This is a genomic window from Pseudomonas koreensis (assembly GCF_024169245.1).
GTDB lineage: Bacteria > Pseudomonadota > Gammaproteobacteria > Pseudomonadales > Pseudomonadaceae > Aquipseudomonas > Aquipseudomonas koreensis_F.
The window spans coordinates 680,943-738,613 of sequence record NZ_JALJWP010000001.1 but is presented as its reverse complement, the minus strand read 5'-3'; the positions used below and the strand labels follow the sequence as shown (position 1 = coordinate 738,613).

At 58.3% G+C, this 57,671-nt stretch carries 48 protein-coding genes, 1 tRNA gene and 1 pseudogene (1 of these 50 only partly in view); 18 read left to right on the top strand and 32 right to left on the bottom strand.

Features of this window, described 5'->3' with window-relative positions; genetic code table 11:
- Window positions 1–837, bottom strand: the start of a protein-coding gene (locus J2Y90_RS03465) for a malate synthase G (protein ID WP_253496526.1). The gene continues 1,341 nt to the left of window position 1, outside the view; 837 of the gene's 2,178 nt are visible here — the first part of the coding sequence; the start codon lies at window positions 835–837; the stop codon falls past the left edge of the window.
- A 543-nt stretch (window positions 838–1,380) separates the two neighbouring features.
- On the opposite strand from J2Y90_RS03465, the gene J2Y90_RS03460 reads away from it, so the two are divergent.
- Complete coding sequence (locus J2Y90_RS03460; protein ID WP_253496523.1) at window positions 1,381–1,899, top strand: glycine cleavage system protein R; 519 nt, start codon at window positions 1,381–1,383, stop codon at window positions 1,897–1,899.
- A 223-nt stretch (window positions 1,900–2,122) separates the two neighbouring features.
- On the opposite strand, the gene rarD is transcribed toward J2Y90_RS03460, so the two are convergent.
- From rarD to J2Y90_RS03435, 5 genes are all read right to left on the bottom strand, one after another.
- Complete coding sequence (rarD, locus tag J2Y90_RS03455; protein WP_253496520.1) at window positions 2,123–3,010, bottom strand: EamA family transporter RarD; 888 nt, start codon at window positions 3,008–3,010, stop codon at window positions 2,123–2,125.
- A 193-nt stretch (window positions 3,011–3,203) separates the two neighbouring features.
- Window positions 3,204–4,178, bottom strand: a complete 975-nt coding sequence (locus J2Y90_RS03450) for a serine/threonine protein kinase (protein ID WP_253496516.1) — start codon at window positions 4,176–4,178, stop codon at window positions 3,204–3,206.
- Window positions 4,179–4,343: 165 nt separating this feature from the next.
- The gene (locus J2Y90_RS03445; protein WP_253496513.1) at window positions 4,344–6,245 is read right to left on the bottom strand and encodes a PhoX family protein; all 1,902 of its coding nucleotides are present in this window, start codon (window positions 6,243–6,245) and stop codon (window positions 4,344–4,346) included.
- Between the two features lie 71 nt (window positions 6,246–6,316).
- Complete coding sequence (locus J2Y90_RS03440; RefSeq protein WP_253496510.1) at window positions 6,317–7,081, bottom strand: TOBE domain-containing protein; 765 nt, start codon at window positions 7,079–7,081, stop codon at window positions 6,317–6,319.
- A gap of 186 nt (window positions 7,082–7,267) precedes the next feature.
- Complete coding sequence (locus J2Y90_RS03435; protein WP_253496507.1) at window positions 7,268–8,002, bottom strand: ComF family protein; 735 nt, start codon at window positions 8,000–8,002, stop codon at window positions 7,268–7,270.
- A gap of 91 nt (window positions 8,003–8,093) precedes the next feature.
- Here J2Y90_RS03435 and bioB point away from each other — a divergent pair, with 91 nt between their 5' ends.
- The 10 genes from bioB to J2Y90_RS03385 all read left to right on the top strand — a co-directional run bounded on the left by bioB (window position 8,094) and on the right by J2Y90_RS03385 (window position 20,508).
- A complete protein-coding gene (bioB, locus tag J2Y90_RS03430) occupies window positions 8,094–9,149 on the top strand; it encodes a biotin synthase BioB (protein ID WP_253496503.1) in 1,056 nt (351 codons plus the stop codon).
- 134 nt (window positions 9,150–9,283) lie between these two features.
- The gene (gene bioF / locus J2Y90_RS03425; protein WP_253496500.1) at window positions 9,284–10,462 is read left to right on the top strand and encodes an 8-amino-7-oxononanoate synthase; all 1,179 of its coding nucleotides are present in this window, start codon (window positions 9,284–9,286) and stop codon (window positions 10,460–10,462) included.
- Window positions 10,455–11,186 (top strand): alpha/beta fold hydrolase, encoded by a 732-nt coding sequence (locus J2Y90_RS03420; protein WP_253496497.1) that lies wholly within the window; start codon window positions 10,455–10,457, stop codon window positions 11,184–11,186. Before bioF ends, J2Y90_RS03420 begins: the two co-directional genes overlap by 8 nt.
- Window positions 11,179–11,988, top strand: a complete 810-nt coding sequence (gene bioC, locus J2Y90_RS03415; protein ID WP_253496494.1) for a malonyl-ACP O-methyltransferase BioC — start codon at window positions 11,179–11,181, stop codon at window positions 11,986–11,988. The genes J2Y90_RS03420 and bioC overlap by 8 nt, the downstream gene beginning before the upstream one ends.
- On the top strand, window positions 11,985–12,665 hold the full coding sequence (gene bioD / locus J2Y90_RS03410) for a dethiobiotin synthase (RefSeq protein WP_253496491.1): 681 nt from the start codon (window positions 11,985–11,987) through the stop codon (window positions 12,663–12,665). The genes bioC and bioD overlap by 4 nt, the downstream gene beginning before the upstream one ends.
- 107 nt (window positions 12,666–12,772) lie before the next feature.
- Window positions 12,773–13,069 (top strand): pyrroloquinoline quinone biosynthesis protein PqqE, encoded by a 297-nt coding sequence (locus tag J2Y90_RS03405; RefSeq protein ID WP_253496486.1) that lies wholly within the window; start codon window positions 12,773–12,775, stop codon window positions 13,067–13,069.
- A 274-nt stretch (window positions 13,070–13,343) separates the two neighbouring features.
- Entirely contained in the window at window positions 13,344–15,149 is a 1,806-nt protein-coding gene (locus J2Y90_RS03400; protein ID WP_253496483.1) for a phenylacyl-CoA dehydrogenase, read from the top strand.
- 191 nt (window positions 15,150–15,340) lie between these two features.
- Window positions 15,341–16,630, top strand: coding sequence for a GGDEF domain-containing protein (locus J2Y90_RS03395; RefSeq protein ID WP_041476719.1), 1,290 nt, complete (start codon window positions 15,341–15,343; stop codon window positions 16,628–16,630).
- A 91-nt stretch (window positions 16,631–16,721) separates the two neighbouring features.
- A complete protein-coding gene (locus J2Y90_RS03390) occupies window positions 16,722–18,518 on the top strand; it encodes an acyl-CoA dehydrogenase C-terminal domain-containing protein (RefSeq protein ID WP_253496480.1) in 1,797 nt (598 codons plus the stop codon).
- A 211-nt stretch (window positions 18,519–18,729) separates the two neighbouring features.
- Complete coding sequence (locus tag J2Y90_RS03385; protein ID WP_253496477.1) at window positions 18,730–20,508, top strand: acyl-CoA dehydrogenase C-terminal domain-containing protein; 1,779 nt, start codon at window positions 18,730–18,732, stop codon at window positions 20,506–20,508.
- A 229-nt stretch (window positions 20,509–20,737) separates the two neighbouring features.
- On the opposite strand, the gene J2Y90_RS03380 is transcribed toward J2Y90_RS03385, so the two are convergent.
- The gene (locus J2Y90_RS03380; protein WP_253496475.1) at window positions 20,738–21,652 is read right to left on the bottom strand and encodes a LysR family transcriptional regulator; all 915 of its coding nucleotides are present in this window, start codon (window positions 21,650–21,652) and stop codon (window positions 20,738–20,740) included.
- Between the two features lie 169 nt (window positions 21,653–21,821).
- On the opposite strand from J2Y90_RS03380, the gene J2Y90_RS03375 reads away from it, so the two are divergent.
- Entirely contained in the window at window positions 21,822–23,048 is a 1,227-nt protein-coding gene (locus tag J2Y90_RS03375) for an aspartate aminotransferase family protein (RefSeq protein WP_253496473.1), read from the top strand.
- 179 nt (window positions 23,049–23,227) lie between these two features.
- Window positions 23,228–23,386, top strand: coding sequence for a YqaE/Pmp3 family membrane protein (locus J2Y90_RS03370; protein ID WP_003228885.1), 159 nt, complete (start codon window positions 23,228–23,230; stop codon window positions 23,384–23,386).
- Between the two features lie 116 nt (window positions 23,387–23,502).
- Here the strand turns inward: J2Y90_RS03370 and J2Y90_RS03365 are convergent, their stop codons facing one another.
- The 11 genes from J2Y90_RS03365 to J2Y90_RS03315 form a co-directional block, all read right to left on the bottom strand.
- Window positions 23,503–25,302, bottom strand: a complete 1,800-nt coding sequence (locus J2Y90_RS03365; RefSeq protein ID WP_253496471.1) for an alpha/beta hydrolase family protein — start codon at window positions 25,300–25,302, stop codon at window positions 23,503–23,505.
- Window positions 25,268–26,440: a pyrroloquinoline quinone biosynthesis protein PqqE gene (gene pqqE, locus J2Y90_RS03360; RefSeq protein ID WP_253496468.1), complete on the bottom strand. Its 1,173-nt coding sequence runs from the start codon at window positions 26,438–26,440 to the stop codon at window positions 25,268–25,270. Before pqqE ends, J2Y90_RS03365 begins: the two co-directional genes overlap by 35 nt.
- Window positions 26,412–26,687, bottom strand: coding sequence for a pyrroloquinoline quinone biosynthesis peptide chaperone PqqD (gene pqqD / locus J2Y90_RS03355; RefSeq protein ID WP_253496465.1), 276 nt, complete (start codon window positions 26,685–26,687; stop codon window positions 26,412–26,414). The genes pqqE and pqqD overlap by 29 nt, the downstream gene beginning before the upstream one ends.
- Window positions 26,684–27,436, bottom strand: coding sequence for a pyrroloquinoline-quinone synthase PqqC (gene pqqC / locus J2Y90_RS03350; protein WP_042606685.1), 753 nt, complete (start codon window positions 27,434–27,436; stop codon window positions 26,684–26,686). The genes pqqD and pqqC overlap by 4 nt, the downstream gene beginning before the upstream one ends.
- A gap of 139 nt (window positions 27,437–27,575) precedes the next feature.
- Window positions 27,576–28,487 (bottom strand): pyrroloquinoline quinone biosynthesis protein PqqB, encoded by a 912-nt coding sequence (gene pqqB / locus J2Y90_RS03345; protein WP_253496461.1) that lies wholly within the window; start codon window positions 28,485–28,487, stop codon window positions 27,576–27,578.
- Between the two features lie 81 nt (window positions 28,488–28,568).
- Window positions 28,569–28,643, bottom strand: a complete 75-nt coding sequence (gene pqqA / locus J2Y90_RS03340) for a pyrroloquinoline quinone precursor peptide PqqA (protein ID WP_003444522.1) — start codon at window positions 28,641–28,643, stop codon at window positions 28,569–28,571.
- A 156-nt stretch (window positions 28,644–28,799) separates the two neighbouring features.
- Window positions 28,800–31,211, bottom strand: a complete 2,412-nt coding sequence (gene pqqF, locus J2Y90_RS03335) for a pyrroloquinoline quinone biosynthesis protein PqqF (protein WP_253496457.1) — start codon at window positions 31,209–31,211, stop codon at window positions 28,800–28,802.
- A gap of 38 nt (window positions 31,212–31,249) precedes the next feature.
- Window positions 31,250–32,044: a carbon-nitrogen hydrolase family protein gene (locus J2Y90_RS03330; RefSeq protein ID WP_253496454.1), complete on the bottom strand. Its 795-nt coding sequence runs from the start codon at window positions 32,042–32,044 to the stop codon at window positions 31,250–31,252.
- A 12-nt stretch (window positions 32,045–32,056) separates the two neighbouring features.
- Window positions 32,057–33,739 (bottom strand): flavin monoamine oxidase family protein, encoded by a 1,683-nt coding sequence (locus J2Y90_RS03325; protein WP_253496450.1) that lies wholly within the window; start codon window positions 33,737–33,739, stop codon window positions 32,057–32,059.
- Between the two features lie 223 nt (window positions 33,740–33,962).
- Window positions 33,963–34,424, bottom strand: a complete 462-nt coding sequence (locus J2Y90_RS03320; RefSeq protein ID WP_253496447.1) for an Lrp/AsnC family transcriptional regulator — start codon at window positions 34,422–34,424, stop codon at window positions 33,963–33,965.
- A 272-nt stretch (window positions 34,425–34,696) separates the two neighbouring features.
- The gene (locus J2Y90_RS03315; RefSeq protein WP_253496444.1) at window positions 34,697–35,074 is read right to left on the bottom strand and encodes a PBECR2 nuclease fold domain-containing protein; all 378 of its coding nucleotides are present in this window, start codon (window positions 35,072–35,074) and stop codon (window positions 34,697–34,699) included.
- A gap of 628 nt (window positions 35,075–35,702) precedes the next feature.
- Between J2Y90_RS03315 and J2Y90_RS03310 the strand changes: the two genes are divergently transcribed.
- Window positions 35,703–37,004 (top strand): site-specific DNA-methyltransferase, encoded by a 1,302-nt coding sequence (locus J2Y90_RS03310; protein WP_253496441.1) that lies wholly within the window; start codon window positions 35,703–35,705, stop codon window positions 37,002–37,004.
- Here the strand turns inward: J2Y90_RS03310 and J2Y90_RS03305 are convergent.
- From J2Y90_RS03305 to J2Y90_RS03285, 6 genes are all read right to left on the bottom strand, one after another.
- Entirely contained in the window at window positions 36,985–38,118 is a 1,134-nt protein-coding gene (locus J2Y90_RS03305; protein ID WP_253496438.1) for a hypothetical protein, read from the bottom strand. The genes J2Y90_RS03310 and J2Y90_RS03305 overlap by 20 nt on opposite strands.
- Window positions 38,075–38,737 (bottom strand): hypothetical protein, encoded by a 663-nt coding sequence (locus J2Y90_RS03300; protein WP_253496435.1) that lies wholly within the window; start codon window positions 38,735–38,737, stop codon window positions 38,075–38,077. Before J2Y90_RS03300 ends, J2Y90_RS03305 begins: the two co-directional genes overlap by 44 nt.
- Window positions 38,734–40,752, bottom strand: a complete 2,019-nt coding sequence (locus J2Y90_RS03295) for an AAA family ATPase (protein WP_253496432.1) — start codon at window positions 40,750–40,752, stop codon at window positions 38,734–38,736. Before J2Y90_RS03295 ends, J2Y90_RS03300 begins: the two co-directional genes overlap by 4 nt.
- A gap of 336 nt (window positions 40,753–41,088) precedes the next feature.
- Window positions 41,089–41,391, bottom strand: a complete 303-nt coding sequence (locus tag J2Y90_RS03290) for a hypothetical protein (RefSeq protein WP_253496428.1) — start codon at window positions 41,389–41,391, stop codon at window positions 41,089–41,091.
- A gap of 101 nt (window positions 41,392–41,492) precedes the next feature.
- The gene (gene mobC / locus J2Y90_RS26585) at window positions 41,493–41,681 is read right to left on the bottom strand and encodes a plasmid mobilization relaxosome protein MobC (RefSeq protein ID WP_367399433.1); all 189 of its coding nucleotides are present in this window, start codon (window positions 41,679–41,681) and stop codon (window positions 41,493–41,495) included.
- Window positions 41,682–42,115: 434 nt separating this feature from the next.
- Window positions 42,116–42,373: an antitoxin VbhA family protein gene (locus tag J2Y90_RS03285; RefSeq protein ID WP_253496425.1), complete on the bottom strand. Its 258-nt coding sequence runs from the start codon at window positions 42,371–42,373 to the stop codon at window positions 42,116–42,118.
- Between the two features lie 504 nt (window positions 42,374–42,877).
- Here J2Y90_RS03285 and J2Y90_RS03280 point away from each other — a divergent pair.
- The gene (locus tag J2Y90_RS03280; protein ID WP_253496422.1) at window positions 42,878–43,972 is read left to right on the top strand and encodes a ParA family protein; all 1,095 of its coding nucleotides are present in this window, start codon (window positions 42,878–42,880) and stop codon (window positions 43,970–43,972) included.
- A gap of 86 nt (window positions 43,973–44,058) precedes the next feature.
- Here J2Y90_RS03280 and J2Y90_RS03275 read toward each other — a convergent pair.
- From J2Y90_RS03275 to rpsU, 6 genes and pseudogenes are all read right to left on the bottom strand, one after another.
- Window positions 44,059–44,887, bottom strand: a pseudogene (locus J2Y90_RS03275) (tyrosine-type recombinase/integrase); the annotation flags it as partial.
- A gap of 126 nt (window positions 44,888–45,013) precedes the next feature.
- Window positions 45,014–45,090: transfer RNA gene (locus tag J2Y90_RS03270), tRNA-Ile, on the bottom strand.
- Window positions 45,091–45,105: 15 nt separating this feature from the next.
- Complete coding sequence (locus J2Y90_RS03265) at window positions 45,106–48,852, bottom strand: bifunctional diguanylate cyclase/phosphodiesterase (RefSeq protein ID WP_253496418.1); 3,747 nt, start codon at window positions 48,850–48,852, stop codon at window positions 45,106–45,108.
- Between the two features lie 126 nt (window positions 48,853–48,978).
- Window positions 48,979–50,826, bottom strand: a complete 1,848-nt coding sequence (gene rpoD / locus J2Y90_RS03260) for an RNA polymerase sigma factor RpoD (protein WP_253496415.1) — start codon at window positions 50,824–50,826, stop codon at window positions 48,979–48,981.
- Between the two features lie 67 nt (window positions 50,827–50,893).
- The gene (gene dnaG, locus J2Y90_RS03255; protein WP_253505037.1) at window positions 50,894–52,858 is read right to left on the bottom strand and encodes a DNA primase; all 1,965 of its coding nucleotides are present in this window, start codon (window positions 52,856–52,858) and stop codon (window positions 50,894–50,896) included.
- A gap of 486 nt (window positions 52,859–53,344) precedes the next feature.
- Window positions 53,345–53,560 carry a 30S ribosomal protein S21 gene (gene rpsU / locus J2Y90_RS03250; RefSeq protein ID WP_002551877.1) on the bottom strand — a complete coding sequence of 72 codons (216 nt, stop codon included), beginning with the start codon at window positions 53,558–53,560 and terminating at the stop codon, window positions 53,345–53,347.
- Between the two features lie 199 nt (window positions 53,561–53,759).
- Here rpsU and tsaD point away from each other — a divergent pair, with 199 nt between their 5' ends.
- Window positions 53,760–54,785 carry a tRNA (adenosine(37)-N6)-threonylcarbamoyltransferase complex transferase subunit TsaD gene (gene tsaD, locus J2Y90_RS03245; RefSeq protein WP_253496412.1) on the top strand — a complete coding sequence of 342 codons (1,026 nt, stop codon included), beginning with the start codon at window positions 53,760–53,762 and terminating at the stop codon, window positions 54,783–54,785.
- A 23-nt stretch (window positions 54,786–54,808) separates the two neighbouring features.
- On the opposite strand, the gene plsY is transcribed toward tsaD, so the two are convergent.
- On the bottom strand, window positions 54,809–55,378 hold the full coding sequence (gene plsY / locus J2Y90_RS03240; RefSeq protein WP_024014548.1) for a glycerol-3-phosphate 1-O-acyltransferase PlsY: 570 nt from the start codon (window positions 55,376–55,378) through the stop codon (window positions 54,809–54,811).
- A 74-nt stretch (window positions 55,379–55,452) separates the two neighbouring features.
- Here plsY and folB point away from each other — a divergent pair, with 74 nt between their 5' ends.
- Window positions 55,453–55,809, top strand: a complete 357-nt coding sequence (gene folB / locus J2Y90_RS03235; protein WP_253496410.1) for a dihydroneopterin aldolase — start codon at window positions 55,453–55,455, stop codon at window positions 55,807–55,809.
- Entirely contained in the window at window positions 55,800–56,315 is a 516-nt protein-coding gene (gene folK / locus J2Y90_RS03230; protein WP_253496407.1) for a 2-amino-4-hydroxy-6-hydroxymethyldihydropteridine diphosphokinase, read from the top strand. Before folB ends, folK begins: the two co-directional genes overlap by 10 nt.
- A gap of 90 nt (window positions 56,316–56,405) precedes the next feature.
- Here folK and J2Y90_RS03225 read toward each other — a convergent pair whose 3' ends face one another.
- Entirely contained in the window at window positions 56,406–57,629 is a 1,224-nt protein-coding gene (locus J2Y90_RS03225) for a multifunctional CCA addition/repair protein (RefSeq protein WP_253496404.1), read from the bottom strand.
- Between the last annotated feature and the right edge of the window lie 42 nt (window positions 57,630–57,671).

Below are 57,671 nucleotides of genomic sequence, written 5' to 3'. Positions count from 1 at the left end.
GGCGGCCACGGAGTCTTCGCAGTCCATGATCGTGGTCAGCGCCGCTTCCATGAGGATGTCTTTGACGCCGGCGGCATCGGTCTGCCCGACCGGGGTGCTGGCATCGATCTGGATTTCGAAGTGCAGGCCGTTGTGCTTGAGCAGAACTGCGATCGGCGCGTTGGCATCGCCCTGGAAACCGATCAACTGAGCGTCGTCGCGCAGACCGCTGTTGCTGCCGCCTTTCAGAGTGACGACGAGTTTGCCGTCAGCGATCTTGTAGCCGGTCGAATCGACGTGGGAGCCCGCGGCCAGTGGCGCGGCTTCATCGAGGAAGGCGCGGGCGAAGGCGATGACTTTGTCGCCACGCACCCTGTTGTAGCCTTTGCCTTTTTCCGCGCCGCCGTCTTCGCTGATCGCGTCGGTGCCGTAGAGGGCGTCGTACAGCGAACCCCAGCGGGCATTCGAGGCGTTGAGTGCGAAGCGCGCATTCATCACCGGCACTACCAGTTGCGGACCGGCGGTGCGGGCGATTTCGTCATCGACGTTTTGCGTCGTGGCCTGGAAATCAGCCGCTTCTGGCAGCAGATAACCGATCTCTTGCAGGAAAGCTTTGTAGGCCACGGCGTCGTGCGCCTGGCCGGCATGCTGCTGATGCCAGGCATCGATGCGCGCCTGGAAGTCATCGCGTTTGGCGAGTAGGGCTTTGTTCTTCGGCGCCAGGTCGTGGATGACCTTGTCGGCACCTTCCCAGAATTGTTCGGCGGTGAGGCCGGTACCGGGAATGGCTTCGTTGTTCACGAAGTCGAACAGGACTTTGGCGACCTGCAGGCCACCGACTTGAACGTGTTCAGTCATTGCTTGCCTCACTCTGCTCAGCTATTTCGCTTTTCAGCTCGTCAATTTAACAATGAAGCTTCCGGCCATTTAAACCACAAACCTGCCGACCAGTACATGCCATTGCAGGCGGCTGGGCCAGGACCAATCAACGGCTTGGAGGCCTTGCTGACGGGGCTTTCAGGGTTGCGAAGGACCTTGGGCAGACATCGATCCAGCGTTATGTAGTGCGCGCTGCGGCATACTACATGATGAGTTGCGCTTGTGAAAATCAGACTAATTACGTCGTTCTGCGACCTCATGACGCATTGCGGTCACGTCGCGGAGCGCGATGTTCTCAAAAAAGTGTTGGATTGTTCCAGCTAAATATCGAAAGTTGTACACGATTTGTTTTTCGGACATGTCGCTGATGCCACTATTCGCGAGCAGGCTCGCTCCCACATCTGCAATGCGATCCGTGTGGGAGCGAGCCTGCTTGCGAAGGGGCCAGTCAACTCAACGCAAAACCAGCCCTTGCCTATACTTGCCCTTCGTTAACAAAAGTCATGCACAGAGGGCTGCGCCATGGACCATCTCGTACTCACCGTTTTCGCCGCGGACAAGCCCGGGCAGGTCGAACGCGTCGCCCAATGCATCGCCGAGCACGGTGGTAACTGGCTGGAAAGCCGCATGTCGCGGATGGCCGGGCAGTTCGCCGGGATTCTGCGCGTGGGCGTTCCGGCGGAGGCTTACGATGAACTGGTCGACTCCCTGCAGGCGCTGTCAGCGCATGGCATCCGCGTGTTGATCGCCGAGAGCGCTGTCGAACAATCCTGCACCTGGAAACCGATCGCCATGGAACTGGTCGGCAATGATCGCCCGGGTATCGTCCGTGATATCACCCAACTGTTGGGTGAGCAGGGCGTGAACCTGGAACGGCTGGTGACTGAGGTGCGCCCGGCACCGATGAGCAGCGAGCTGCTGTTTCATGCCGAGGCGATTCTGGCGGTGCCGCTGACGCTGTCCCTGGATGAGTTGCAGGCGCGCCTGGAAACGCTGGCCGACGAGTTGATGGTGGAACTGGTGCTACGCACCGAGGATTGAACGCCGCAGAGGTTATTCAGGTTTAACGTGCACCTGCCTGTGGATAACCTGTAGAGACAGGCCGCCACGCCACGGCGGCTGTGGCTTTGCGCCCGTTGATCAAAAAACCGCCAACATTCAGTGACTTGCGCACAAACGGCGGGGATCACGCTGTGGATAACCTTGGGAAGGAACGATGCAGGCCACGAGAACTGTGGCCTGCGGAGGTTTGTGCGTTTTTTGATCAGGCGCGTCGGCGCAAACTTATCCACGCATCGACGCTGTACACCGCCAGACCGGCCCAGATAAACATGAAGGCGACCAGCGTGCTGGACGACAAATGCTCGCCAAACAGCAGCACGGCCTGCAGTAGCACCAGGGTCGGCGCGATGTATTGCAGGAAACCAATGGTGGTGTAAGGCAGATGGCGGGTGGCGGCGTTGAAACACACCAGCGGCACCAGCGTCACCGGGCCGGCGGCCACCAGCCACCACGCCTCGGACGTAGTCCAGAAGGCAGGTTGCACGCTGGTCGCAGTCTGATTGAACAGCAACCACGCAATCGCAATCGGCACCAGCATCCAGGTTTCCACCACCAGCCCCGGCAACGCCTTGACCGGCGCCTGCTTGCGGATCAGACCGTAGAAACCGAAGGTCAACGCCAGCGCCAACGAGACCCACGGCAAACTGCCGACCTGCCACACCTGTTGCGCCACACCCACCGCAGCCAGACCCACCGCCACCCACTGCATACGCCGCAGTCGTTCGCCAAGGATCACCATGCCCAACAGCACGTTGACCAGCGGATTGATGTAGTAACCCAGACTCGCCTCGAGCATGCGGCCGTTGTTCACCGACCACACGTAAGTCAGCCAGTTCGCAGCGATCAGCGTACCGCTCAATGCGAGGATCGCGAGACGTTTGGGGTTGTCCAGCAACTCGCGCAACCAGCCGGGATGTTTCCAGACCATCAGCAGCAACGCACCGAACAGCGCTGACCACAGCACCCGATGGATGATGATCTCGACTGCCGGGACTTCGGCGATGGCTTTGAAATAGATCGGGAACAGGCCCCAGATGATGTAGGCGCTCAGGCCCAGAATGTACCCGCGACGCGGGTTGGCGGCTTGCATGCAGAATCCTTGCTCAGGCAACTGACAAAGGAGGGATTGTAAGGAGATTTGTCTGCAAGTGAGTTGTGAATTTGTGAACACAGTTCAATTGTAGGAGTGAGCCTGCTCGCGATAGCGCCGGGTCAGCCAACATCAATGTTGAATGTCCGTCCGCTATCGCGAGCAGGCTCACTCCTACAGGGGGCGGGGTGAATCAGAAGAGTTTCAGCGGTTCTTCATTGAGCGCCGACAGCTGCTCGCGCAACGCCAGCACCTGATCGCCCCAATACCGTTCCGTACCAAACCACGGAAAGCTGTGCGGGAACGCCGGGTCGTCCCAGCGCCGCGCCAGCCAGGCGCTGTAATGCATCAGGCGCAGGGCGCGCAGCGGTTCGATCAGCGCCAGTTCGCGCGGGTCGAAATCGTGGAACTCGTTGTAGCCGTCCATCAATTCCGACAGCTGCCCCAGACACTCCTGACGATCGCCGGCGAGCATCATCCAGATGTCCTGCACCGCCGGGCCCATGCGGCAGTCGTCGAGGTCGACGATGTGAAACATCTCGTCGCGGCACATCATGTTGCCGGGGTGGCAGTCACCGTGCATGCGGATGTTCCGGTGCGGCGTGGCGGCGTAGACATCTTCGACGCGTTTGAGCAGGTCGCGGGCCACCGACTCGTACGCCGGCAGCAGGCTTTTGGGGATGAAATTACCTTCGAGCAAAGTGTTTAGCGAAGCATGGCCGAAGTTCTCCACGGCGAGCGCTTCGCGATGTTCGAACGGCTTGGTGCCGCCCACCGCATGCATGCGCCCGAGCAACTGGCCGAGGCGATACAGCTGATCAAGGTTGCCCGGCTCCGGCGCGCGCCCACCTCGGCGCGGAAACAGGGTGAAGCGGAAACCGGCGTGCTCATGCAGGGTTTCGCCGTTGTGGATCAATGGCGCCACCACCGGAATGTCGATGTCGGCCAGTTCGAAGGTGAACTGGTGTTCTTCGAGGATGGCCTCGTTGGTCCAGCGCTGCGGACGGTAGAACTTGGCGATCAGCGGCTCGGAGTCTTCGATGCCGACCTGATACACACGGTTTTCGTAGCTGTTGAGCGCCAGAATGCGCGCGTCGCTGAGGAAACCGATGCTTTCAACGGCATCCAGGACAAGATCGGGGGTGAGGGTTTCAAACGGGTGGGCCATGCTGACTCCTGCGCGCAGCAGGCTGCTGCGTCCGGCTCGGCATGGTAACGCAGATGGCAGCGGGGGAGGTGGTTGGTGTCTGGTCGGTCCTTTCGCGAGCAAGCTCGCTCCCACAGTGGATCGCATTCCAAATGTGGGAGCGAGCTCGCTCGCGAAGGCGATGGATCAGGCGCCGACGATCCCGCCATCCTCGCGGGTAATCGCCATCACCGAAGACCGCGGTTTGCCATTGGGCAGATGCTCGGGGAAGGTCGAACCACCGTTTTCGCCCGGATGCTGAATCCCGACAAACAGGGTTTTCTGATCCGGTGAGAAGCTGATCCCGGTCACTTCGCAACCCACCGGCCCGACCATGAAACGGCGAATCTCACCGGTCGCAGGATCGGCGCAGAGCATCTGGTTGTTGCCCATACCGGCGAAGTCGCCAGCGTTGCTCGAGTCGCCGTCGGTGAGAATCCACAGGCGTCCGGCCTTGTCGAAACCCAGACCGTCCGGGCTGTTGAACATGTTCTGCGGGGTGATGTTCGATGAGCCACCCTTCGGCGTCCCGGCATGCACGCCCGGGTTGCCGGCAACCACAAACAGATCCCAGGCAAAAGTCTTCGAGCCGTGATCGTCGCGGTCGGTGCGCCAGCGCAGAATCTGCCCGTAGACGTTCTTCTCGCGCGGGTTCGGCCCGCCGACTGGTTGCCCGTCTTCGCCGCGCTTGGCGTTGTTGGTCAGGGTGCAATAGACCTGACCGTCCTTGGGGCTGACCACGATCCACTCCGGGCGGTCCATGCGTGTGGCGCCAACCACGCTGGCGGCAAGGCGCGCGTGGATCAGCACTTCAGCCTGATCGGCAAACCCGCTGCTGGCGTCGATGCCGTTCTTGCCGTGAGTCAGTTCGATCCACTGACCCTGACCTTTCGGGTGATCGGGGTTGCCGTCACCGGCATCGAATTTCGCCACATACAGGGTGCCGTGATCGAGGATGTCGCGGTTGGCCTTTTGATTGCGGTGATTGATGCGGTCGCGGCTGACGAATTTGTAGATGAACTCGCCACGCTCGTCGTCGCCCATGTACACCACGGCGCGACCGTCATCGGTCTCGGCCAGTGCGGCGTTTTCATGTTTGAAGCGGCCCAGTGCGGTGCGTTTGACCGGAGTCGATTGCGGGTCGAACGGATCGATCTCGACAACCCAGCCGTGGCGGTTGAGTTCGTTCGGGTTCTTGGCCATGTCGAAGCGCGGGTCGTGCGGGTGCCAGTTGATGTCTTTGCTGCTGGCGACGACGCCGTAGCGTTTTTGCGCGGCGTCGAACTGCTGCTGGGCGTTGCTGCTGCCGAAGCAGTCGGTGAAGTTTTCTTCGCAGGTCAGGTAGGTGCCCCATGGCGTCTTGCCGTTGGCGCAGTTCTGGAACGTGCCGAGAACTTTCTTGCCGTGCTTGTCGGCGGCGGTTTTCATCAAGTCGTGGCCGCGGGCCGGACCGCTGATGCGCAGCGGCGAGTTGCCGTGGATGCGACGGTTGTAGCGCGAGCCCTGGACGAACTGCCATTGGCCGTTCTTGCGCTGCACTTCGATCACCGACACGCCTTCACACGCCAGCGCCTTGCGCACGTCTTCGGCCGATTGCGGCATGCCGCCGTGGGGATACAGATAACGGTAGTTGGTGTATTCGTTGTTGATCGCCATCAACGCGCGGTTCTTGTCGTCGGGGAAGGCGAACAGGCTCATGCCGTCGTTGTTGTCGCCGAACTGCACTTCCTGGGCGGCGGCGGTGCCATTGCCGCTCGAGTCGAAGGCCGGGCCGTTCTTTTGCAGCGGCTGGCCCCAACTGATCAGCACCGACGACTTGTAGCCTTTTGGCAGGCTGATGGCGTCGGTGGTCGCTGCCGGGATGCTCTCGAAACCGAGCAGACGGCTGTTGCCGGCGCTGACGCTGGCGGCCATGACGCTGCGGGTCAACAGGTTGCCGCCCAGGAACATCGCCGCGCCGCACAACGCACCGGCGCTGATGAAACCGCGACGGCTGAGGCCGACCATTTTTTCCAGATCAGTGGATTGGTTTTCTTCTAATAGGCTCACATCAGGCTCCCTGCTTGGTTTATGGCCAACACCTTAATGCGGGTCGATGACGCTTTCGTTGCAGAGGCGAATCAGAGCGGCGTGCCGATCAGCACGTTGGACGGCGCGCATTGCACCTGCACCGCAGACCCCACGGCGAGTCCCTGATTGCGCAAGTGCAGCGGTTCGGCCAAGGCGCAAAGAGTGTGGCCGTTGGGCAGGGAAATGCGTACTTCGCTGGGGCCGTCCTCGGCGTCAAGAACGGCTTCGATGATGCCTTTGAGAAGATTATGACCGGGCGTTGCAGGCTGTTCGGCGCCAAGCAGTTCGAGCCAACCGGCCTTGATCAGCGCCACGACTTCAGTACCGGGCTGCAGCTCCAGATGCATGCTGCTGTCGTGGGTAATCTGCGCATCAAGACCAATGCCTTCGGCCAGTTCGAGGCGGATCAGATCGTTGCGACCTTGTGCCTGAATCGCCACGACCGTGCCGTGCAGCTGATTGCGCGCGCTGGTCCTGAGCATCAGGCGCCCGAGCAGATCCAGATCGCTGGCGTCTTCCGCCGCTTCCAGCACTTGTGCCTGCAACGCCTGCAATTTCTGATACAGGCGCAGCACCCGTTCGCCCTCGCTGGACAGCCTGGCGCCACCGCCACCCTTGCCGCCCACCACGCGCTCGACCAAGGGTTTTTGCGCCAGGTTGTTCAGCTCATCGATCGCATCCCACGCCGCCTTGTAACTGAGCCCCGCACTCTTCGCCGCACGGGTGATCGAGCCCTGCTCGGCGATGTGTTGCAGCAGGGCGATGCGTTGCGGACGGCGGACGATGTGTTGGGAGAGCAGGGAGGGCAGGGACATGGCAGAACGCTTCTGGCTCGGGCGATGAAATGGACGTTGGCTACTTGCAACGTACGAGTCAAGCCCGACACACATCCCCTGTAGGAGTGAGCCTGCTCGCGATAGCGGTAGATCAGTCAGCATCGTTGTTGGCAATACCGGCGCTATCGCGAGCAGGCTCACTCCTACAGGAGAATGGTGTTGGGCTCAGGTGCCAGGCTTCGGCGTGCGGGCCAGGCAATACACATCGACCCGCGCCGCACCTGCGTTCATCAACAATCGCGCCAGTGCCTGAGCGGTCGCGCCGGTGGTGAGGACGTCGTCAACCAGCGCGAAATGACGGCCCCTTACCTGCGCCTCAGGTGCCAGCGCGAAGGCATTGCGCAGATTGCGTTTACGCGCCTTGGCGTCGAGATCTTGCTGGGCATCGGTATCCATGATTCGCCGCAGTACCTGTTCTTCACACGGCAAATCCAGCGAAACACTCAACCAGCGCGCGAGCATCGACGCCTGATTGAAACCTCGTCGCCGAAGACGTTTATTCGCTAGCGGCACCGGCAGCAACACATCCGGGCGCGGTAAGTCCTCTTCGAAGCGATGCTGCAGGTATTGACCGAGAACGTCGGCGAGCAGGTGACCAAACGGCCATTTCGCGTTGTGTTTAAAGCGTGTGATCAAACTGTCCACCGGGAATGCATAGACCCAAGGCACGGCGACCTGCTCGAAGGCCGGCGGCTCTAGCAGGCACTCGCCGCAGGTCAGGCCATCGGCAGCCAGCGGCAAAGCGCAGCTCTGGCAGTGGCTGCCGAGCCAGGGCAGTTCGGTTTCGCAGGCCACGCATATTGGCATTTCTGCTTCTGCCGGCTCGTCGCATAACAAGCAGGACTGTACGTTTTTTAAACAGATGTAAACCTGACCTTGGTATTGTGGTTGACAGCGCATCGCTCTTCCTTAAATATGCCGAACATCCGTGTAGCGCCTGTGGGTATTCCGTTTTCCCCGGCGCCGGCCAAGCATAACCAAGGAATTGCCCATGAGCGCGAGCACCACCGCCACCCTGCGTCACGATTGGTCTCTGGCCGAAGTCAAAGCACTCTTCGTACAGCCATTCAACGACTTGCTGTTCCAGGCGCAAACGGTGCACCGCGCACATTTCAACGCCAACCGCGTGCAGGTCTCGACGCTGCTGTCGATCAAGACCGGCGCTTGCCCGGAAGACTGCAAGTACTGCCCGCAATCCGGGCACTACAACACCGGTCTGGAAAAAGAAAAACTAATGGAAGTGCAGAAGGTCCTCGAAGAAGCGGCCCGGGCCAAAGCCATTGGTTCGACGCGGTTCTGCATGGGCGCAGCGTGGAAGCATCCATCGGCGAAAGACATGCCGTATGTGTTGAAGATGGTGGAAGGCGTTAAAGCCCTGGGCCTGGAAACCTGCATGACCCTCGGGCGTCTCGATCAGGAGCAGACCGAAGCGCTGGCCAGGGCCGGTCTCGATTACTACAATCACAACCTCGACACCTCGCCGGAGTTCTACGGCAGCATCATCACCACCCGCACTTACAGCGAGCGTCTGCAAACGCTGGCCTACGTGCGTGAGTCGGGAATGAAAATCTGCTCCGGCGGCATTCTCGGCATGGGCGAGTCGCTGGACGACCGCGCCAATCTGCTCATCCAATTGGCCAACCTGCCGGAGCATCCGGAATCGGTGCCGATCAACATGCTGGTGAAAGTCGCCGGCACGCCGCTGGAAAACGCCGAAGACATCGACCCGTTCGACTTCATCCGCATGCTCGCCGTGGCGCGCATCCTCATGCCGCAATCCCACGTGCGCCTGTCCGCCGGGCGTGAAGCGATGAACGAGCAGATGCAGGCCCTGGCCTTTTTCGCCGGCGCCAACTCGATTTTCTACGGCGACAAATTGCTCACCACCGCCAACCCGCAGGCTGACAAGGACATGCAGCTGTTCGCACGCCTCGGTATCCAGCCGGAGGCCCGTGAAGAGCACGCCGATGAAGTGCACCAGGCGGCGATCGAGCAGGTACTGGTGGAGCAGAAGAGTAGCGAGCAGTTCTACAACGCTGCCATCTGACCGCTGCTGAAATGCAAAACCCTGTAGGAGCTGCCGAAGGCTGCGATCTTTTGACTTTGACTTTCTAAAACAAGATCAAAAGATCGCAGCCTTCGGCAGCTCCTACCCAGTTATTTGTCTGATGTGAGGCCTGCATGTCTTTCGATCTCGCCGCACGCCTTGCTGCCCGCCGTGCCGACAACCTCTACCGCCAGCGTCCGCTGCTCGAATCGCCGCAAGGCCCGCAAGTAGTAGTCGACGGCAAACCGTTGCTCGCTTTCTGCAACAACGATTACCTCGGCCTGGCCAATCACCCGCAAGTCATCGAAGCCTGGCGCGCCGGCGCTGAGCGTTGGGGCGTCGGCGGTGGTGCGTCGCATCTGGTCATCGGCCACAGCAGCCCGCATCACGCGCTGGAGGAAGCACTCGCCGATCTGACCGGGCGACCGCGTGCGCTGCTGTTCACCACCGGCTACATGGCCAACCTCGGCGCGGTCACCGCGCTGGTCGGGCAGGGCGATACGGTGCTCGAAGACCGGCTCAATCACGCTTCTTTGCTGGACGCGGGCCTGTTGTCCGGCGCGCGTTTCAATCGCTACCTGCACAGCGACGCCGAAAGCCTGGGCAAACGACTGGAGAAAGCCACTGGCAACACGCTGGTGGTCACCGACGGCGTGTTCAGCATGGACGGTGACATCGCCGACCTGCCGGCGCTGGCCCGCGAGGCCAAGGCCAAAAGCGCGTGGCTGATGGTTGATGACGCCCATGGCTTCGGCCCGTTGGGCGCCAACGGTGGCGGTATTGTCGAGCACTTTGGCTTGAGCCAGGACGATGTGCCGGTGCTGGTCGGCACCCTCGGGAAAGCTTTCGGCACTGCCGGAGCGTTTGTCGCCGGCAGCGAAGAGTTGATCGAAAGCCTGATCCAGTTCGCCCGCCCGTATATCTACACCACCAGCCAACCACCGGCTCTGGCCTGCGCGACGTTGAAAAGCCTCGAGCTGCTGCGCAGCGAACACTGGCGCCGTGAGCATTTGCAGACGCTGATCCGCCAGTTCCGCCACGGCGCCGAGCAGATCGGGCTGGAGCTGATGGACAGTTTCACGCCGATCCAGCCGATCATGATCGGCGAAGCCGGGCGCGCCGTGCGGCTATCGCAGATGCTGCGCGAGCGCGGCTTGATGGTGACCGCAATTCGCCCACCGACTGTGCCGGCCGGCAGCGCGCGGTTGCGCGTCACTCTGACCGCCGCCCACAGCGAGGCGCAGGTGCAACAGTTGCTGGAGGGGTTGGCGGATTGTTTTGGCCGATTGTCGTTGGAGCCAGGCCATGCGTAATCGTCTGATCCTGCTGCCCGGCTGGGGCCTCGGCGTATCGCCGCTGGAACCGCTGGCCGCAGCATTGCGTGGCCTCGACGAACACCTGCAGGTCGAGATCGAGCCGCTGCCGGAGCTGGACTCCGCTGATCTTGAAGACTGGCTCGACGAACTCGATGCACGCATTCCCCAGGAAGTCTGGCTCGGTGGCTGGTCGCTGGGCGGCATGCTCGCCTCTGAGTTGGCGGCACGACGCGGTGAGGCGTGCTGCGGTGTGCTGACGCTGGCGAGTAACCCTGCGTTTGTCGCCCATGAGCAGTGGCCGAACGCGATGCCTGGCGAGACTTTCGATGCGTTTCTTGCCGGTTGCCAGGCCGACCCGCGTACCACGCTCAAGCGCTTCTCTCTGTTATGTGCGCAAGGTTCGCCAGATCCGCGTGGCTTGTCGCGCTTGCTGCTGGGTGGCGCGCCTGCCACCGCGCCGACTGCGCTGATGGCGGGGCTGGAATTGCTCGCGCAACTGGACACGCGTCAGGCGTTGCAGGCGTTTCGCGGCCCGCAGTTTCATCTGTTCGGCGGACAGGACGCGCTGGTCCCGGCGGAGGCGGCCGGCGCGTTATTCGCGCAATTGCCGGATATCGAAATTGGTCTGATCGAACAGGCCAGCCATGCTTTTCTGCTGGAAGACCCGCACGGAATCGCGGGCGCGATCCTGGCGTTTCTTCATGAGTGCGCTGATGACTGATCTGTCTCTTGTGCTGCCTCAAGGCTTGCCCGACAAGCGCCAGGTGGCGGCGTCTTTTTCCCGTGCAGCGGCCAGTTACGACAGCGTCGCCGAGTTGCAACGCGACGTCGGCACGCAGCTGATTGAGCGTTTACCGGCGAGTTTCATGCCGTCGCGGTGGCTCGATCTCGGTTGCGGGACCGGCTATTTCACCCGGGCGCTGGCCTCGCGTTTTACCCAGAGCAGCGGTGTCGCGCTGGACATCGCCGAGGGCATGCTCAATCACGCACGGCCGCTGGGTGGCGCTGAGCATTTCATCGCGGGCGATGCCGAGCGGCTGCCGTTGCAGGATGCGAGTTCGGACCTGATTTTCTCCAGCCTCGCCGTGCAGTGGTGCGACGATTTTGACGCGGTGCTGCGCGAGGCTTTTCGCGTGCTGAAACCGGGCGGGATTTTTGCGTTTGCTAGTCTGTGTACAGGAACGCTGTTCGAGTTGCGGGAAAGTTGGCGGAAGGTCGACGGGCTGGTGCATGTCAATCGCTTCCGCGAGTTCGCCCGTTATGAACAGTTGTGTGCTGGCAGTGGCATGCGCGTCGTGGCGCTGGAGAATCAGCCGCACGTGTTGCATTACCCGGATGTGCGCAGCCTGACTCATGAGCTGAAGGCGCTGGGCGCGCACAATCTGAACCCCGGGCGGCCGGGCGGTCTGACCGGGCGGGCGCGGATACTCGGGCTGATCGAGGCGTATGAGCAGTTCCGTCAGGCGTCGGGACTGCCGGCAACGTATCAGGTGGTGTACGCCGTGTTGGAGAAACCCCTATGAGCGCAGCCTATTTCATCACCGGTACCGACACGGATGTGGGCAAGACCACCGTCGCTGCCGGATTGCTCCATGCGGCGCGGTCTGCAGGCTTGAGCACGGCGGCGGGCAAACCGGTGGCTTCCGGGTGTGATGTTACGCCCAAGGGTTTGCGCAATTCCGACGCCCTGGCGCTGCTGGCCGAATGTTCGTTGCCGCTGACGTATCAACAGGTCAACCCGGTGGCGTTCGAGCCAGCGATCGCTCCGCATCTGGCGGCGCGCGAAGCAGGGGTGGCGCTGACGGTGCAATCGCTGCTGGCGCCTATGCGCGCAATCCTCGCAATGAACGCTGATTTCACCCTGATCGAAGGCGCGGGCGGCTGGCGGGTGCCGTTGGCCGATCAGGACAATCTGTCGGACCTGGCGATTGCGCTGAAGCTGCCGGTGATTCTGGTGGTCGGCGTGCGCTTGGGTTGCATCAGTCATGCGTTGCTGACTGCCGAGGCGATCGCCCGCGATGGCCTGCAATTGGCAGGTTGGGTGGCCAATATCATCGATCCGAAGACTTCGCGGCTGGAGGAAAATCTTGCAACCCTCGCCGAGCGCATCCCCGCGCCGTGCCTGGGCCGCGTGCCGAAACTCAAGGCGTTGAGTGCCGAAGCGGTCGCCGAGCATTTGCAGCTGGATTTGCTCGACTAAGTTTTTCACTATGAACAGGCACTGTGCCATTAGTGTTTTTGACGGGTGTTTTGCAGGCGCGTCTGCTTCAATGGCGACCATTGATCCTTTGCAGGATGAGAGCGACTATGGAAATCTCCGGCAACACAGCTTTTTATGCGGGGCTGAGCTCGATTCAGTCCGGGCAGAACCGCGTCGATCAGGCTGCCAGCCAGATCGCCAACAACACCATCGAACGCTCGGTGACCAGCCAGTCGTCCGAAGTGCAGGTCAATCGCCTGCGCGGTGTGGATCGCGCGCAAGAATCGGATCTAACCAGCAATATCGTCGAGCTGTCGCAGGGCAGGATCCAGGCGGAGCTGGGTGTGAAGGTGGCCAAGGCGTCCGACGAAGTGCTGGGGACGATCATCGACACCTTCGCCTGATCGAATTTGCTTTAACCCCGAAACGCCGCGCCTTGTCGCGGCGTTTTTCGTTTAAGTCCTTCTTGCTCAACTCATCTTTTCTTCAACGCCCGTGGCCTATATGAAGTCGCGGCGATTTTTCGTTTCCCGCGTTTGGAAAAGCTGATGACGAACGGCAAAAGATCGATGCTTGACAAGATTTCGGCGTAAACGTATGTTTCAAACAACTGTTTGACCGTCACAACAACTCAACACGGTCGTTCATTCCCGGTTACATCAGCAGAGGTTTATCGCTATGCCTGACTACAAGGCCCCCTTGCGTGATATTCGCTTCGTTCGTGACGAGCTGCTCGGCTACGAAGCGCACTATCAGAGCCTGCCAGCGTGCGCAGACGCCACGCCGGACATGGTTGACGCCATCCTCGAGGAAGGCGCCAAGTTTTGTGAGCAGGTACTGGCACCGCTGAACCGCGTGGGCGATCTGGAAGGCTGCACCTGGAGCGAGTCCGGCGTGAAAACCCCGACTGGCTTCAAAGAGGCGTACAAGCAATTCGTCGAAGGCGGCTGGCCAAGCCTGGCGCACGACGTTGAGCACGGCGGTCAGGGCCTGCCGGAGTCGCTGGGCCTGGCAGTCAGCGAAATGGTTGGTGAAGCCAACTGGTCGTGGGGCATGTACCCAGGCCTGTCGCACGGCGCGATGAACACCATCTCCGAGCACGGTACCCCTGAGCAGCAGGAAGCCTATCTGACCAAACTGGTGTCCGGCGAATGGACCGGCACCATGTGCCTGACCGAACCGCACTGCGGCACCGACCTGGGCATGCTGCGCACCAAGGCCGAACCTCAGGCTGACGGGTCCTATAAGGTTTCCGGCACGAAGATCTTCATCTCCGCCGGTGAGCACGACATGGCCGACAACATCGTCCACATCGTACTGGCGCGCCTGCCGGATGCACCGGCTGGCACCAAAGGCATCTCGCTGTTCATCGTGCCGAAATTCCTGCCGAACGCCGATGGCACCATCGGCGCGCGCAACGCAGTGAGCTGTGGTTCGCTGGAACACAAGATGGGCATCCACGGCAACGCCACTTGCGTGATGAACTTCGACAGCGCCACCGGTTACCTGATCGGCCCGGCGAACAAAGGTCTGAACTGCATGTTCACCTTTATGAACACCGCTCGTCTCGGTACCGCGCTGCAAGGCTTGGCCCATGCTGAAATCGGCTTCCAGGGCGGTCTGAAATATGCTCGCGATCGTCTGCAAATGCGTTCGCTGACCGGCCCGAAAGCGCCGGACAAAGCCGCTGACCCGATCATCGTTCACCCGGACGTGCGCCGCATGCTGTTGACCATGAAGGCGTTCGCCGAAGGCAACCGCGCGATGGTCTACTTCACCGCCAAGCAAGTCGACATCGTCAAATACGGCGTCGATGAAGAAGAGAAGAAGAAGGCCGACGCACTGCTGGCATTCATGACCCCGATCGCCAAAGCGTTCATGACCGAAGTCGGTTTCGAAGCCGCCAACCACGGCGTGCAGATCTATGGCGGCCACGGCTTCATCGCCGAGTGGGGCATGGAGCAGAACGTTCGCGACAGCCGCATTTCGATGCTGTACGAAGGCACCACCGGCATCCAGGCCCTCGACCTGCTCGGCCGTAAAGTGCTGATGACTCAAGGCGAGGCTCTGAAAGGCTTCACCAAGATCGTCCACAAGTTCTGCCAGACCAACGAAGGCAACGAAGCCGTCCAGGAATTCGTCGCGCCGCTGGCTGCACTGAACAAGGAATGGGGCGAGCTGACCATGAAGGTCGGTATGGCCGCCATGAAAGATCGCGAAGAAGTCGGCGCGGCCTCCGTGGATTACCTGATGTACTCCGGTTATGCCTGCCTGGCCTATTTCTGGGCGGACATGGCGCGTCTGGCTGCGGAAAAACTGGCTGCCGGCACCACGGACGAGGCGTTCTACACCGCCAAGCTGCAAACCGCGCGTTTCTACTTCCACCGCATCCTGCCGCGTACCCGTACACACGTGGCCACTATGCTGTCGGGCGCTGGCAACCTGATGGACATGAAAGAAGAAGACTTCGCACTGGGCTACTAAGCCTTACCGCAGTCTGCCGAAAACCGCTGCTCCCGTTAGGGGGCAGCGGTTTTTTTGTTTGCGGACCGCTCAGTAAGTCGAGCTTCCGGCCGTTAAAGAGACCGTATGTGATCTGGATCACATTGTGTGGGCTTGGCCGCACTTTGCAGGCACAATGCCATCTCTTTGCTATGACGGGTCGGAGCTTACCCTTGCCGCGTTCTTCCGCTGTACGTTTCAGCCATTTCCTGCCATCACTGCTGTTATTGCTTGCGGGGCTGGCGGCTGCGTACGTCAAAGACCTCAGTGTGTTCTTCACGTCCCTGTTCAACGTCTTGCCGACCCTGGTTCTTCTGCTCGGCGGAGCGTATTGCGCGGTGTACCGGCGTCAGCGCGAACTGTTTCTGATGCTCACGGTGTACATCGCCTATTTTCTGCTCGACACCCAGACCGACTTTTACCGCGACAACGGCAAAGTGCGCGAAGACGCTGCAGTGGTGTTCCATCTGGTCTGTCTGCTGCTGCCGTTATTGTTCGGGCTGTTCGCGGCATGGCAGGAGCGTACCCATCTGTTTCAGGACATGGTCGCGCGGTTCGCTGTGCTGCTGGCGTTTGGCAGTGTGGCGCTGGGCCTGGAACAAAGTTATCCACAAGCGCTGCTGCTGTGGCTGTCGGAGATCCGCTGGCCGGCATTGCATGGCGCTTGGATGAGCCTGATCCAGTTGTCCTACCCGGTATTCATCTCGGCCTTCCTGTTGCTGGCCTGGCAATACTGGCGCAACCCGCGTCCCTTGCACGCGGCGCAACTGGTCGGCTTGCTCGGGGTATTCTGGATGCTGCCGAAGACGTTCATTCTGCCGTTCACCCTCAACATCATGTGCAGCCAGGTAATGTTGATGATCGCCGCAGCGGTTGCGCATGAGGCCTATCAAATGGCCTTCCGCGACGAACTCACCGGTCTGCCGGGTCGACGCGCGCTCAACGAACGTATGCAACGCCTGGGGCGCAACTACGTGTTGGCGATGAGCGACGTCGACCACTTCAAGAAATTCAACGACACCCACGGCCACGATGTCGGTGATCAGGTGCTGCGTCTGGTCGCCAGCAAACTGTCGAAAATCAGCGGTGGCGGTAGGGCGTATCGCTACGGGGGTGAGGAATTTGCCTTGGTGTTTGCAGGCAAAACCCTTGAGGAATGCATGCCACACCTGGAAGTGATTCGTGAATCGATTGCGTCCTACAGCATTCAGTTGCGCAACCAGGAAAACCGTCCGCAGGATGATCAGCAAGGGCGCCAGCGGCGCAGCGGTTCTGGCGCCTCGGCCGTGTCGGTGACTGTGAGTATCGGCGTCGCCGAACGCGTGGAGCAGCGCACCCCGGAAGAAGTGCTCAAGTCCGCCGACCAGGCGTTGTACAGCGCCAAGGGCGCCGGGCGTAACTGCGTCATGGCATTCGGGCAGAACCGTCGTGGCGCGGTGCGCATGGACACCGCTGCGGGTTGAGTGATGACGGCGCATTCAGCGCCCGCACAGTGATTGTCGGGGCGGGGTGGCCGGCAGTAGGTTGGTGGCATCTGCTGACGGAGAAGCCACCATGCCCGAGTACAAAGCTCCCCTGCGCGACATGCGCTTTCTGATCGATCACGTATTCGACTTCCACACCAGCTACGCCAAGCTCGGCGCGCATGACGCCAGCCCGGACATGATCAGCGCCATCCTCGAGGAAGGCGCGAAGTTCTGCGAAAACGTGCTGGCCCCGCTCAATCGCAGCGGTGACGAAGAGGGCTGCCATTTCGACAGCGGTGTGGTGACAACGCCTACAGGCTTCAAGCAAGCCTTCGCACAATATGTCGAGGGCGGCTGGCACGGATTGGCGGCCGATCCGGCTTACGGCGGCCAAGGGCTGCCGAGCTCGCTGGGGCTGGTGATCAGCGAGATGGTCGGCTCCAGCAACACGTCCTGGGGCATGTACCCGGGCCTGACCCACGGCGCGATGTCGGCGATCCACGCCCACGGCACCGCCGAGCAGAAAGACACTTACCTGAGCAAACTCACCGCTGGCCAGTGGACCGGCACCATGTGCCTGACCGAAGCCCACTGCGGCACCGATCTGGGCATCATCAAGACCCGCGCGGTGCCCCGGGCTGACGGCAGCTTCGCGATCACCGGCAGCAAGATTTTCATTTCCGCCGGCGAGCATGACCTGAGCGACAACATCATCCACCTGGTGCTGGCCAAGCTGCCGGATGCACCGGCCGGAACCAAGGGCATTTCCCTGTTTATCGTGCCCAAGTTCCTCCCTGATGCAGCAGGCGAAGCAGGCGAGCGCAACGGCGTTTCCTGCGGCTCGATCGAGCACAAAATGGGCATCAAGGCCTCGGCCACCTGCGTGCTGAATTTCGATGCCGCCACCGGTTACTTGATCGGCGAGCCGAACAAGGGCCTCAACTGCATGTTCACCATGATGAACCACGCGCGGCTGGGCACCGGCATGCAGGGCCTGTGTCTGGGCGAGGCGAGTTTTCAGGGCGCCGTCAAATACGCCAATGACCGCCTGCAGATGCGCGCGTTGACCGGTGCCAAAGCCCCGGAAAAACCTGCCGACCCGATCATCGTCCACCCGGACGTGCGGCGTATGTTGCTGACCATGAAAGCCTTCAACGAGGGCAACCGCGCGCTGACCTATTTCACCGCGCAGATGCTTGATGTTGCGCACCTGAGCAGCCATGCCCAGGCGCGTCAGGAAGCCGAAGATCTGTTGGCATTCCTCACGCCGATCTGCAAGGCGTTCATGACCGACACCGGCCTGGAAGTGACCAACCACGGCATGCAGGTGTTTGGCGGCCACGGTTTCATTCGTGAGTGGGGCATGGAGCAACTGGTGCGTGATTGCCGGATTGCGCCGATCTACGAAGGCACCAACGGCATTCAAGCGCTCGACCTGCTCGGGCGCAAAGTGCTGGGCAGCCAGGGCAAGCTGCTGCGCGGCTTCACCAAGATCGTCCACAAGTTCTGCGCAGCGAATGCCGAACATGCGCAATTGGGCAGCTTCGTCGCGCAACTCGACGGGCTCAATCAACAATGGGGTGAGCTGACCATGAAGGTTGGCATGGCCGCCATGAAAAACCCGGATGAAGTCGGTGCCGCATCGGTCGATTATCTGATGTACAGCGGCTACATCATCCTTGGCTACCTGTGGCTGCGCATGGCGTTGGTCGCGCAGGCACAGCTGGACGCAGGCGAGGGTGAGGCTGATTTCCTCAAGGGCAAACTGGCGACGTGCGAGTTCTATTTCAAGCGCTTGTTGCCGCGTACGGCTTCGCATCAGGCGGCAATCGAGGCGGGGAGTGATTGCTTGATGACTTTGCCGGCGGAGTCGTTTGCGCTTTAGGTAAAACAACAGATCGCAGCCTGCGGCAGCTCCTACAGGGGATCGCGTTTTATTTGTAGGACCCGCTGAAGGCTGCGATTTTTTGTGGTGACTAAAAATAACAAAACAGTCACCGGCTGACCCTATGTGTCGCAAAAGTTGTTGAGGTACACTCCGGATCAACGAAAACATCATTCCACGAACCACCTGTTTAGATCTTGCGAGGTTTGCCATGGCTGACTACAAAGCGCCGCTGCGCGATATGCGCTTCGTCCTCAATGAAGTGTTCGAAGTCGCCAAACTCTGGGCCGAGCTGCCGGCGCTGGCCGAGACCGTCGACGCCGAAACCGTTGAAGCGATTCTCGAAGAGGCCGGCAAGGTCACCAGCAAATGCATCGCGCCACTGAGCCGTGCCGCTGACGAGGAAGGTTGCCATTGGGCGGATGGTGCCGTCACCACGCCGGCCGGTTTCCCACAGGCTTATCAGACTTATGCCGAAGGCGGTTGGGTCGGCGTCGGCGGTGATCCGGCCTACGGTGGCATGGGCATGCCCAAAGCCGTGTCGGCGCAGGTTGAAGAAATGGTCAACTCCGCCAGCCTGGCGTTCGGTCTGTACCCGATGCTGACCGCCGGTGCCTGCCTGTCGATCAATGCCCATGCCAGCGAAGAGCTGAAAGCCGCGTATCTGCCGAACATGTACGCCGGCATCTGGGCCGGTTCCATGTGCCTGACCGAGCCGCACGCCGGCACCGATCTGGGGATCATTCGCACCAAAGCCGAACCTCAGGCCGACGGTTCCTACAAGGTCAGCGGCACCAAGATCTTCATCACCGGTGGCGAGCACGACCTCACCGAAAACATCATTCACCTGGTACTGGCCAAGCTGCCTGACGCCCCGGCCGGTCCGAAAGGCATTTCGCTGTTCCTGGTGCCGAAGTTCATGGTCAATGCCGATGGCAGTCTTGGCGCGCGCAACCCGGCCAACTGCGGTTCGATCGAACACAAGATGGGCATCCAGGCCTCAGCGACCTGCGTGATGAACTTCGACGAAGCCGTCGGCTATCTGGTCGGCGAGCCGAACAAAGGCCTGGCGGCGATGTTCACCATGATGAACTACGAGCGTCTGGGCGTAGGCATTCAGGGCCTGGCCACAGGCGAGCGCTCCTATCAGAATGCCATCGAATACGCGCGCGATCGTCTGCAGAGCCGTTCGCCGACCGGCGCGCAGAACAAGGACAAAGTTGCTGACCCGATCATCGTCCACCCGGACGTTCGGCGCATGCTGCTGACCATGAAAGCCTCGAACGAAGGCGGCCGTGCGTTCTCCACTTATGTGGCGATGCAATTGGACACCGCCAAGTTCAGCGAGGATGCGACCACCCGCAAGCGCGCGGAAGACCTGGTGGCGTTGCTGACGCCGGTGGCGAAAGCCTTTCTGACCGATCTGGGTCTGGAAACCACCGTCCACGGGCAGCAGATCTTCGGCGGCCACGGCTACATCCGCGAGTGGGGCCAGGAACAACTGGTGCGTGACGTACGCATCACCCAGATCTACGAAGGCACCAACGGCATTCAGGCGCTGGATCTGGTCGGGCGCAAGATCGTTGGCAGCGGCGGCGCGTTCTACCAGTTGTTTGCTGATGAAATCCGCCATTTCACCGCAACCGCCAGTGCCGATCTGAGCGAGTTCACCAAGCCGCTGAACGATGCCGTCGACACCCTCGACGAGCTGACCGCGTGGCTGCTGGATCGGGCGAAAAACAATCCGAACGAAATCGGCGCGGCCTCGGTCGAATATTTGCAAGCGTTCGGCTACACGGCTTACGCCTACATGTGGGCATTGATGGCCAAAGCCGCGCTGGGCAAGGAGGCGCAAGATGATTTCTATGCGAGCAAGCTGGGCACCGCACGCTTCTATTTCGCCCGCCTGCTGCCGCGTATTCATTCGCTGAGCGCGTCGGTCAAGGCCGGTAGCGAGTCGCTCTTCCTGCTCGATGCTGCACAGTTCTGATCCCGCGCGCGTCATGTAAGCATTTGCTTACGTGACGTGCTGCTGTTCTCCCATATGCGTACATTGGATCCACGGCTAATCTACATTTCATGGACGTCGCGCAGGAAGCGCAAAGTAAACAACACGGACACGTAGGATTCTGCCAGGGTGGCGGAGTGAAATGGATGTCAGGGAAACAGTCTGCAAAGCCCCGCTTCGGCGGGGTTTTCTTTTGCCTGAAGAAAAGTTTTCAGCCCAGCGGATCCAGCGGCCGTTGCACTTCGCGGTCGATGACTTCTTCAAGCAATGTCCGCAAAAGAGCCAACGAAGCCTGCTGGCGTTGTACATCGCGGCACACCAGGCCGACTTTCAACGGCACGCGTGGCTCGCTCAGCGGTTTCCACAGCAGATACTCATCGTCGTATTCCTTTTGCGAGCGCCCCGGCAGCACCGTCGCCAGCTTGGTGTGCGGCAGGCTGTCGAGAATCCCCAGCATATTGTTCAACTCGGCCTGCACCTGTGGGCGACGTCCGAGGCTGGTCAATTGTGCCTGCCAGATCTGCCGGATCTGGAACTCTTCGCCGAGCAGCAACATTGGCAGCTCAGCGGCCTGGCGCATCGAGACCTTCTTGAAATCACGCAAGGGATGATCCGCCGGGATGACCAGCGTCAGTTCATCCTCGTACAGCAACACGCCATGCAGCCCAGGTTGGCGCGGCGGCAGATAGCTGATGCCAATGTCCAGCGAACCATTGAGCAGACGTCGCTCGATTTCCAGTCCGGTGAGTTCATAGATTTGCACCACCAGATGCGGCTGCGCCTTGCGCACACGCTCGAGCATTTGCGGCACGAGGCTGGTGTGCACCGTTTGCAGCACGCCGATCGCCAGGGTTCGCAACGCCTGCCCCTTGAAATTACCCAAGGCCTCGCGTGCTCGTTGCAAACCATCGAGCAGCGGTAACGCGTGGTTGTACAAGGTGTGCGCAGCGAGGGTCGGCAGCAGGCGTTTACTGCTGCGTTCGAACAGCGTTACGTCAAGGTTCTGCTCAAGCTGACGAATCTGCTGCGACAGCGCTGGTTGCGAGATCGACAAACGCTCAGCCGCACGGCCGACGTGTCCTTCTTCGTAGACCGCGACGAAATAACGCAGTTGTTTGAAATCCATAAGTAATGCTTATCGAAATAGCTTGGAAATCGAAATGGCCGGAAGCCGCCCGCGCGCCTAGTCTAACCGTATTCACAAGGCTTGCAGGGCCAGAAAGCGTGACGAATTCCATTTGCTTCGTTCGTGATTACATAGGCAGTTCAAAAGACCTCAAGCGAGGTTTTTCCGCATGAATCTGTTCAGTTCGCGGCGCCAGACGCCGAGTCTGGATGACCTCACCTTCGAGGCGGGGCCGTCCGCTATGACCGACCACCTCAATGCCCAACGCCTGATGCCCAGTGTCGAGCGGCCGCATCAAGTGTTCGTTCGCGGCCAGGGCTCCTGGCTGTGGGACAGCAATGATCGCGCCTACCTGGACTTTTCCCAGGCCGGCGGCGCCAACAGCCTTGGCCACAGCCCTACGGCGCTGGTCAAAGCCATCGCCAATCAGGCCCAGGCGCTGATCAATCCCGGCTTCAATCTGCGTAACCGCGGCATGCTCAGCCTCGCCGAACGTTTGTGCGCCAGCACGTCCAGCGATCAGGCGTACCTGCCCAACAGTGGCAGCGAGGCTTGTGACGCGGCAATCAAACTGGCGCGCAGATGGGGGCAACTGCATCGCGGCGGCGCTTCGCGGATCATCGTGGCGCAGGAGGGTTGCCATGGCCGCAGTCTGGCGACGGTCGATCGAGTGCCATTCAACGACCTGCCGGCCCTGCACGCGGCGGTCGACGCGCAGACCGTTGCGATCATGCTTGAGCCGATCCATAGCGATGCCGGGGTTATTCCCGCGGCCGGGCACTATCTCAAAGGCGTCGAGCGACTGTGTCGTGACCTGGGCATTCTGCTGATTCTGGACGAAGTGCAGACCGGCATCGGTCGCTGCGGCACCTTGCTCGCTGAACAGTCCTACGGCATTCGCGCCGATATCGTTGTGCTCGGCAAAGGCCTTGGCGGCGGATTGCCATTGGCGGCTTTGCTGGCGCGGGGCACGGCCTGCTGTTTCGGCGTTGGCGAATTGGGCGGCACTCATCACGGTAACGCACTAATGACGGCGGCCGGTCTAGTGGTGCTCGACAGCATCCATGACCGCAGCTTCCTCCAGCAGGTCAACGACAACGGCCAGCACTTGCGCGAAGGTCTGGCGCGACTGGCTCACCGCTACAACCACGGCGAATTGCGCGGCCAAGGCCTGTTCTATGGCCTGACGTTGTCCGACGAATGCGCCGACGCCGTCGTTCACGCCGCACTGCACGAGGGATTGATCCTGAACGCCGCGCAAGCCGACTGCGTGCGCTTCACCCCGGCCCTCACTGTCAGCAAAGCCAACATCGACGAAATGCTCCTGCGTCTGGGCCGCGCCTTCTCGCGAGTGCGCACTGCCCAGTTGCAATGCCGCAAGGGCATTGCCGTCTGAATTGAAATACCCGAACCGTCTCGCGGTATAACGCACGCCTCACGCCTGATTCTTTTGGCGTGGGGCGTTTTTTTGTGGTGCTGGCGATCAAATAGCAACCGTAGTGAACCCTGACGAACGGCGCAGGTCGATTAGCTTGTATGGCTCAAGTGAGCCAACCCCCATTCAGGAGCTGCCCCATGGATTTCATTCGTATCATCATCGCTATTCTGTTGCCGCCACTGGGCGTGTTTCTGCAGGTCGGGTTTGGCGGGGCGTTCTGGCTGAATATTCTGCTGACGCTGTGCGGCTACATTCCGGGGATCGTGCATGCGGTGTATATCATCGCCAAGCGTTGAGTCCGGTAGCGCAACTTAGATAGCTTTCGCGAGCAGGCTCGCTCCCACACTGGATCTGTGTTGTACACAAGTCCCCTGAGGGAGCGAGCCTGCTCGCGAACGGGACGACACGGTTTTCAGTCAGCCAGTCCCATCACCCGCCGATAAAACTTCCATTCCTGCTCCAGCGCATGCGCCTGATTGGCCGCGCGGCGAAAGCCGTGACGTTCGTCGGCGTAGTAATGCGCTTCCACCGCAATGCCGTTGTGCTCCAGCGCCGCGACCATGTCGCGGGTCTGTTGCGGAACGACCACCGCGTCCAGTTCACCCTGGAAGAAAATCACCGGCACGCGAATATTGTCTGCGTGCAGCAATGGCGTGCGGGAGGCATAGCGTTCGGCATCCAGCTCGGGATCGCCGATCAGCCAGTCCAGATAATCGCCCTCAAACTTGTGCGTGGCCCGCGCCAAAGCCACCGGGTCGCTGACGCCATAGAGGCTGGCGCCTGCGCGGAAGACTTGTCTGAACGCCAGCGCGCACAGTGTCGTGTACCCGCCCGCGCTGCCGCCGCGAATGAACGCGCGGTCACCCTCGATCAAACCTTGGTCAGCGAGGTAGCTGACCACCGCGCAGGCATCCTCGACATCCACCTCGCCCCAGCGCAAATGCAGCGCTTGACGATATTCACGACCATAGCCACTGCTGCCGCGATAGTTGAGGTCGGCGACAGCAAAGCCGCGCTGGGTCCAGTACTGGATGCGCGGATCGAGGATCGGATAGCACGCCGACGTCGGGCCGCCGTGAATAAACACCACCAGCGGCGGTTTCGCTTCACCGCTCATGGCCGGGTAGAAGAAACCGTGCGCCTCGCCGGAGCCGCTCGGATAACGCAAGGTTTGCGGGCGGCTGATGCGTTCGGCAGGCAATGGAGCCACGCCGCCAGCGAGGATTTTCACGGCATGAGAGACACGATCAATGGCGATCACTGCCGACGGGCTTACCGGCGATGCAGCGATGCAATAGATGAATTGTTGATCCATCGCCAAGTGGCGGAAGCGGCTGTAGTCACCGCTGAAATCTTCATCGCCAAGGGTCAGGCGACCGAAACCATCCACGCTCCAAGTGGCTAGAAATTGATCACCGACGGGCAGCCAGGTGCAGCCGCCAAGCTGCCAGGGTGCGGGCGCGTGATCGGCCTCGGCACCGGGCAGCGCTTGCAAGCCTCGGGACGTTTCAAGCCACGGCTGCCAGTAACCGCCACGATCCGTCAGGCAATACAAACGGCCATCGGCATCGAAGCGCGGCTGCTGGATTGACTCTTCGATATCGTTGCCAGCCACACAACGAGGCGCAGAAAAATCACCTTCAGCGACCATCAAACGGGTCGCCGTCCACGGTTGATGCGGTCGGCTCCACACGATCCAAGCCAGACGTTGACCATCCGGGCTCAACGTTGGCGCCGCGTAGAAATCCGCTCCTTCCGCCAGCACTTGTCGCGTGCCGGTCGCCAGATCAATCGCCACCAGCCGATGCTGATCATGCTGCTCTTCAACCGCCAGCACCCGACCACTGGCAAATTGCAGATCGCCATAGCGGCAGTCAGTCGACGTCAGCGCGACCGGCGCGCCATCCAGCGCCTGCCGATACATCTGCTGATCCGCCTCATTGACGAAAACCACCCCGTCAGGCGTCAGACAAAACGCGCCACCGCCATATTCGTACACGCGGCTACGCACGCTGAAGCCATCCGGCGTCAGACGTTTCGCCACGCCCTCGCGCCAATGCCAGATTCGGCATGCGGCATCCTCTGGGCGATATTCATTCCAGAACAGGCCGTGGACGCCGAGCTGCAGTTCGGCGAAGTCGGTTCCGGCAGCGACGGCCTGGGCGGCGCTGAAAGGCTCAGCCCTTGGCGATGAGGCGTGAGTTTCGTTCATTGCGGAAGGCCAGTTGTTCGATGGTTTGAGTGGCGGTCTCGGCTTCTTCGCGGGCCTTGAGGATCACCCCGTGATGTTCGGACTTGCTGCACACCGGGTCGGCATTGCTGGCATCGCCGGTGAGCATGAACGCCTGGCAGCGGCAGCCGCCGAAGTCTTTTTCTTTCTCGTCGCAAGAGCGGCACGGCTCGGGCATCCAGTCGTAACCGCGAAAGCGATTGAAGCCGAACGAGTCATACCAAATGTGCTGCATGCTGTGATCGCGCACGTTGGGAAACTGCACCGGCATCTGGCGGGCGCCATGGCAGGGCAGGGCCGTGCCGTCCGGAGTCACCGTCAGAAAGATGCTACCCCAACCGTTCATACAGGCTTTCGGGCGTTCTTCGTAGTAGTCGGGGGTGACGAAAATCAGCTTGCACGGGTGCCCTTCCGCTTCCAGTTTGGCTCGGTATTCGTTGGTGATGCGTTCGGCGCGCACCAGCTGTTCCTTGGTCGGCAACAGACCGACACGGTTGAGCTGCGCCCAGCCGTAGAACTGGCAAGTGGCGAGTTCGACGAAGTCGGCCTCAAGCGCAATGCACAGCTCGATGATACGGTCGATCTTGTCGATGTTGTGCCGGTGGGTAACGAAGTTCAGCACCATCGGGTAGCCGTGGGCCTTCACCGCACGAGCCATTTCCAGCTTCTGCGCAAAGGCCTTTTTCGAGCCGGCGAGCAGGTTGTTCACTTGCTCGTCACTGGCCTGGAAACTGATCTGGATGTGGTCGAGTCCAGCCTTTTTGAAGTCGCTGATCTTCTGCTCGGTCAGACCGATGCCGGAGGTGATCAGGTTGGTGTAGAAACCCAACTGCCGCGCTTCATGGATCAGTTCGGCGAGATCCTGGCGCACCAACGGTTCGCCGCCGGAAAAGCCCAGCTGCGCCGCGCCCATCTCCCGCGCTTCGCGGAAAACCTTGATCCATTGTTCGGTGGTCAGCTCTTTGCCCTGCTCGGCGAAATCCAATGGATTGGAGCAGTACGGGCATTGCAGCGGACAACGGTAGGTCAGCTCGGCGAGCAGCCACAGCGGCAGGCCGACTTCAGGTTTTGGCGGGACTTGCACGGACGAATCAGGCAAGTTCGATCCAGTGCTGTGCACGGGCAACCTCCATGAATTGCTCGATGTCGTCACCAAGCTCGGGTACGCCGGGGAACTGCTTGTCCAGTTCGGCAATGATCGCCGCGACATCACGCTCACCGTCAATCAGGCCGCCGATCAGCGCAGCCGTTTCGTTGAGCTTGATCATGCCTTCCGGATACAGCAACACATGGCCTTTTTGCGCCGGTTCGTACTGGAAGCGGTAGCCGGGACGCCATTTCGGCACTTGGCTGCGGTCGAAACTCATAAGGTGATTCCTTTATGCCAGACCCGTTGTTCGGTCACGCTGTGATACGGCGGACGGTTCAGTTCGTAGGCCATGCTCATGGCATCGAGCATGCTCCAAAGAATGTCCAGTTTGAACTGGAGAATTTCCAGCATGCGCTCCTGGCCTTCGCGAGTCTTGTAGTGCTCAAGGGTGATTGCCAGCCCATGCTCGACATCACGTCGCGCCTGACCGAGGCGGGTGCGGAAATATTCATAACCGGCCGGGTCGATCCACGGGTAATGCTGCGGCCAACTGTCCAGGCGTGACTGGTGGATCTGCGGCGCGAACAGTTCGGTCAGCGAACTGCTGGCGGCTTCCTGCCAACTGGCGCGCCGAGCGAAGTTGACGTAGGCATCGACGGCGAAACGCACACCGGGCAACACCAGTTCCTGGGAACGCAACTGATCCGGATCGAGACCGACAGCCTGGCCGAGGCGCAGCCAGGCTTCAATGCCACCGTCTTCACCGGGCGCGCCGTCGTGATCGAGCAGGCGCTGAATCCACTCGCGACGAATCTCGCGGTCCGGGCAGTTGGCGAGGATCGCCGCGTCTTTCAGGGGAATGTTCACCTGATAGTAGAAGCGGTTGGCGACCCAGCCCTGAATCTGCTCGCGGGTCGCACGGCCTTCGTACATCGCCACGTGGTAGGGGTGGTAGATGTGGTAGTAGGCGCCTTTGGCGCGCAGGGCCGCTTCGAATTCGGCGGGGGACAGCGGGGTGTCGGTCATGTCTGTTCTCCGGGAACAACCCTGGAAATCTCTGGTGTCTGTACCGGCCTCATCGCGAGCAGGCTCACTCCTACAGGTGATCGCATTCCAATGTAGGCCTTCGCCTGCTCGCGATAGACCGCGCAGCGGTCTCAAATGCTTACAGCACAATACTCATGCCGTCATACGCCACTTCAACATTACGCCGCGCCAGCTCCGCGCGCTCCGGCGAATCCTCGTCCAGAATCGGATTGGTGTTGTTGATGTGGATAAGCACTTTGCGCTGCTCAGGCAGTTGCTCCAGCACTTCGAGCATGCCGCCAGGCCCGTTCTGCGCCAGATGGCCCATCTCACGGCCAGTACGCGTGCCAACGCCACGGCGCTGCATTTCATCGTCGTCCCACATCGTGCCGTCCACCAACAGGCAATCGCTGCCCGCCATGATTTCCAGCAGCGGCGCATCGACCTTGCCCAGGCCCGGCGCGTAAAACAGCTTGCCGCCGGTGTTGAGGTCTTCAACGATCAAGCCGATGTTGTCGCCCGGATGCGGATCGAAACGGTGCGGCGAATACGGCGGTGCGGCGCTGCGCAACGGCAACGGCGTGAAACGCAGGTTCGGGCAGGCCGCTACGGTGAAACTCTGGTCGAGTTCGATGCGGTTCCATTCCAGCCCGCCGTTCCAGTGGGTGAGCATCTTGAACAGGGGGAAACCGGTGCTGAGGTCTTCGTGAACCATGTCCGTGCACCAGACCTGATGCGGGCAGCCTTCGCGCAGGCTGAGCAGGCCGGTGGTGTGGTCGATCTGGCTGTCCATCAGGATGATCGCGCTGATGCCGGTGTCGCGCAGGGCCCGACCCGGTTGCATCGGTGCGAAGCTTTGCAGTTGCGCGCGGATGTCCGGCGAGGCATTGCACAGCACCCAGTTCACGCCGTCATCGGAAATGGCGATGGAGGATTGGGTGCGGGCCTTGGCATTCAGGCTACCGTCGCGAAAGCCTGCACAGTTGACGCAGTTGCAGTTCCACTGCGGAAAACCGCCTCCGGCGGCCGATCCCAGAATCTGGACGAACATGAACGCTCCATCATTTCAACGCGGAAAATAAAACGCCCCGGCGAGCCGAGGCGTTGCACTGCGATTCTGCGTTAGCAGAACTCAGCGGCTGGCGAAGTACATGGTGACTTCGAAGCCGATACGCAGGTCGGTGTAAGCAGGTTTGGTCCAGGCCATGAGATGTCTCCTTCTGTGGGTTGGGATAGCGCTATCCATAGTTATAGTCCACGGCAGCGCGATGACGTTCCAATTGGTTAGGCGGCTATGTTACTCAAAATTTCAGCGCAGTGACCCGTGAATCTTTGAGAAAGCTCCTTGCAGACTCGGTAATGATCAGTTTGCCGCTTGCCACGGCGCGCCGGGCATCGATTCATTGGCCAGGCAGAGATAGCCACCCTCGGCATTGATCAGGCGCTGCGCAGCGGCCAGCATAGCCTCGCGATCGAGCTGCTGGATCGCCCTGATCAATTGTTCACGGTAAGCCGACGAATGGCCGGCGAGTTTACCCTGCCAGAGAAGTTCGGCTGTGTCCTTGGTGGACAGTGTGGCGTCGTCGAACTGATCGGCGAGGCTTTGGCGCTGTTGCTTGTAACTCGTGTCGTCGAGCGTTTCGACCAGCGCTGGAATGCTCTTGAAGAACGCTTGCACATGTTCAAGCAGGATGACCGTTGAGGTCGTTGGCGATTGCACGCCGAAGACAATCGCAGTCTTGCCATGCAACTGACGCAACGCGCTGAATACGGCGTAACCCAATTGCAGTTCGACGCGCAGGCGCTGGTAGAAAGGCGTCTGGCACAGTTGCGCAAGCAGGCGCCAAGCGGCTTCATCAGCGATGTCGTGGCTGGCGGTCGGGCAGATGAGCAGTAGGGCATGTTCGGTGGAGGCCGTGTCGATTCGGCTCCAGCGGAACTCGCCGTTGTTGCGCGCAGTCATCGGTAGCTGGTTGTCGGGTGTGCCGGGAATGCGGCTGAGCGCCAGGCCCATGGCTGATTGGGTTTGTTGATTAAGCCCGAGGGCAAGGCCGTCCCAGCGCGAAGTTGTCCACAGCTGTTTGGCGTCATCGCTGGTTTCATTTGTCGGCAGGGACGTTTCCGGTAACGCTTCGAGCAGTTGGCGGATCGGCATCGAGGGAGTCTGTGCATCGTCGCGCGGCGAATCGGGGCCGATGGCCGTCAGACATTTCAGCGCATGCTCCAGGACGTTGGGCATGGATTCTTGCAGCCCCGTCATTTTCAGCAGCCATTGGTTACCCGCGGCGCTGAAAGACATATCCACTCCGGCCTCGGCCGCGTCCTGTCGTGTCTGGCGCAGACTGCGCTGCAATCTTGAGCGCAGATCTGCACTGGCTGCCGCTTCGACCTGCCAACGCAGATAAATTGCGCCTTCATCGCTGTTGTCCGTCAGCGCCTGGCTGAACTGCATCGGCGAGCGTTCACGACGACTGCGCGAGCGATCCTGGGCGAACGTGCGCAGGCCACGGTGGGCGCTGGTCTGGCCGCGAATCAGCCCGGCGTTGGCCGGCGGTTCACTGGCCCGCAGGAAAGGATTGGCGGCGGGCCGGTGCCAATGTTCGCTGAAGTTATCCACAACCCCGATTTCGCGGAGGATATGCGCAAGTGCGGCAGCGCCCGATTCGGACAGGCCGAGTGCATGCTGCTCAACATCGAGGCGCGCCAGTTGTAATGCGCCGCTGACTTGTTGCTGGCGCTGAAGCAGGGCGGTGTATTCCTCGCGCAGCGGCGTCCAGTCTTGGCGGGCGAAAAAGCTCAGCCAGTCCAGCAGTTGCTCACGAATGGCATTCAACCGGCCGCCATCAACATTGAATTGAAGATGCACCAGCGCTTGTCCGGCGAACTGATAAACCGGCGTGGCTTTCAGATTGTCAGCCAGGTTCTGTTGTTGCAGATACGCGAGCAATCCACCGGCTTTGGCGCTATTCAACCAATGGCAGAGAAAGGCCAGCGCTTCGGCGGATGAGTCAGGCAAGGCGTCAAAAGCAAACAGCAGGTTCGCGTGAGCGCCGACCTGTTGATAACTTTTCACTGTCAGCGGTGGCGGCGCGACCTGGGCAACGTTATCGCCGATCGGCAATACCGCTGCGAATTGCAGCGCCAACTCGCGCAGCTCATCGACACTCTGCGGCCCAGCCAGACTCAGGCTTATTTGCCCGGTTCGATAAAACCTTTGATGGAAACCCTTCAGTGCCGTTTGAAACGCCGGCGAATCCACCTGCAAGCTGTCCCGATTGCCCGTATGAAAACCGCGCAATGGGTGCTGCTCTGGTAAACCGTCGTACAAGGCAAATTGCTGCTGTGCGGTCGGATCTTGCGACCAGGCGACGAATTCTGCCTGTAGCACCTCCCGTTCACGCCGTTGATCGTCCAGATTCATACGCGGCCGGGCGAGCATGTCTGACAGACGCTCGAGCCCTGCGCCGAACAACGGCACGGGCAGCTCGAAGAAAAAATCAGTGGTGCGCTCGCGCGTGCTGGCATTTACCTGCCCGCCGTGACGTTGCACGTAGGCCATCAGCGCTTCGTCTGTGGGAAAACGCTGGGTGCCGAGAAACAGCAAATGCTCAAGGAAATGCGCCAACCCCGGCCATGCCAACGGCGCGTCATGACTGCCGGCCGCCACGCGCAGCACGGCAGCGCTGCGCTTGAGGCCGGGCACGTGGCGCAGGGTCACGCGCAAGCCGTTGGCCAGGGTTTCAGTATGGGAACGGGGATGAGTCGGCGCGGGCATGGGCACTTCCAGAACAGTGAAGTGCCCATGCTAGCGGATTAGCGACGGTTCAGCGCGCCGTAAAGCTCTGGCCGGCGATCACTGAGATAGCGGTTGGCTTCGCGTGAGTCGTTCATCAATTGGCGGTCCAGTTCACCGACGATCAACGCTTCGTCCAGACCTGCCAGGGCGATACGGCTGCCGTCCGGTGCGGCGACGCTGCTTTGTCCGCAGTACTGAATGTCGCCTTCATGTCCGCAGTAATTGGCGTACGCCACGTAGCACTGGTTTTCGAAGGCTCGCGCCCGCACCGTGACGTCGGCGACGAAGTCGAACGGAATCATGTTCGCCGTCGGCACCACAATCAGCTCGGCGCCGGCCAAGGCCAGGCGCCGCGCGTTTTCCGGGAACTCCAGGTCATAGCAGATCAGGAAACCGAGTTTCCAGCCGTTCAGCTCAACCACCGGCAGCTCCGCTTCGCCGGAGCTGAACATCGACCGATCGAGGTCGCCGAACAGATGCGACTTGCGGTAATTGCACAGGCGCTCGCCGTGGGCGTCGATCAGTTGCACGGCGTTGTAGATCTGCCCGTCGGCGGTGCGCTCCGGGTAACCGTAAACGATCGCCAGACCGGCAGCCTTGGCGATCCTGCCGATCTGCTGCGCCCATTCACCGTTATAAACCTCGGCCAGCGTGCTGACCGCTTCGGCGCCGATGTTGTAACCGGTCATGAACATCTCCGGCAGCACCAGCAGATCAGCGCCCTTGGCCTCCATCGCCACCTGGTGCAGGCGATGCAGGTTGGGGACGGGGTCCAGTGGCAGCGGTGGACATTGGTAAACGGCTACGCGCATCGGGGAATCCTCTTACTCGGGCAGGGCGATAGGGCCGATATCTTTGAACACATCACCCGGGCCCGGGTTCTCTTTATGTGTCGATCCGCCGAAATGTTTCATGATGCCCCACACCGCGTTCAGCGAAGTCTGCACCGCGCCTTCGACCCATGCCGGTGTCCAGGACACGTCGTCGCCGGCGATGAAAATCCCGCGCTGCTCGGCCGGCATGTCGTCCTGCATGAAGTGCGCGTACATACGCTGGTTGTAGCGGTAATGGCCGGGCAGGGCGCCTTTGAAAGCACCGAGGAAATACGGATCGGCTTCCCACGACACAGTGATCGGATCACCGATGATGCGTGCGGCGATGTCGACTTTCGGGTAGATCTTTTTCAACGCGTTCAGCGCCAGTTCGACGCGTTTCTCCACCGGATGCGGGAGCATTTTCAGCGCGTCGCTCATCCACGAGTACGACAGGCAGATCACTCCCGGCTTGTCGTCTCCGTTATCGAACAGATAGGTGCCACGGGTCAGGCGATCGGTGAGAGTCATGCTCATCACGTCGCGACCGGTTTCCGGGTCTTTGTCCTTCCAGAACGGTCGGTCGACCATGACAAAGGTTTTCGAGGATTGCATGTAGCGGGTGCGGTCGAGGGCCATCCACATCTTCTGTGAGAACAGGGTTTCGTCGCATTCGATCTGGGTGGTCAGCAGCCAACTCTGGCAGGTAGTCAGCACTGCGGCGTATTCACGGGTGTCACCGTTATTGTCGGTAACGGCGAAGCGGCCCTCCGGCGCGTGGGCAATTTTCTTCACCCCGGAACGCGGCGCGCCACGGTGCAGGGATTTCAGGCTGGTGCCGGCCGGCCAGTGCACGCAGCGCTCCGGCACATGGCGCCAGATGCCCTGCGGCACCTGCTCGACGCCACCGACCACCAAGTGCTGGTGATCATCGCAGTTGGTCATCACGACGCGGAAAATTTCCAGCATCGAATTGGGGAAGTCCGAATCCCAGCCGCCGGTACCGAAACCGACCTGACCGAACACTTCGCGGTGCTGGAACGACAATTTGGCGAAGGCCTTCGAGGTGGCGACGAAGTCGTAAAAGGTCCGGTCGTCCCACAGCGGCACCAGCTTGTTCCACAGCTCTTTCAGGCGCGGCACATCGCGATCGCGAATGGCTTGTTGAATATCGGAAAACTGCGAACCGGCTTCCAGCGCATCCGCCCAGGCGTCGGCTACTTCCTGGAACAATGCAGGAAGATCCTTCAGGCTTTCGGCGTAATAGGTTTCGCCTTCCAGATCGATCACGGTGCTGCCCGAAGCGCCGGTCAGCGGGTTGGGGAAAGGCTTGGTTTCGAGGCCGAGCTTGTCCACGTAGTGATAAAACGCCGTGGAGGACACTGGAAAGCGCATGCCACCGAGCTCAGCGACGATGGCATCGGTACCGTTGAAGGCTTGCGAGCGCAGACGACCGCCGAGTTTCGACGCCTCGTAAACCACCGGTTTCAAGCCGAGCTTCATCAGCTCGTAAGCGGCTACCAGCCCGGCGATACCCGCGCCGACAATCGCCACTTCAGCGCCGTGATTGTGCTCAGGAATGCTGCCGAGACCGGCCGGGTGTTCGATCCAGTCGTCAAACGCGAACGGAAAGTCCGGACCGAAAATGGTGACAGGTTTTTTTCCGTCTGCAGGATGGCGATTGTTCTTGTTCATGGCTGACCTTATTGGCGACCCGACGCAGGATTCGCGTTTGAGTATAGGAAAAGATGCCAGCCATTCTAGGGAGCGTGGAGCGCGTTAATAAGGCGCAATGTGTCGTCGTTTTGCCAGATTAACGTTCAATATGACGAGCGGCGACTACACACTGACCAAAATGTGGGAGCGAGCCTGCTCGCGAAGAGGCTCTGAAATTCACCCGAGAAGCTCGGTCAAAACCTCAAACCGGCTGCCCACGATCAATCTTGCTACTCAAAATGATCGACGTCGTGGTCTTCTCCACCCCATCAACACTGCCAATCTGATCCAGCAACTGATCCAGCTGCTCCGGCGAATCGGTGCGCAACCACGCTACATAATCAAACTCGCCACTCACCGCACACAGCTGCTGCACCTGCGCCATCGCACTCAAGCGCCGCAGCACATCCTTGCCGGAGCGTGGCTGCACCTTGATCCCGACGTAGGCCTGCAATCCACCATCGACCACACGCCGACCGAGGCGCACACCATAGCCGGTGATTACTTTGGCCTTTTCCAGCCGGGCCAGGCGCGACGTGACCGTCGTACGCGCAATCCCCAGTTGCCGAGCAAGCATGGCCACGCTTTCGCGGGCGTTGATTTGCAGCGCGGCGATCAGCTGGCGGTCGATTTCGTCGAGAGTGGGGTGGCGGGTATCTGGCAAGGGAGGTTCCATTGGCGTTGGGTCGGAGGGAGGCGCACTCTACAGGCAAACAACGATAAGCTTCTGCGCCATAGCAAAGTGGTCGCGGATGGTTTTGCTGAAACAAATGTTCTGACAATTGATTTGACTTGTCTGCCCTGTTTCCCAAGAATGCCAACAAGAGCGCGAAATCTGCTGCCTTGCAGGGCATCAGCAGATGTAGGTACCTCAGCGATGCTGCAACATCGGTGTCAGGTGAGACCTCTTCATCCCATTTCCTGAGGATGCAAATATCAGGATTCAGATGTTACGGGCAGCCCGATGGCTGCCCTTTTTTTGTCCGTAAGAATGTACCGCTTATACAAAAGTTCGCCTTTTCGATGCCTGTTCATGGCTCTCGCCGGAGCATGCATGAAATTCCAGAGAACGTGTCCATCGCGAATATCCACAACCACGAGCATGTCATTCTTCGCCTCATACGCATTGATGAATGCCACGCGGTGTCCGCCGTTATCGTAGCGGACTTTCCATATTTCAAAGGGGCCCGTTAAGGTATCGATAGCGTGTCGAACATAGCGCTCGCGCGAGTCCGGGCGTTTTTCAACGATGTGGGCAAGTTTGTCTCTCCCAACCGCAACGTTTCCAATAGGCGTCAGGATAGTCACGGCCATGACTGACTCATCGATGAATCCAAAGTATTCCCAAGGCGGCTGCGGGATCGTCAGCCCTTTTTATTTCCTCGGTTGCGGCTGATCGAAGTTCTTTCGAGAGCGTTCTCAAATCGGGTAGAGCAAGATCGATCCAGGTTGCTTGGTCAGAGAACTCGGCCATGTTCCGAGCGTCTAGCTTGGCAAGACTGAGAAATCATCAGCCCACAAAAAAGCCGCGCATTCAGCGCGGCTTTTCAATTTGGTGGGCCCACACGGACTCGAACCGTGGACCAAAGGATTATGAGTTGCTGGGCGAGCTGGTATGCCTAGAGAAGTCGTTCGTAGGTGAACGTAGGTTGGCATAGCTGGAGGCCCCGTCGTTACTGGTGTTGAGCGTAATTTTGAGAAGGTTGCTCAAGCTGGGTACTGTACCTTGATTGTACTGATGTGCCGGGCATGAATCTCACAGGATTTGCACTAAAGGCCCTATCTTTTACCTGCCAATTCTTGAAGCCGTATGAGCGCTCGGCCTGGGTGGAGGTGGCACTGAAAGAATGCTATCGAGGCTCCCTGAGGCAAGGATGATATACTGCCAAAATTTAACAGCATCCGCTGACTGTGATGTCGCTGGATTGAAAAAGGTGAAGGAATGGACTGGCAAAACTGCTTGAGTGAGCGCAAGACGGCGGAGGTTCAGTTTAAGGATTGGACCCAAAACCGTCAGCTCCCCACGTTGGGTACGAACGCTGGAGCAAAGCTTTTGCCTTTCCAGACATGGCATCGATTTAAAGAAGCATACGCGCCGGAATTGATTGAGCGAGCAGTGAAGGAGTCGGCTATTCCCGTTCGGCATATGTTGGATACATTCGGTGGATCAGGAACTAGTGCTCTCGCAGCGCAATTTTTAGGAGTTCACTCGACTTCGATCGAAATAAATCCTTTTTTGGCTGACGTAATTAAGGCAAAAACGCATCAATATGATAGTGGAATGCTTACCCATGATCTGGGTGTAATTGTTCGAAGTGTAATGCGCAACAAAGTGTCGCTAGATAGATTTTCTGTGTGTCCGCCCACATTTATAGAGCCAGGTGTAAAAGGGCGTTATATATTCAGCATTGAAATAGCTACCGTTTTGGCTGGATTATTAACTGCAATTGAGAGGCTTGCTGATGAATCACATCAGCGCTTATTTCGAGTTCTTTTAGGTGGAATACTCGTTGCAGTGAGTAACGTATATGTCAATGGTAAAGGCCGTCGCTATAGAAGAGGCTGGCAAAATAAGACAGTTTTAGCTTCTTCTGTGTTGGATATGTTTTCAAAAAGCGCGTCTAGGGCAATCGAAGAAATTGATGCTCATTCAAATCGTCGTAATGGACTCGCTCAGGTAATCAATGCGGACTCTAGACTGGCAGTGTCCAGTATCCAAAATGTTGATTTAGTGGTTTTTTCGCCACCCTATCCCAATTCGTTTGATTATACCGATGTGTATAATGTCGAGTTATGGATGTTGGGCTATTTGACTAATTTCTATGATAATAGAGTGCTTCGAAAATCAACGTTGTCATCTCATGTTCAGGTATCTAGGGAATACTCCGAAGCACCGCCGGGCTCTCAAACCTTAAATAATACTATGGCACTTCTAAAGGAGAAAAGAAGTTTGCTCTGGAGTCCATGGATTCCGGAAATGGTAGGTGCATATTTCTCAGACATGAGCACCGTTTTGACTGGATGTTCTAAAGCGTTGAAGCGCGGAGGAGAAATATGGATGGTAGTCGGAAATAGCCAGTATGCGGGTATTTCGATTGATGTAGACCAAATCTTAATTGAATTAGCCCCCAGTTGGGGGCTGAGTTTCAAGGATAGAGAGCCGTTTCGTTCGATGCGAGCTTCTGCTCAGCAAGGAGGAAAGCAACAGCTGGCAGAAACCCTGGTTATCCTGGCAAAGCAGTAGCTCCCATCGCTACATTCTGTTCATCCAGTGCTTCTCTTAATGCCTGCGACGAGTTGTAAAGGTAGTACCTTTTTAGAAAGACCTCTCGATCGTGGGCTGCCGTAAGGAATGGAGCGAAACATGCTTGGTCACCGTGATCAGTGGTTCGCATGTCGTAGCAGCATAGCATCTTGATTCTTGCAGTTGTCGCGTAAAGTGCTGCCTGCCGCACGCCCTGGCTTATGTGGCGGGTTATAATTTTCGGGGATACGCTTTTCCCGGTTGATCCATAACTTCTTAATACTTTTAACTCTATTAATGCATGGCGTATCAATTCGCCGTTCTTTAATCCAAATGTTTGTATAAGTTCTATGTCGGTCCGGCCAATAGTAGAAGGCTGTTCTGATCTAACATCTACAAACGGGGCTAGCCGTCCTGCGAGTGCCCTCGTTACCTCATTTTGAACCGCGTCTTCAGCTTTTTCTATCGGATGCCACTTTGAAGGCGCAAGCCAAAGTGGTAAAGCTTTCATTTGATCCGGCGATCGTATTAGCGTGTACAATCCATCAAGTGCTGCAATGATGTCATCTACGCTTAACGAGTTAGGCGAAATTAAATCTATCACTTCAGATGATGAAGGGTTGGATACTCCATCAGGATAGATGTAAAACTGTCCTGCGGATGCGGGGTCGAACATTACCGTAAATAACTCTCCCGCGTCATAACTTTCGATTATATCGAACACCTCTGGTGCAGGTTTGTCGCGCACGTCTACGGCAAAGCCCATTGCCAACGATCTTGGAACGAACCAAAGATTGCCATCAAGCTTTTTTGAGCGGCTAGCGCGCTTAAGCGGCACAACCCTTTCGCTGCTAGGCCTAACCTTTTGGAAGATTTCTTTTTCCGAAAGGACAAAATAAACAGGGCTTTTAAAGGAGTTATTTGCTGCATTTAATTCAGACGACACAAGCTTCATGGTAGAGGATCTGAACTCTAAATTAGGGTCTATAGCAGCGTAAAGCCCGGTGCCATCTGCTGTGGCCCGCTCAAGCTCGGAACGATCTGACTCCCAAGGGCCTAGAGGATTTTGGTTAACTAGCATGGCGTTCGGCCCTGTCTTGCAAATGCTGGACATACATGTGGACTCGTTCGCTCGGTGTAAGCGCTAAGTCTGGGCGAAATGCTTCCGCTGAATTTGCTGTGAAGTTCACGGAGCGTCCTTCTCCAAAATTTACAACGTTGGATACCTCAATAGTTGGATCTCCATAAGAGGCATCTTCACCGAGGATCGCGGTCAACAGGTCATAAGGTAATGAAGCCACTGCTTGGGCGAGTTCTGAGCAGAACTCCTTTAGGCCGGGTTCATATCCAGTGTCATTGATAGCTAATAATATTTTTGGTGCTACTAATTCATTTAGTGTGTAACTAGCATCTATTCGCCACTGTCCATCGTATTGTGAATATCTGACATCATTTACTTTTATTATTCCCCTTCCAACTAGGTGGTCCACATCCCATTGAAGTATTGGATAGAACGGACTCCCGCGACGTTTTAGTACTTTTCCATCAAACGCTTGCAGATTCCAGACAGGGGCGAGTGCGTTGCTGAGGTAAGCCAATGAGTGAAGAATTGGGAGTGGTACCGGTTCAAGCCCGGCATCGGCAGCGCCGTCCAGAAGAAGTAGAATTCGTATTTGACGCAGCAAATCGAGATTCCGATCCTCCGGTTGATCAGGTATATCAACCATAGTCATTGATCTGCAACTCCAGTAATCTTTCGCAGCTCTATCTGCTGGTAAAGGCTGCTTCTGAAGTGGGCATATTCTTCGTGAAGCTCCTTAATGGCGGCAGTGGGCACTCCAAGTTCAAATAGGTCCACGATGTACGCCGTATGATTGTCGTCACTAGAGGCTCTAATTAATTCTGGGAGTAAGTCGCCTGAGAGAATATTGGATGTCACTACCAACCTGTTATTACTACCAGCAGTTGCGAATCGACCTAGTACTTCTGCTGCCCTTTTAACAAAAACGGCATCTAGTGACGATTCTGGTGCATCAATTACAAGTGTTCCATCGCTGTTAGCCGCTGACACCTCAATCAGTGCCATTCTAAATGCTAAATCGATAAATTCTCGTTGGCTTTCGCTTACTTGCTCGGGGCCATCCCGCCTTACAGGTTCCGGAAAGTCACTTCCGGTAATATCTAAACCAAATGCTGGAAACTCGATGAACGGATTGTCACGAAACTGACCAACTTTCTGTTGTACTGGAGACCAGCTGAGAGATATTTTTTCGAGTAAAAAACCTTCCGCGTATTTGCTAAAGGCGGATTTTAGCTCTTCTGCAATGTTATGCATTCTGCGAGTTCGGATGCCTACGAACTCGGAGAAGTTGGTTTGTGCTTCCGCTAACTGCGCGCGGAGTGCCTCTACCCGAGATCGCAGAGATTCGACGCTATTCTGAGCTTCTCGAATTGACGCTTCCTCGGGTGGGAGCTGCTTAGTCAAAGATCTTATTTTTTGATATTGTTGATCTATACGGTTACTGAGCTCGGCTAGTTCTAGTTGAACCCCTGAATACTCCGCATTAGTTTCTTTGTATACGCGTTCTACAGATAGAAGGTGCTGATAAGCGTTTCTAGCTTCATCTCGAGCAACTTCGATGCGTTTGGTAGAGAGTTCAGCCGCTGAGACAACATTACCGTCGGGTAGAGGATGATCGCAGATTGCACACAGCCTGTTTTCGAGATTTTTGTACATTCTGTCTACGGCGGAGTGTGATTTCTGACCACAAGCGCGGCATATACCATCGCTTACAAGCTGAGCGAAAATATAGCGCATGCTTTCATCGATAGACGGAAATGCTCGCTCTATTACAGATAGTTGTGCTCTTTCTACATTGCGTTTTGCGCCGTCGGCTGTCTGTTCGGCTCTTAGTTTGCTGAGCCGATGACCTGTAAGAACTGAGTCTAATTCCGCAGCCCGCAATCCTAGAAATTCTTGCCTTAAAACGTCATTTCGAATAATTTTTTCAGCGGTCTCCAGCTGTATTCGAATTTCTGAGACGTTGACTAGGCGCTTAACAGTGTTGTCAGTCCTTCGTTCCTCTCGCGTCATTACGGCTTGGATGTTTCGTAGTTCACTGTCCAGTTTTAATGCGATTCTTTCCAGCAGAGACCATTGCTTGGCTTCTTCTGGAACTAAAAAAAGAGTTCTTAGTATCTGGCGTTGAGCGATAGTATCCCACACCAGCGAGCGTCGATCCTCAAAGTAAAAGATCAGTTGGCGAAGTAACAGCAGAAAGTCACCGAAAGCATAGACGCCAGCCCTCAAGCACACTTCAGAAATGTAAGTGCTCTCATCAGATGTTAATTCGGCGCCATCTATTGAAAGAGCTTGGATCTGAAGGTTTCGGAGGGCGCGGGTGACTTTTATGGTGGACGAGCCAAGACTAAAAGTTAGTGTCGCACTTGCTGAGTCAGCGCCATCTCTTACCCTTTGGGCAAATTCGCGACGCTTTTCAGAGGCTATATCTATGGCGTCAAGTGATGAAGTCCCCATAGCTTCACCGCCTCTAAGTCTCAGGTCGGCAGGGCCAGTTAACATGCGAAAGAGTAATGTAATTAAGGTCGTTTTCCCGAGACCGTTTGCACCCAAAATTAACGTGAGGCCAGGTCGGAAATCAATCTTTAACTCATGATTGCCAGACTCGCCGGGGTAAAGCCCGTACCCCATGATGTCGAGCTGCTCGCAAATCGGAAATGAAATCATGAATAGCGGCTTCCTTGCGTTGTCCTGATGCTGTGGAGGCAAAATGCCTGCCCATTTTCAACATAGTACTCAAAAAACGTGTGTCCGGCGCTGAGCTTTCAGTTTTTTACCAGGCCCAGGTAACAGCTTTCCTAAAGTAATTAGTGCTGCCCTCTAGCAGCGCCGCAGCCAAGGAACATGTTCTGCCGGCCGTCCCGGATGCACGCTTGGGGAATCCTCGTTCAGGGCCCCCTGACAGATGGGATCGTATTACATGCTACGTGGGAGGTCGACGGGCTCTGCATTCCGTTTATCAGTGGTACACGCAAATCGCTCAGTTTCTGCTGTCGCGATCATCTAGAGCCAATGCTTGGGTATCTCAAGGGTATAATTTTTGGATGCCAACTGCAGAGCAGCTATGATCCGCGCATGCTTGGCACGGTCCTCACTTTCCCAGGCGGCGCGGCGGCTGAGCAGGATTTTCAGTTCGTCGAGGTCATACATTCCCAATCGATGGAAATTTCCCCAACTGGGTAGCCCGAAAAGGTTATAGATGACAGTAGTTGAGTCACGCTCACTCGCTAGACGCTTGCTGCCGGAAAGCTTTTCAGCTGCTACCTCCGCTTCCTCTCGCTCATCATAAACGTTGAGTAGTTTCATAAACGCTCCTATGAAGGTTTGTGGTCACCGTCTCTCTGAGACCACCTTAGGTTTTCTCCGCCTCACCGCTACGGGGTTTCAAAAGATTTTCCCTTACTCCCTTAGGTAATTTTCCATCGGCTCAAGCTAGCGTCTTGGAGCTCAGAAACAACTTCGGTGTGGCTGTGGATATAATCGGAAAGCTGCTTTATTCCCCTCGTAGAAAGTCCCTGGCCGCTGCCATCATTCAGTTTTTTGGCTATTTGATTCAGGTTTCTCCCAATGGCTCGAAGCTGTCCGACGAATCCCAAAGCGCCTTAGTGGCCTCCATGGTGAATTGGGGCTGATTGGTCAAACTAGCTCGTACGCAATTTATTACCCAGCGTTGAGCTGAACAGCCCTCGGCTTCTGAACGTGCCACGACCTCATGGTGCTCACTTGGTGTAAGTCGAACCTCAAGCCGTTGTTTCGGACCTTCGTCAGGTTCTCCTGCGATTTGTCCTGATATCCAATCCTGAACGTCTGGGGGCATTCCATCTAGGATGACGTAGCGTATTAGCGCTCGGATCATGCCGTGCTGGAGCTGCCTTTTTTCTCGCAGTGCGCTTCCCATTCTGATTTCAGGTCAGCCGGTATGCGTACACGGTAAACAGCACTATCCCTTGTAGCACCGTTCATGAACAAGCTTTTCCGGTCCGATGTGCGCTCCTGCAATGAAAGTCTGGGCATATGTGGAAGTCACTCACTAGGCGTTTTCTTTCCGAGAGGTGGCTACAGATTCCTCCAGATTAGTCTCACCGCTGATGTAACGCTCGCCGAGGCGCTTCATACCGTCTGTGATTTCAAATGCAGACAGGTTTGCTGAGGCATTGGCAAAGGCGACGGCCTCCCTTCGCTTATTCCGCTCAGCCTCCGAGAGTTGGGATACCTTGGGGTGGTCAACTCCGGCTGAAATCTCAATGTTGCTTTGATGTTGCGCGGTTTCTTGGTCGCCTGAAGTCATAGGTTCCTGATGATTTTTAAGAATTCCTGATCATTTAAGGGATAGCGGTTTGAGGCAGTGTCAGATGTGCGCGATCTTGGCTGGCCCCGTAAGAGCGCGAAAGCTCGCATGTGTGAAAGTACCAAGGTTTTTGCTGGATGTGGTGTCAAGAGCGGTACCGGAGGCCGCATGCGGAGCGGAGCCGAAGGCGAGCACCGAACGGGTGAGGATGACGGGCGTAGCCGTACCCTAGACTCCACAGGAAGCGCTCAGCCTATCGCTAGGGGAGGTCAAGGGCTCCGCCCGCCGTGCCTGCCTCGCGGCCGGTCCGGCAAGTTCGGACACGGGATGCACCCGAAGGGGTTGCCCCAGCGGAGCGCGGAGTGGCTGCGTAGTAATCGCAGATTGTTTTCTGCATACTACTGTCGTCTTGCCATCATGCGCTTGGAAAGGCTCTGGCTTGGGGTAAGTACATTAATAACTCAAACAGATTAACGATTTTCTAAATGCTAATAAGGGAATAATATGGCAAAGCAAATATCAATATTCAACAACAAAGGTGGGGTAGGAAAGTCTACCATTTGTTGGAATTTGGGACATGCCTTGGGGGAACTTGGTAAAAAAGTTCTTCTAGTTGATTTTGATCCGCAATGTAATCTTTCCATCGCTATGTTGGGTGAGGAAAGGTTTGCGGAAACATTGGGCACCAAGACATCACCATACGGATCTACGATACGTTCTTTTCTTCAGCATTTTCTTCAAAATACTGGTGGTGAAGAGTTATTTTTGCATAAGGGTGAGTTCACGAATGAAAACGTAGATCTTGTTGCTGGGGACTTTTGGCTCAATATCTATGCTGACTCTTTAAATGTTGGTAACGACCTGCTGATGGGGAGTGGGCTTTCGAGGTATGTCGTTTTAAAGCGGATAATTGCTGCGGCCGAGAAGATTAATGGTGCAAACTATGATTACGTTATAGTTGATTTGCCGCCATCATTTGGTGCTCTAGTTAGAGCCGCATTTTACTCATCAGACTACTACATTGTTCCGTGTACATCTGATAACTTTAGTGTTTATTGTGTGGGGCTGATAGGGCAGATGGTGCCAGCGTTTGTGGCTGACTGGAATATGGGGTTGCAACGCTTCAAAACGACTAACGCGCACCTCAATACATTTGACGATTTAGGCCAGCCTGTTTTTGCAGGCTGGATATTTAACGGCTTTGATACGGCACGTAAAAGACGAACAAGTGCTGAAATTTTAGCTGGTGCTGAGCTTGGTGAAAAAGAAATGTTGCAAGCTGATGAAACTATGCATGAGCATATAGTTGCCGCAGTGGATCGAGATTTGGTAGTTGTTCTTAAGGATGGAATAAAAACATATCAGCCTGTTGCTAATGGTCTTCCAACTAACTACAGAATTGGTGATATTGAAGATGCAAACGTTCTAATTCAAAACAGTCTGTGGTTGCACGTTCCGCTGGCTGATCTAGATAATCATGAGCAAGTGGTTACATTGCGAGATCGTCGGAAGTGGGCTGATAATCAGCTAGAGCAAATTGAGCTATTTAAAGTAAAGTTTACCGAGGCGGCTGAGCATTTAATACGTGTTTGTGTTTGATAGTTTAAAGCGTTGATCGCTAGCGATATTTACTTGATGGGTAGCACCGTTAAATCTTTAGTATCACAAGGGCACCATTCTACTGTTGTAAATGTGGCTGGTGCGGATAGTATTGCTTTCCCATCCCTCCCCCCTTCCCGCAAGCGAACCGGGTTCGCCAGGGCGGTACGAAATACCTCGGTAGCTAATTTGCTCAGAGGGACGGTACGAGCGCTATCGTTTTTCGTGTCTGAGAGCCGCACTATCCGTTTTTGGATATCAATCTGTGAGCGACGTAGGCTCGCGATCTCAGAAGCGCGCATGCCCGTTGCCAAGGCAATCTGGACAATCCACCCCAGCATGGGGTTGCTGTGCTTGTTCACTGCTGCCAATAGGCGTTTTTCCTCATCAGCCATGAGGCGTCTATTTCGACCTTCGCCTGGGCTCGGCTTACGAATATTGAGCACCGGGTTAAAGGTCAATCCAAGCCCCCACTCTTGAATCGCAACCGTGAACAGATGGCTTAGCAAAGCCAGCTCCAGCCGCACGGTATTGTTACTCGTGGGATTGCCGCGGTTGGTGAGTGAGCCCAGGCGGGTGTCGCGATAGTTAGCGATCACCTCAGACGATAACGCCGCGAGGGAATACTTGCCCAGATGCTGTATCAACTGCTGCGCCTTGGTGGCCTCTGCTCGCTGTGTAGTCGGCTTCTTGGTAGGGCTCACTTCACGGAGATAGCGCTGGAGCGCCTTTTCGAGCGTAAGTCGCTCGGATCCGCTGCGCTGGATGTACACGCCGCGCACCATTTCGTCTTCGGCGTCGTGACCAATCTTCGGCGTCGCGTTTGGTGCGGAAGGTTTTGGCGTTGGTCGGCCATCCGGTTTTGCGGATGACGGCCTTCCAGGTGCCGGCAGGGGTTTTGACGATTGTGGCCATCTGAAGGACTCCAAAGGCGTGCAAGCGAAGCCGCACTGTACCTAATTTGTACCTTTGGACCATAGGACTGTATCCGCGATGGTTCCGCCAGAAACGCGAAAGCCGCGCAATGCGCGGCTTTGGAGTTGGTGGGCCCACACGGACTCGAACCGTGGACCAAAGGATTATGAGTCCTCTGCTCTAACCAACTGAGCTATAGGCCCTCAGTAGGCCGCGGATTATAGCGACGGTTTCGCGGCTGTGCTATCCGAAAAATCCGATACGGTCACATGCAGAAACGTCGCGGCGAATTCGTCCGGTGGCAGTGGCAGGCTGACGATGTAGCCCTGGATCTGTTCACAGCCCTCAGCGGTGAGGAATTGTTGTTGCGCCTGGGTTTCCACGCCTTCGGCGATCACCGTGAATTGCATGCTGCGGCCGAGCGCGATGATGGCGCGCACGATCGCCGCGTCGTGGGGATCGTCGGGCAGTCCGCGGACGAAAGACTGATCGATCTTGAGAATGTCCAACGGCAGGCGTTTGAGATAGCTGAGCGAGGAGTAGCCGGTGCCGAAGTCGTCGATCGCCAGCTGTACGCCGAGGTGTTTGAGCTGGTGCAGCACCGCCAGCGCCTCTTCGGCCTGACTCATGATGAAATTCTCGGTAATTTCCAGTTGCAGTAAATCCGGCCTGAGGCGGTTGTCCTTGAGCAGTTGCTCGATGCGCGCGAGCAGGTTCGGTTGGCGCAGTTGCGCGCCGGCAAGATTAACCGAGAGCGGACCGAGCGGTTCGTGGATCTGATTCCACTCGAACATCTGCCTGCAGGCGGTCTCGAGAACCCAGTCGCCGATTTGCAGGATCATGCCATTCTCTTCAGCTAGCGGAATGAAGTGCTCTGGCGGCACTTCGCCAAAGGTCGGATGGCGCCAGCGGATCAATGCTTCAGCGCCCACCAGACTGTGGTCGACAAGGCTGATTTTCGGTTGGTAGTAGAGAAAGAGTTCGTTGCGCTCGATGGCGCGGCGCAATTCGTGTTCCAGTGCTATGCGTTCGCTGGCCTGGGCGGTGAGGTCACGGGTGTAGCTTTCAACGCGGTTGCGTCCTTTGGCTTTAGATCGGTACATCGCCGCGTCGGCGTTTTTCACCAGCGTGGCCACGTCGCACCCGTCGCGTGGATAGAGGCTGGTGCCGATGCTGGCGCTGATAAAGAACTCGTGTTCGCCGGCCTGGAACGGCGCGCCGAAGCAGTTGAGCAGTTTCGTCGCGATGTTGTCGGCGTCGCTGGCTTGCTGCAAGCCCGGCAGCAGGATGATGAATTCGTCACCGCCCAATCGCGCGACGGTGTCGATATCTCGTAACTGTTCCTTCAAACGAACGGCGATGCCCTTGAGCAATAGGTCGCCGACCGGGTGACCGAGACTGTCGTTGATGTGCTTGAAGCGGTCGAGATCGAGAAACAGCACCGCGCCTTGGCCGCCATTTTCCTGCTGGCTGGTCAGGGCCGTATGCAGTCGGCTTTCGAACAGTGTGCGATTGGGCAGGCCGGTGAGCGGGTCGTGGTGAGCTTGGTAATCAAGCTTGGCCTGTGCATGTTTGAGGCTGGAAATATCGGCAAACACCGCGACAAAGTGGGTGATGAACTTATCGCGATTGCGCACGGCGCTGATGGTCAGCCAGCTCGGGTACAACTCGCCGTTCTTGCGCCGGTTGGAAATCTCGCCCTGCCAGTGACCTTCGTCGGTCAACTGATGCCACATCGCCGCGTAGAAAGCGCTGTCGTGCAGCCCTGACGCCAGCAGCCGTGGTGTGTGGCCCAGCGCTTCGCTTTCGCTGTAGCCGGTGATTTCAGTGAAAGCGCGATTGACCGCGCTGATGTGTTGCTGGGTGTCAGTGATCAATACACCTTCGGCGGTGCTCTCGAAAACGGTCGCGGCCTGTTGCAGTTTTTCCTGCATGAGATGGCGTTCGGTGATGTCTCGGGCGATGGTCAGCATGCAGTCCTCGTCGCCGATCGGCAGCGGGCGACTGGAGACCTCGCACAGGCGGATCTGTCCGTCGCTGCGACGGATGTGACAGGTGAAGTCGCGGACAAAACCGTCGCGTTGCAGCAGGTCGAGCATCTGTTTGCGTTCGTTGAGGTTGACCCAGATGCCCAGATCCAGAGTCGAGCGATCCACCGACATCGCGCTGTTGAAACCGGTGATGCGGCTGAAGCCTTCGTTGACCTCCAGCAACAGGCCGTCGCTCTGGCGCGACAGCAGAAGACCGTCCGGCGACGCATGAAAGGCTTTGGCAAACTTCTCTTCTGAGGTCTGCAGTTGCTGTTGGGTTTCCTTGAGCTGGCTGATGTCGCGCACCACGACCACCAGCGCCGGGGTGGTGTCCAAGTCGAAGGGTTCGGCGGAAATCAGCCCGGTGAATACCTGGCCGTTGTTGCGGCGAAAGGGCATCTCCAGATTACGAATGCTGCCGGCCTGCAAGCGCTGCAACAGGCCCGGGCCGACGCCGGGAATGCCCCAGATATTGAGGTGGGTGGCGGTTTGGCCGATCACGTCCTCGGCCCGCAGGCCGATCTGCTCTTCGAAAGCTTCGTTGACCTCCAGCAAGCAGCCGTCGGACGAGCGCGCGATCACCAGAATGTCGGGACATTGCTCGAACACCGAGGCGAACTTCTGCTCCGACAGGCGCAGTGCTTCTTCGGTGCGCTTGATTTCGCTGATGTCGATCATCAACCCGCGCATCACCGGTTCGTGGCCATGCTCGATCAGACTGACAATGTCGCGCACCCACAGGCAGCGGCCGTCGGCGGTGATGACGCGATAGTCAACGATGTGATCGCGGCCCTGTCGCAGCGCTTCCTTGCAATAGTTCTGCGTGCGGGTCAGGTCGGCGGGGTGAATGATGTTGTGCCAGAAGCCCGGAATCAGCCAATGGGACTGTGGATAGCCGAGCAAGTCTTCAGCGTGAGGCGAAACATAGCTGTAGGTGAAGTCGCTCATCCGCGCTTCCCAGGCAATGGCCGACAGGCTTTCCACCAGGCCGCGATAGTGATATTCGCTGCTGCGCAATTCCTGTTCGAGATCGATACGCCGAGTGATTTCCGAACTCAGGCGGCGGTTGATGCGAATCACCACGGCGAGGACGGTGATCAGCAGTAACAGACCGGGCAGGCCATACACCAGCAGGTCTGACCAGAACGAGCGATGGTCGAGCACATTGCCGACCCAATGCTCCTGGATGCTGCTGATTTCCGCCGGCGTCATGTCGGCGAGGACCTTGTCGAGAATCCCCACCAGTACCTTGTTGTCGCGGGGCACGGCCATCGCCAGTTGATAGCGGTACGGGGTTTCGCCACTGACGTAGAGGCCGTCGAGTTTGAGCTGGCGCAGGCTCCAGACGCTGGAAGCCAGGTCACCGACCACCGCGTCCACTTCATCAGTCGCCAGGGCTTGCAGCGCCGAACTGACGTTGGGCATGGCGACCAGATTCAGGTCGGGGTGGTGAGTGCGTAGTAGTTCGTGGGGGGCGTAGTTGTCCACCACGGCGATTTTCAGCCCGTACAGGTCATCGAGTTTGCGCGGCTGGGCGCCGCCGACATGGGCGAGGATGACGATCGGAAAGTCGAGGTACGGCCGGGTGAATGACAGATAGTTCTGGCGTTCCGGCGTAGACATGATCCCCGGTAGCAAATCGATCTTGCCCTTCTTGACCTGCTCCAGCACCACCGTCCAGCTCACCGGTTCGATGGGCGTCAGCTTGATCGCCAGACGTTGACGGATCACGTCGATATAGTCGGCAGCCAGACCCTGATAACGGTTCTGGTCGTCGCGAAATTCGAAGGGCGGCCACGACGCATCGACACCCAGGCGCAAGTCAGGGTGAGCCGCCAGCCAGCTGCGTTCTTCATCGGTCAGAGTCAGCGCGTCAGCCGTGGCGGTGCAGATCATCAATGACAGCAGAAAAAGCACCGGCGCCAGTCTGGGCATAACGCTCTCGTCAAGGCTCGGGGGTGGTTGTTTCGAGTGTAGACGGGGTATGCGGCGGGGAGGGCGGGGCGGGGAATTTAATCTGCCATAAAACAAAACCCCCGGCCTGGGCCGGGGGTTCTGGTATCACTCGTCGAGGAAGGAGCGCAGATGCTCGCTTCGCGTCGGGTGGCGCAGCTTGCGCAGCGCCTTGGCTTCGATCTGACGTATCCGCTCACGCGTTACGTCAAACTGTTTGCCGACTTCTTCGAGCGTATGGTCGGTGTTCATGTCGATGCCGAAGCGCATGCGCAATACCTTGGCTTCACGGGCAGTGAGGCCGGACAGTACTTCGCGAGTCGCTTCCTTCAGACTTTCCACCGTGGCGACATCGATTGGCGACTGCATGGTCGAGTCTTCGATGAAGTCGCCCAGATGGGAGTCTTCGTCATCACCGATCGGGGTTTCCATGGAGATCGGCTCTTTGGCGATCTTCAGTACCTTGCGGATCTTGTCCTCAGGCATTTCCATGCGTTCGCCCAGCTCTTCCGGGGTCGGTTCGCGACCCATCTCCTGCAGCATCTGCCGGGAAATACGGTTGAGCTTGTTGATCGTCTCGATCATGTGCACCGGAATACGGATGGTGCGGGCCTGGTCGGCGATCGAGCGAGTGATCGCCTGACGGATCCACCAGGTGGCATAAGTCGAGAACTTGTAACCACGACGGTATTCGAACTTGTCCACCGCTTTCATCAGACCGATGTTGCCTTCCTGGATCAGATCGAGGAATTGCAGGCCGCGGTTGGTGTACTTCTTGGCGATCGAGATCACCAGACGCAGGTTGGCTTCAACCATCTCTTTCTTCGCGCGGCGGGCCTTGGCCTCACCGATCGACATGCGACGGTTGATGTCCTTGATTTCCGCGATGGTCAGGCCGGTCTCGGTTTCCAGCGCGATCAGCTTCTGCTGGCAACGGATGATGTCCGGCTGCACGCGACCGATGGCTTCGGCGTACTTGCTCTTGCCTTTGGCCAGGGCGTCGGACCAGCTTTCGTCGACTTCGTTGCCCGGGAACTGACGCAGGAAATCGGCGCGTGGCATACGTGCATCACGTACGCACAGCTGCATGATCGCGCGCTCTTGCTGACGCAGACGATCCAGGGCACTGCGCACACGCTCGACCAGGGCTTCGAATTGCTTCGGCACCAGTTTGATCGGCATGAACAGCTCGGCCAGGGCCAGCAACTCGGCCACCGCTGCCTTGTTGTGACGACCGTGCTTTTTCAGGGCCTTGCGGGTGATTTCCATCTGGTCGGCCACAGCACCAAAGCGCTGCGCAGCAATGACCGGGTCCGGACCGCTTTCAGCTTCTTCTTCGTCATCGGAAGAGTCGGCATCATCGTCGTCGGTATCGTCGTCGGCCTTGACGGCTTTCGGGTCAACCGGCGGCGGCACTTCTGCCGCAGGTGGCGCAATACCGTCGTCCGGGTCGATATAACCGCTGAGGACGTCGGACAGGCGACCACCTTCGGTGGTGACGCGGGTGTACTCGGAGAGAATGTGGTCAACCGTGCCAGGGAAGTGCGCAATTGCGCTCATCACTTCACGAATGCCTTCTTCGATCCGCTTGGCGATTTCGATTTCGCCTTCACGGGTCAGAAGCTCGACCGTACCCATTTCACGCATGTACATGCGCACCGGGTCAGTGGTGCGACCGATATCGGTCTCCACCGCCGCCAACGCAGCGGCTGCTTCTTCCGCAGCGGCCTCGTCGGTATCGGCGTCGGCCAACATAAGGGCGTCCGCATCCGGAGCACTCTCGTGTACGGGGATCCCCATGTCGTTAATCATGCGGATGATGTCTTCCACCTGCTCCGGATCTGAAATATCCTCGGGCAGGTGGTCGTTGACCTCGGCGTAAGTCAGATACTTCTGCTCACGACCCAGTTTGATCAACTCAATAATACGAGACTGCTGTTGCGCTTTTCCGGACATAACACCCTATCCACTGAAGGTCTTGGCGGGCAAAAAACAAGCCGAGGATTATACCTGAGCTATGACCTCACGCGCCAGTTGAGGTCGGGTTTGATGCGGAAACATTGCGACTTAAAAGGTCGCGCAGTTGATTTTTCTCTTCGACGCTCAGTTCGCTTTGCCGCGCTTTCCTGAGTAACTGTTCGAGATTTCGCTCGCGTTGGCGGGCTGACAAGCTAGTAATGGTGTCGAAAAACTGTTGTTCAAGGTTATCTCCGTCAATCAGCCATTCCTTTTCTGCCAGTGCCTTGAGCAAACGACCCTGTTCAGTACCGTGCCATCGCGCGATCAGCTGAAATGAGTTTAGCTTGGGATTCTTCTGTACGGCTTCGAGCAGCGCCACAAGCAGCTGGGCGTTGGTCTGATTTTCGTCGGCAATGTGCCCGGCGTCTTCGACGCGCTTGGCCAGTTGCGGATGATGGAGCAATGTTCTGAGTGCCGTCAGGGTTGGCGATTCAACGCCAATCGGCGTGCGCGGGCGCTGCTGTTCACGATCGCCGCCACGCTTGCCGTTCTTGTCCCACGGCTTCTTGTCCCACTTCTTGCCGCCGGCGCCGGGTTTCTTCGGCGTCCATTCCTGCTGCTGCACATACATGTCCTGTGCCTGCGGCTGATGGTAGTCGCTGTAATCCGGCATGGCGTCGTAATCGATGCCCGGATCGTAGGCGGGCGGTGCTTCCTGCGGCGCACTCTGGACCAATTGGCTGACGGTCTCGCTGCTCAGACCGGTGATCTCGGTCAGGCGCTGACGCATCAGGATGCGCAGGTTTGCGCCCGGCACCTTGTCGATCAGCGGCGCAGCGAGGGTGGCCATGTGCGCCTTGCCCTCGAGCGAGCGCGGGTCGGATTCCTCTGTCAGTTGCTGGAAAAAATAATCGGCCAGCGGCTGCGCGTGCTGATTGATGCGCGCCTTGAAAGCGTCGGTGCCTTCGGCGCGCACCAGGGTATCCGGGTCTTCGCCTTCGGGCAGAAACAGGAATCGTGCGCGGCGACCGTCCTGCAGGCACGGCAGGGTCGCTTCCAGTGCGCGCCACGCGGCGTTGCGGCCGGCCTGGTCGCCGTCGAAGCAGAACAATACGTTCGGCACAACGCGGAACAGGCGCTTCAAATGTTCTTCACTGGTCGCGGTACCCAGCGTGGCGACGGCATTGCGCAAGCCTTGCTGGGCGAGGGCGATGACGTCCATATAGCCTTCGACGACGATGATTTCGTCGAGGTTGCGATTGTTTTTGCGCGCTTCATAGAGGCCGTAGAGTTCCTGGCCTTTATGGAATACCGGCGTTTCCGGTGAGTTGAGGTACTTGGGCTTGTCGTCGCCCAGTACGCGACCGCCGAAGGCGATGATGCGTCCACGGGTGTCGCGGATCGGGAACATCACGCGATCACGGAAGCGATCATAGCGTTTGCCGGTTTCGGCGTTCTCGATCAGCAGGCCGGCTTCGATCATGGCCTTCTGTTGCAGGGTGTCGCTGCTCAGATGCTTGAGCAGATTGTCCCAGCCCGGTGGCGCAAAACCGAGGCCGAAATCCCGGGCGATCTCGCCGGTCAGGCCGCGACCCTTGAGGTAATCCACCGCAGCCTTGCGCGATGGATGACTCTTGAGTGCCTGCCGATAGAAATCGGCGGCGGCGGTGAGCAGCGGGTACAGCGGTGAATCGGTCGGCTGGCGCGGCTTGCGCTCGCGACCGCTTTCTTCGCGAGGGATTTCCATGCCGGCGGCTTTGGCCAGATCTTCGACGGCCTGGGGGAAATCCAGGTTGTCGTGATCCATGAGAAAGCCGAGGGCATTGCCGCCGGCGCCACAGCCGAAGCAGTAATAGAACTGCTTGTCGGGGCTGACGCTGAATGACGGGGTTTTCTCTTTATGGAACGGGCAGCAGGCGGTGTAGTTCTTGCCGGCCTTCTTCAATTGCACGCGCGAGCTGACCACGTCGACGATGTCGGTGCGGTTCAGCAGGTCGTCAATGAAGCTCTGGGGAATCAGCCCGGCCATGGCATTCTCGTCGTCTGCGCTGCAATAAGTCCGTTGCGACAGGCTGTCGGACGCGGGCCATTGCTGGAAACGCACGAAAAGTGCGGCTCGACCGGTGTCGTTTGCGTGATCGCTGTCGGGAAGTGTATCTGCCGAAAATCCACTGACGTTAGTACCTATCAGTCTTCGACTATTTGAAAGTGTTGCGCTGAATCCGCTGACGGCCGGTTGTCGGCCTCGGATAGCTCAATAAAGCGGGCACGCATGCAGGTGCCTTGGGCTGATCGTCGTAAGAGGAATCAGTGGGTGTGCTCGTCAGTAGCCTTGAAAGGCTCGTCAGAAAAGACGTGCACCGCTGGCAAAAGAGCCAGGCCTGACGCGGTGAAGCAGATTTGTCTCGGTCGCATCGGCGGCGTCGACGGTGAAGCATCAAGCGTTTTACGCAAATGCCATTAGCCCGGCTGAGGGCCGGGCTTAGGCAAGAAGCTTGCTACGAACGTCTGTGTATTAGTACAGACGAACGGCGCGGCGCTGTTCGCGCTGAACTTTCTTGGCGTGACGCTTAACAGCGGCTGCTGCCTTGCGCTTACGCTCAGAAGTTGGCTTCTCGTAAAATTCGCGGCTACGAACTTCAGCCAGTACACCGGCTTTTTCGCAGGAGCGCTTGAAACGACGCAGAGCTACGTCGAAGGGTTCGTTCTCTTTTACTTTGACGGCTGGCATCCAGAGCTACCTTCATTCATTACCGGGGTCAACATCCTCGCGGCAAAAGAGCACTTGAAGACGTCGGTTTTTAAGGGTTGCGGATGTTAACCCCTCATCGCTCGGAATGCAAAGCCTCTGATCGAAAACCGCTGGTCGGGGCATCACGTGGCGACTATTATGCGCGCCTTCGAATTCAGCCTAAACAAGGCGCAAACCCATGCTAGTACTGGGATTAGAAACTTCCTGCGACGAAACCGGCGTCGCATTGTATGACAGCGAACGCGGCCTGCTGGCCGATGCGCTGTTCAGTCAGATCGACCTGCACCGCGTCTATGGCGGTGTGGTGCCGGAGCTCGCTTCGCGTGACCACGTCAAACGCATGCTGCCCTTGATCCGTCAGGTGTTGGCCGAGGCCGACTGTGTGCCGACCGAGATCGATGCGATTGCCTACACCGCAGGTCCTGGCCTGGTCGGCGCGCTGCTGGTCGGTGCGTCCTGCGCGCAGGCACTGGCGTTTGCCTGGGGCATTCCAGCGCTCGGCGTGCACCACATGGAAGGCCACTTGCTGGCACCGATGCTGGAGCCGAAACCGCCGGAATTCCCGTTCGTCGCTTTGTTGGTCTCTGGCGGTCATACGCAGTTGGTTCAGGTCGATGGCATTGGCCAATACAGTCTGCTCGGCGAGACGCTCGACGATGCAGCCGGCGAAGCGTTCGACAAAACCGCGAAGATGATGGGCCTCAATTATCCCGGCGGGCCGGAAATCGCCAAGCTGGCCGAGAAGGGCGTCGCAGGACGTTTCACCTTTCCGCGTCCGATGTGTGATCGTCCGGGGCTGGATTTCAGCTTCAGCGGCCTGAAAACCTTCGCCCTCAACACCTGGCAGCAATGCGTCAGCGCCGGGGACGACGGCGAACAAGCCCGTTGCGACATCGCGCTGGCGTTCCAGCAGGCCGTGGTGGAGACTTTGACCATCAAGTGCAAGCGCGCCCTGAAACAGGCGGGCATGCAGCGTCTGGTGATTGCCGGCGGCGTCAGCGCCAACAAGGCGTTGCGGATTTCCCTGGAAAAGATGCTCGGCGATATGAAGGGCGATGTGTTCTATGCGCGTCCCGAGTTCTGCACTGACAATGGCGCGATGATCGCGTTTGCCGGTTGCCAGCGCCTCAAGGCCGGTCAGCAGGAAAGTCTGGCCATCACCGTGCAGGCACGGTGGCCGATGGAGCAGTTGTCGGCGTTGTGATGACTGACGCTCACGGGCGGCATTCAAAAATGCCGTTCGCGCCCGGCAAACAGGTCGCGTAGATTGCCGCGATGACGCCAGACAATCAGCAAGGTCAGTGCGCTCATTGGCAGCAAGGCCTCCGGTTCCTGCCAGGCCAGCAGCGGCAGGGTCAACGGCGTGGCGATCAGCGCTGCCAGCGAACTGGTGCGAGTCAGGTAGAACGTCAGCAGCCAGGCGCACACCGCCAGCAGCGCGGCGGGTGGATACAGGCCGAGCAACATGCCGGCGGCAGTGGCGACGCCTTTGCCGCCACGAAAGCGGAAGTACAGCGGGAACAGGTGACCGATCACGGCGCACACGCCAATCCACGCCTGATCCTGCAGCGAAAGGCCCGCGCTCGATGCGATCAGCACCGGCAGCAGGCCTTTGCACAGATCACCGAGCAGGGTCAGGATCGCCAGTTTGCGACCGGCCAGGCGCAGCATGTTGGTGGCGCCGGCATTACCCGAGCCACTCATTCGCGGATCCGGGTTTCCGGTCAGGCGGCTGAGCAAAATGGCGAAGGACAGCGAGCCGAGCAGGTAGGCGAGAATCGCCAGTAACCAAAACATGCTAACTATTCCGGGCGAGGACGCCCTGATTCTAACGGCGCATCGCGCCCTTGTCGTGCAGCGGAGAGAAGTGCTTGGACAGAGTGTTTATCGAGGGCCTGGAAGTCGACACCGTGATCGGTGCCTACGACTGGGAGCGCGGCATCCGTCAGTGCCTGCGTCTTGATCTGAGCTTCGCCTGGGACAATCGCCCGGCCGCCGCCGGTGACGACCTGACCCTGGCGCTCGATTACGCCAGCGTTTCCACGCGCATACAGGCTTTTGCCGAGCAGGCGCAGTTCCAACTGGTCGAGACCTTTGCCGAGCGTCTGGTTGAAGTGCTCATGGCCGAATTCAACATCACTTGGGTACGGCTGAAACTGATCAAGCCGGGCGCCGTGCCAGCGGCCAAGGGCGGTGTGGGTGTGGAGATCGAGCGCGGATGTCGCTGACTCAGGTCTACCTCGGGCTCGGTAGCAATATCGAGCGGGAAACCCATTTGCGCGCCGGTCTCGATGCACTGGCCACGTTCCTGGTGGATATCCGTTGTTCGGCGGTGTTCGAGAGCCAGCCGGTGGGCATCAAGAGCGGGCCGTTCTTCAATTTTGTGGTTTCGGCGTACACCGATCTGCCATTGATGGAGCTGGACCGCCGTTTGAAATTCATCGAGGCGGATAACGGTCGCTATGCGCCGGATCGCAAGGGGCTGCCGCTGGATATCGACGTGCTGCTGTATGGCGATCTGGAGGGTAATTTCGACGGATTGATTCTGCCGCGGGCGGAGATCCTGAAAAACGCTTTCGTGTTATGGCCGCTGTCGTTGATCGCGCCGCAGCGGGTGCATCCGGGTGTGGGCAAGAGTTTTGCGACGTTGTGGGCTGAGGCGCAGATTGATCAGGTGTTGGCGCCGGTTGCGTTCGAATGGAATGGGCAGCAATTGACTCCGTCGAATCTTTAAAGCAAAAGATCGCAGCCTTCGGCAGCTCCTACAGGGAAACGCTAATTCCTCTGTAGGAGCCGCCGAAGGCTGCGATCTTTTGATCTTGCTTCAGGCGTTGTCTTTGTAGGTCTTCAACGCGTTGAGCCGCTCACGCTTCAGCGCTTCGCCCAGCTGAGGGCCCTTGAAGCCCTTTTCCAGCAATGGCTGCACCGCCACTTCTCGCGCGGCTTTCGCCGCTCCGCGCAAATAATCCGCCTGTGGATAACTGCGTTGCTCCAGGCCTTTGCGGCCACGGGCGTCCATTTCGCACGCGGCGATAAATTCCTCGAAGCGCTGCGGCCGGCGATAGACATCGAAACTCTGCAGCAACTCCAGCAACGTCGAAGCTTTCAACTCCAGCGCCCGATGCCCATGAGTGTGATACTGGCCGACCAGCAGCGCCAGTTCCTGACAATCCCTGGGGGCTTTGAAGCGTTCGTTGACCGCTTTGATCAGCTTCAGCCCTGTGTGCTCATGAGCAATGTGTCGGGGCCATTCCTCTTCCGGCGTCAGGCCCTTGCCCAAGTCGTGCAGAAGGCAAGCCCAACGCACCGTCAGCGGCTGCTTGTGCAGGGCTGATTGCTCCAGCACGCTCAAGGTGTGCAGGCCTGTGTCGATTTCCGGGTGATGAGTGTGCGGCTGTGGAACGCCGAACAGGGCGTCCACTTCCGGCATCAGCACCTTGAGTGCGCCAGAGTCGCGCAACACCTGGATGAATACCTGCGGGTGGTTTTCCATCAGCGCCCGAGAAATTTCCTTCCAGCTGCGTTCGGCAGTCAGTGCCTGCAGTTCGCCGGACTCGCTGAGCTGATGCATCAGGTCCATTGTCTCGTCCGCGACCGTGAAGCCCAGTCCGGCATAGCGCGCAGCAAAACGGGCAACGCGCAGCACACGCAGAGGATCTTCGGCGAACGCCGGGGAAACGTGGCGCAGAATACGCGCTTCAAGATCGCGCTGCCCGTGATACGGGTCGGTCAGGTTGAGCTGATCGTCCTCGGCCATGGCATTGATGGTCAGGTCGCGGCGAATCAGGTCTTCTTCCAGCGTGACTTCGGGACTTGCATGGAAAGTGAAGCCGCCGTAGCCGCGCCCGCTTTTGCGCTCGGTGCGGGCGAGGGCGTATTCCTCGCCGGTCTTCGGGTGCAGAAACACCGGAAAATCTGCGCCAACCGGGCGGAATCCCTTGGCGAGCATTTCTTCAGTGGTCGCGCCGACCACGACCCGGTCGACATCAGTGACCGGCAATCCCAACAGGCGATCACGTACCGCGCCGCCAACCTTGTAAACCTGCATAAAAAACCTCCGTTAGCCTGACAGGATAACCCTTGCGTCAGG

Excerpts from the sequence above, each read along its gene's own strand:
- J2Y90_RS03285 (WP_253496425.1), bottom strand. The coding sequence starts at position 42,373 with ATGACTTCAGGCGACCAAGAAACCGCGCAACATCAAAGCAACATTGAG.
- J2Y90_RS03315 (WP_253496444.1), bottom strand. The coding sequence starts at position 35,074 with ATGGCCGTGACTATCCTGACGCCTATTGGAAACGTTGCGGTTGGGAGA.
- bioC (WP_253496494.1), top strand. The coding sequence starts at position 11,179 with ATGACTGATCTGTCTCTTGTGCTGCCTCAAGGCTTGCCCGACAAGCGC.
- J2Y90_RS03265 (WP_253496418.1), bottom strand. The coding sequence starts at position 48,852 with ATGCCCAGACTGGCGCCGGTGCTTTTTCTGCTGTCATTGATGATCTGC.
- dnaG (WP_253505037.1), bottom strand. The coding sequence starts at position 52,858 with ATGGCCGGGCTGATTCCCCAGAGCTTCATTGACGACCTGCTGAACCGC.
- rpsU (WP_002551877.1), bottom strand. The coding sequence starts at position 53,560 with ATGCCAGCCGTCAAAGTAAAAGAGAACGAACCCTTCGACGTAGCTCTG.
- J2Y90_RS03310 (WP_253496441.1), top strand. The coding sequence starts at position 35,703 with ATGGACTGGCAAAACTGCTTGAGTGAGCGCAAGACGGCGGAGGTTCAG.
- J2Y90_RS03440 (WP_253496510.1), bottom strand. The coding sequence starts at position 7,081 with ATGTCCCTGCCCTCCCTGCTCTCCCAACACATCGTCCGCCGTCCGCAA.
- J2Y90_RS03280 (WP_253496422.1), top strand. The coding sequence starts at position 42,878 with ATGGCAAAGCAAATATCAATATTCAACAACAAAGGTGGGGTAGGAAAG.
- J2Y90_RS03365 (WP_253496471.1), bottom strand. The coding sequence starts at position 25,302 with ATGAACGAAACTCACGCCTCATCGCCAAGGGCTGAGCCTTTCAGCGCC.
- J2Y90_RS03390 (WP_253496480.1), top strand. The coding sequence starts at position 16,722 with ATGCCCGAGTACAAAGCTCCCCTGCGCGACATGCGCTTTCTGATCGAT.
- pqqB (WP_253496461.1), bottom strand. The coding sequence starts at position 28,487 with ATGTTCGTCCAGATTCTGGGATCGGCCGCCGGAGGCGGTTTTCCGCAG.
- rpoD (WP_253496415.1), bottom strand. The coding sequence starts at position 50,826 with ATGTCCGGAAAAGCGCAACAGCAGTCTCGTATTATTGAGTTGATCAAA.
- pqqF (WP_253496457.1), bottom strand. The coding sequence starts at position 31,211 with ATGCCCGCGCCGACTCATCCCCGTTCCCATACTGAAACCCTGGCCAAC.
- bioB (WP_253496503.1), top strand. The coding sequence starts at position 8,094 with ATGAGCGCGAGCACCACCGCCACCCTGCGTCACGATTGGTCTCTGGCC.
- J2Y90_RS03420 (WP_253496497.1), top strand. The coding sequence starts at position 10,455 with ATGCGTAATCGTCTGATCCTGCTGCCCGGCTGGGGCCTCGGCGTATCG.
- J2Y90_RS03370 (WP_003228885.1), top strand. The coding sequence starts at position 23,228 with ATGGATTTCATTCGTATCATCATCGCTATTCTGTTGCCGCCACTGGGC.
- pqqD (WP_253496465.1), bottom strand. The coding sequence starts at position 26,687 with ATGAGTTTCGACCGCAGCCAAGTGCCGAAATGGCGTCCCGGCTACCGC.
- rarD (WP_253496520.1), bottom strand. The coding sequence starts at position 3,010 with ATGCAAGCCGCCAACCCGCGTCGCGGGTACATTCTGGGCCTGAGCGCC.
- J2Y90_RS03330 (WP_253496454.1), bottom strand. The coding sequence starts at position 32,044 with ATGCGCGTAGCCGTTTACCAATGTCCACCGCTGCCACTGGACCCCGTC.
- J2Y90_RS03295 (WP_253496432.1), bottom strand. The coding sequence starts at position 40,752 with ATGATTTCATTTCCGATTTGCGAGCAGCTCGACATCATGGGGTACGGG.
- J2Y90_RS03400 (WP_253496483.1), top strand. The coding sequence starts at position 13,344 with ATGCCTGACTACAAGGCCCCCTTGCGTGATATTCGCTTCGTTCGTGAC.
- J2Y90_RS03300 (WP_253496435.1), bottom strand. The coding sequence starts at position 38,737 with ATGACTATGGTTGATATACCTGATCAACCGGAGGATCGGAATCTCGAT.
- folK (WP_253496407.1), top strand. The coding sequence starts at position 55,800 with ATGTCGCTGACTCAGGTCTACCTCGGGCTCGGTAGCAATATCGAGCGG.
- pqqC (WP_042606685.1), bottom strand. The coding sequence starts at position 27,436 with ATGACCGACACCCCGCTGTCCCCCGCCGAATTCGAAGCGGCCCTGCGC.
- bioF (WP_253496500.1), top strand. The coding sequence starts at position 9,284 with ATGTCTTTCGATCTCGCCGCACGCCTTGCTGCCCGCCGTGCCGACAAC.
- plsY (WP_024014548.1), bottom strand. The coding sequence starts at position 55,378 with ATGTTTTGGTTACTGGCGATTCTCGCCTACCTGCTCGGCTCGCTGTCC.
- J2Y90_RS03290 (WP_253496428.1), bottom strand. The coding sequence starts at position 41,391 with ATGAAACTACTCAACGTTTATGATGAGCGAGAGGAAGCGGAGGTAGCA.
- J2Y90_RS03380 (WP_253496475.1), bottom strand. The coding sequence starts at position 21,652 with ATGGATTTCAAACAACTGCGTTATTTCGTCGCGGTCTACGAAGAAGGA.
- J2Y90_RS03375 (WP_253496473.1), top strand. The coding sequence starts at position 21,822 with ATGAATCTGTTCAGTTCGCGGCGCCAGACGCCGAGTCTGGATGACCTC.
- J2Y90_RS03460 (WP_253496523.1), top strand. The coding sequence starts at position 1,381 with ATGGACCATCTCGTACTCACCGTTTTCGCCGCGGACAAGCCCGGGCAG.
- J2Y90_RS03435 (WP_253496507.1), bottom strand. The coding sequence starts at position 8,002 with ATGCGCTGTCAACCACAATACCAAGGTCAGGTTTACATCTGTTTAAAA.
- J2Y90_RS03450 (WP_253496516.1), bottom strand. The coding sequence starts at position 4,178 with ATGGCCCACCCGTTTGAAACCCTCACCCCCGATCTTGTCCTGGATGCC.
- tsaD (WP_253496412.1), top strand. The coding sequence starts at position 53,760 with ATGCTAGTACTGGGATTAGAAACTTCCTGCGACGAAACCGGCGTCGCA.
- J2Y90_RS03225 (WP_253496404.1), bottom strand. The coding sequence starts at position 57,629 with ATGCAGGTTTACAAGGTTGGCGGCGCGGTACGTGATCGCCTGTTGGGA.
- J2Y90_RS03405 (WP_253496486.1), top strand. The coding sequence starts at position 12,773 with ATGGAAATCTCCGGCAACACAGCTTTTTATGCGGGGCTGAGCTCGATT.
- bioD (WP_253496491.1), top strand. The coding sequence starts at position 11,985 with ATGAGCGCAGCCTATTTCATCACCGGTACCGACACGGATGTGGGCAAG.
- J2Y90_RS03305 (WP_253496438.1), bottom strand. The coding sequence starts at position 38,118 with ATGTCCAGCATTTGCAAGACAGGGCCGAACGCCATGCTAGTTAACCAA.
- J2Y90_RS03385 (WP_253496477.1), top strand. The coding sequence starts at position 18,730 with ATGGCTGACTACAAAGCGCCGCTGCGCGATATGCGCTTCGTCCTCAAT.
- J2Y90_RS03325 (WP_253496450.1), bottom strand. The coding sequence starts at position 33,739 with ATGAACAAGAACAATCGCCATCCTGCAGACGGAAAAAAACCTGTCACC.